Here is a 57,671-nt window from a genome sequence, read left to right on the forward strand (position 1 = left end):
TTCCTTGGCTCGAATTAGCACAAAAAGAACATGATGAATTTGCAGATGTATTTAGACAAAATAAAGTTGAAGTGGTTTATTTAGAGGACCTAGTCTCTGAAACGCTAGATCAAAGTAATGAACTAAAATCACAGTTTATAAGCCAGTTTCTTGATGAATCACATGTAGTAAGTGAGACATTAAGACATGTGGTAACTGAATATTTAAATTCTTTTGATAATACAAAAGAAATGATTGAAAAAACCATGTCTGGAATTCGTAAAAAAGAAATACCAAATTGGACAAAACGTACATTAAGTGATTATATTGGGGATTACCCATTTGTTTGTGATCCTATGCCTAATTTATATTTTACTAGAGACCCATTTAGTTCAGTTGGAAATGGGATCACAATGAGCAAAATGTATACTTTAACCCGTAGAAGAGAAACAATATTTGGTGATTATATCTTTAAGTATCATAATGTTTATGGAAAAAACAATGTTGAACGCTATTATGATAGAGACCAACCTTTTTCTATAGAAGGTGGCGATATCTTAGTTTTATCTGACAAAATATTAGCAGTTGGTGTCAGTCAAAGAACCCATCCACTAGCAATTGAATCATTGGTTAAAAATATCTTGTATAAGTATAATACTTCGTTTGAAATGGTTTTAGCGTTTGATATTCCTAAAACCAGAGCATTTATGCATCTTGACACTGTTTTTACGCGTGTTGATCATGATAAATTTACTATTCATAGTCAAATTGACGATAATTTTAAAGTTTATGAATTAACTAAAGATACATTAAGACCAGGTAAATTAAGTGTAAAACCAATTGTTGAACGTTTAGATATTATATTATCACGATATCTCAATGAAAATGTTACCTTAATACCATGTGGTGGTGGAGATGAAGTTATATCTGGTAGAGAACAATGGAACGATGGCGCAAATACATTAGCTTTATCACCAGGTGAAGTTATTGTGTATGGAAGAAATTATGTAACAAACGCTATTTTAAAAGAACATGGTGTTAAAGTACATGCCATTTCTTCAAGTGAACTATCAAGAGGACGTGGAGGTCCTCGATGTATGAGTATGCCTCTGTTACGTGAGGACGTTTAATATATATTTTAGGAGGAATAAAAATGCCAGTTAATATTAGAAGTAAAAATTTTATAACTTTATTAGATTACACAACTAAAGAAATTAATTATTTGTTGAATCTTGCTGTTGATTTAAAGAAAGCAAAATATGCAGGTTATGAACAACCACAATTAAAAGGAAAAAATGTTGTTTTATTATTTGAGAAAGATTCAACAAGAACTCGTTGTGCATTTGAAACGGGAGCTTATGATTTAGGAATGAGTGTTACCTATTTAGGTCCAACAGGAAGTCAAATGGGAAAAAAAGAAAGTGTTGCTGATACTGCAAGAGTATTAGGAAGAATGTATGATGGTATTGAATTCCGTGGATTCAAACAAGAAACAGTAGATGACTTAGCAAAATATGCTGGTGTACCTGTTTGGAATGGTTTGACCGATTTATATCATCCAACCCAAATCTTAGCTGATTTTATGACGATATTAGAACATAAAGGTAGATTAAAAGGCATTAAATTTGCTTATGTTGGTGATACAAGAAATAATATGGGGAATTCATTAATGATTGGTGCTGCTAAAATGGGTCTTGATTTCCGTGCAGTAGCTCCTAAAGAATTATGGCCGGATGAAGAATTAGTTAAACAATGTCGTGAGATTGCTAAAGACACGCATGCAAAAATTACCTTAACAGAAGATATTCTTGAGGGAACAAAAGGTGTAGATGTTATTTATACTGATGTATGGGTATCAATGGGTGAACCAGACGAAGTATGGGAAAAAAGAATTAATCAATTAAAACCATACCAAGTGAATATGGATATGATTAATAATGCTGATGAAGAAGTTATCTTTATGCATTGTTTACCAGCATTCCACGATACAAAAACAGTTATTGGAAAACAAATATATGAGAAATTCGGTTTAACAAGTATGGAAGTTACCGATGAAGTATTTGAATCAAAACATTCTGTAGTATTTGATGAAGCTGAAAATCGTTTGCATACGATTAAAGCAGTCATGTTAGCAACTATAGGAGCATAATTAGGAGGGGAAATATGTCAAGAATTGTTGTCGCTCTAGGTGGTAATGCTTTAGGTAAAACACCTTTTGAACAATTAAATCTAGTGAAACATACTGCGAAATCACTTGTTGAATTAATTGCGAAAGGGAATGAAGTAATTATTACCCATGGCAATGGACCTCAAGTAGGTATGATTAATTTAGCGTTTGAAACTGCTTCATTAAGTGAAACAAAATCACCTGAAATGCCATTTCCAGAATGTGGAGCTATGAGTCAGGGATATATTGGATATCATTTACAAAATGCGATTTATGCAGAATTAAAAAATCAAAAAATAAATAAGAAAGTTGCTACAATCGTGACACAAGTTGTTGTTGATAAAGATGACGGTGCTTTTACTAATCCAACAAAGCCAATTGGGTCTTTTTATAATAAAGAAGAAGCCGATAAAATCGAAAAAGAAAAAGGTTATATTTTTAAGGAAGATTCAGGTCGTGGATGGCGACGTGTTGTTCCTAGTCCTAAACCAGTTGATGTTGTTGAAAAAGATATTGTTAATACATTAGTTAATGCAGGGCATATTGTCATTACCGTTGGTGGTGGAGGAATTCCTGTTATTGAAGAAAATGGTCAATTGACTGGCGTTTCAGCAGTTATTGATAAAGATTTCGCTAGTAGTAAAATTGCTGAAATATTAGATGCAGACTATCTATTCATATTAACAGCAGTTGATAAAGTATCGATTAATTTTAATAAACCAAATCAAATAGATTTAGATTCTTTAACCGTAGAAAAAGCAAAAGAATATATTTTGGAAAACCATTTTGCTAAAGGTAGTATGTTACCAAAAATTGAAGCTGCGATGAGTTTTGCTGCTAGTAAAAAAGGTAGGGTAGCAGTCATTGCTTCACTTGAAAAAGTTAAAGCTGCCTTAGATGGAAAAAGTGGTACAAAAGTTACCTTATAATTAAAATAATGGAGTTGATGTTATGAGAAATGAAAAAGTGAGAGTTGCCATTTGGGGATTTGGAGCAATGGGAAGCGGAATGGCTAGAATGATTCTAAAAAAAACTGGCTTTGAAATAGTAGGGGTTTGTGATAAAAATCAAAATTATGTAGGGAAAAATATTTTTACTATTTTAGATATGCCTCAAAAAGATCATCCTAGTGTTCTAGTTAATGATAATATTGATGAAGTTGTTAGTGAAAAATCATGTGATGTTGCCTTATTAGCAACTGATTCTTTTACAAAAAATGCATTTCCTAAAATTAAATTATTATTGAATAAAAAAGTTAATGTTATTTCTACTGCTGAAGAAATGGCATATCCACAAGCACAAAGTCCTGAATTAGCTAGTGAAATGGACCGTATCGCCAAAGAAAATGGTGTTACAGTTCTTGGTACAGGAATAAATCCTGGAATGATGATGGATTTATTAGTTGTTTGTCTAACAGGTGTTATGGAAGATGTTGAACATATTGATGTTAGTCGTGTAAACAGTTTATCACCATTTGGACATGCTGTCATGGAAGAACAAGGTGTAGGATTATCAGTTGAAGAATTTAACAAGCGATTAGAAAATAACACAATGGCAGGTCATGTTGGTTTTTCTGAGAGTGTACATATGATAGCTGATGCCTTAAGATGGAAAGTAGATCAATTTTCACAACAAATGAAACCTATTATCACTGATGTAGATAGAAAATCACCTTATGGATTTGCAGCAAAAGGTGATGTTTGTGGTGTTGCGATGACAGGTCAAGGTAGTGTTAATGGTGAAGTTAAGATTAATATGGACCATCCACAACAAATTGAACCACAATTAGCTGGGGTAGATACTGGAGATTATATTAAAATTAAAGGAACACCAGAAGTCAATATGGCTATTAATCCAGAAGTAGATGGTGGAATTGGGACAATCGCTATGTGTGTTAATATGATTCCTCATGTTATTAATGCTAAAAATGGATTAAAAACAATGATAGACCTACCTGTTCCACGTGCTATTATGGGTGATGTAAGAGAAATGATTGATTAAAGAGGTAGATAAAATGATTAAAAAAGGAACTTGGGTTCAAATTCATAAGATTATTTTAGAACCAAAAGATAGAGCGCCTCAAGTACCTGATGATACTAAAAAAATACCTCTAGAAATGTGGGTAAAAGGTTTTTTAGTAGAGGATGGTAACTTGGGTGAGATTGTCCAAATTAAGACCTTAACTAATCGTATTGAAGAAGGCGAATTAGTCCAAGAAAATCCATCGTTTAAACATAATTTTGGTCATTTTGTTCCTGAAATTATTCAAATTGGACAGATGGTAAAAGATTTTATGTTTGGAGATGAGATAAATGAATAAAGATATGTCATATGCTAGTATTATGTCTCGTCGTAATGAAATTATGAAAAAGTCAGTGGGAATAGACTATGAGGTTTATGAGAATAAGGGAATCGGATTTGATTATGAAAAGATGATGCAAAATGCAACACCCTATTCATTAGATGAGATTAAACAAATTCAATATAATAATGGGGTAGGAAACACTCCTTTGAAAGAATTGAAAAATATTTCAGCAATGGCTAGAAAATTAGCGCCAAAAGGAAAGGGTGCTAGGATATTCATTAAAGATGAAGCTTTAAATGATTCAGGTAGTTTTAAGGCAAGACGTGCAGCAATCAGTTGTTATCATGCTAAAAAATGTGGTTATAAAGGGGTTATGGCTGCTACATCAGGAAATTATGGTGCCGCTGTTGCTTCTCAAGCTGCTAAGTATGGATTAAAATGTATTATTGTACAAGAATGTTTTGATTCTAGAGGAGTTGGACAACCTGAAATAATTGAAAAAGCAAGAAAATGTGAAGCATTGGGAGCTGAAGTTATACAACTAAGTGTCGGACCAGAATTATTTTATTCATCCTTAAAATTATTAGAAGAAACAGGTTGTTTTAATGCATCATTATATACACCATTTGGAATTGCTGGAATTGAAACGTTAGGATATGAACTTGTGAAACAGTGTGAAGCTCAAGTTGGTAAGGTACCTGATGTTGTTGTTTGTACGAATGCTGGTGGTGGAAACTTAACAGGTACGGCTCGTGGTATATTAAAAGCAACTGATCAATCCGTTCAAATTGTTGGAGCAAGTGTTAATTTAAAAGGATTACATATGGCAAGTGATTATCAGTTTAATCGTAAATCTTTTACGACTGGTCATACTGGATTTGGTATTCCATTTGCGACTTATCCAGATCGTTCAGATGTACCAAGGTCAGCTGCTCGCCCACTTCGATATATAGACCGTTATGTTACCGTTAATCAAGGTGAAGTATTTTATATGACTGAGACATTATCCATATTAGAAGGAATTGAGAGGGGTCCTGCTGGTAATACATCTTTAGTAGCAGCATTTAGTATTGCACAAGAATTAGATGAAGACCAAATCATTGTTGTTCAAGAAACAGAATATACAGGAGCTGGTAAACATCATGGTGCTCAACTTTCATTTGCAAGAGATAATGGTGTGAAGATAGAATTTGGAAATCCAGTGAATGAAGTACCTGGTGAAAATATTATTCTACCTGAAACTCCAAGTCTTATTAAAGCAATAGATCTAGATTTATTAAAAGTTAAAAAATCTTGTGTTAAAAATCATATTAAAAACAATTCAAATGTTACTTTATCTGAGGAGGATGTATTATTTTTAATGGAAGAAACGAATGAAAGTAAAGTTTTCGTGTTAGATACATTAAAAGAGTTAGGAATAAAAATTGACTGAAGAGGTGATAATTTGGAAAAATTAATGACAAGAAAAGATGATTTTGAAGTTAGAAGAAAACATTTAGAAAATTTGACTGATGAAGAATTAAAAATAAGATTTTGGGATTTAGCATATAGAGTAATAGATCCACTTATTACTCTAGCAAAAGAAAATACATCCCCAGCAATTGAACGATCTGTTCTTTTACGTATGGGATTTTCAAGTATTGAAGCAAAAGCTATCGTTGACCGTGTTATAGACTATGGATTAATTGGAAAAGGTGCTGGTCATGTTGTCTACAAACTTGCTCAATTGAAAAAAATGTCTATCCGAGAAGCTGGATTAAATTTACTTGAAGGAGATTACTGGGACGAAGTATTAAATAGCTTTGAGGTGGTGAAATAATGACATTAAAACCTAATGAAAAGTTAGATATTCGTGAATTAATGAAGAATATCGAAGACTACAAACCTAAACGTCGTGGATGGGTTTGGAGAAAACATGAACCAAATTTAAATATGAATGGCTACAATTATAGTGAAGTTTCAACACCATTAAAAAATAGTGTTCCATTACCTGCAGCGAAATATTTTAATCAAATAGACCCACAACCTTTACCTGTTATAACAACAGAAATTGCTTCAGGTCGTTTTGAAGATGATATTAGAAGAATGAGAATGGCTGCTTGGCATGGTGCGGATCACATCATGGTTATAAGAACAGCTGGGCAATCTCATTTTGATGGACTAATTGAAGGGACACCTCAAGGGATAGGTGGAATTCCTGTTACTAGAAAACAAGTTAGACTTCAACGTAAAGCATTAGATATCATTGAAGAAGAGGTTGGACGTCCGATTAATTACCATTCTTATGTTTCAGGTGTAGCTGGTCCAGATATTGCGGTTATGTTTGCTGAAGAAGGAGTTAATGGTGCTCATCAAGACCCACAATATAATGTTTTATATCGTAATATAAATATGATTCGTTCCTTTGTAGATGCAGCTGAATCAAAAAAAATCATGGCATGGGCAGATACTTTACAAATTGATGGTGCACACAATGCTAATGCTACTGCACGAGATGCGTGGAAAGTAATGCCTGAGTTATTAGTTCAACATGCAATTAACTCTGCTTTTTCTACTAAAGTAGGGATGAAAAAAGAAAATATAGCATTATCAACTGTACCACCAACTGCAGCTCCTGCTCCTGATTTAAAAATTAATTTACCTTATGCAGTTGCTTTAAGAGAGTTTTTCTCAGAATTTAAAATGCGTGCTCAAATGAACACGAAATATATGGAATCTTCAACCAGAGATGCAACTGTAACGCATGTATTAAATTTATTAATATCAAAATTAACAAGTGCTGACATTCAATCAACCATAACTCCTGATGAAGGACGAAATGTCCCATGGCACATGTATAATGTTGAAGCATGTGATACTGCTAAACAAGCATTAATCGGTATGGATGGATTAATGGAAATGGTAGAATTAAAAGATGAAGGTTTCTTACGAAATAAGGTAAGAGAGTTAAAAGAACGTGCTGTTTTATTCTTAGAAGAAATGATTGAAAATGGTGGCTATTTTGATGCGGTTGAAAAAGGATTTTTTATTGATTCAGGAATTTACCCAGAACGTAATGGAGATGGTATTGCCCGTAAGATGGAAGGTGGCGTTGGTGTAAATACAGTTTATAAACGTGATGATGATTATTTTGCGCCTGTTACTGCTCACTTTGGGTATAATAATGTGGCACAATATGATGAATCAGCAGTAAATAATCCTGCTAAATTAATTGAAGGCTCTACATTTGAGAAACCTGAGAAAATTATTTTTATTGATGAATTAGATGAAAATGATAATGTTTATAAACGATTAGATGAAACTGAAAAATATCGACTTACTTCAATTGTTAAGCCAGAGGTAGAATGGTTAGCAGATGGTGTTGTTGTAGTGGATTTAGTGTTACCAACTGATAGACGACATGCTGAGGTTGCTGCGTTAGAAATTGGTAAGAAGATGAATTTGATGGATGTTGAAGTGATTCACAGAGAAGTGTTACATCAAGCAGAAGGAACTCGTATACAACTAAAAGGAAAAGTACCTTTTGATATTGACTTAATTTCATTAACTATTCCAGAAGAACCAGAAGAATTATCAGATGATGAAATTAGAAACTATGTAAAAGATCATGGTTTAAAAGTCGTTGCAGCTACTGTTGGTGAAGATGAGCATTCGGTTGGTATGAGAGAAATCATAGACATTAAACATGGTGGTATTGAAAAATATGGTGTTGATTGCGTATATTTAGGTACCTCTGTACCAATTGAAAAATTAATTGATGCAGCAATTGAAACAAATGCTGATGCAATTTTAGCATCTACAATTATTTCTCATGATGAAATTCATTATAGAAATATGAAAAAGATTCATGAATTAGCCATTGAAAAAGGAATCCGTGATAAAGTAATTATTATTTGTGGTGGAACACAAGTATCACCTGAAATTGCTAAGACACAAGGAATTGATGCAGGCTTTGGTAGGGGAACAAAGGGTGTCCATGTTGCTTCTTTCTTAGTTAATCGTAAACAGGAATTACTTAATGAAGATTGATGTATTAGTTGCTGAAATTGGCAGTACAACAACAGTAGTGAATGCTTTCGTTGGTATTTTAGGTAATAAACCTCGGTTTATTGGCTAAGGTCAAGCACCTACATCTGTGAATTTAGGCGATGTAAATATCGGTTTAAATGAAGCTATAAATAGTCTTAAAGGAAATTTAAATGATGATAATTTAGAAATAGGAGAAATCTTTGCCACTAGTAGTGCTGCAGGGGGATTAAAAATGACGGTTCATGGTCTTGTTTATGATATGACCGTCAAAGCAGCACAAAACGCTGCATTAGGTGCAGGAGCAAATATTCATTTGGTTACAAGTGGTAAATTATCAAAATTTGATATATCCAAAGTTAAAAAGATTAATCCAAATATTATTTTAATTGCCGGTGGGGTAGATTATGGAGAAAAGCAAACTGCTTTAAATAATGCCTATGAGATAGCTAATTTACAATTAAATATTCCAGTTATATATGCTGGTAATTGTGTTATTATTGATGAGGTTAAAGAAATATTTAATAATTTTGGACAAGAAAAATTTTTAACGGTTACAGAAAATGTTTATCCTAAAATAGACGAATTAAATGTTGAACCAACTAGAAAGATTATTCAGGATGTCTTCGAAGAACATATTATTCATGCTCCAGGCATGAATGAAGTTCGAAAAATTGTTAAAGAACGGATTATACCAACACCCGGAGCTGTAATGCAAGCTTCAAAATTATTAAAAGAATCTCTTTCTGATTTAATTGCTTTTGATGTTGGTGGTGCAACAACCGATCTTCATTCAGTGACCAATGGGAGTGAAGATGTTAATAGAATTTTAATCAGTCCAGAACCTATTGCCAAAAGAACAGTTGAAGGAGATTTAGGTGTTTATGTTAATCGTGATAATATTATTCAGATGATTGGAAAAGAACAATTAGCAAAAGATTTAGAGCTACCTTTAAATCAGTTAGATTCTTTGTTAAATCATTTTGAACCAATACCAAAAGGTAAACAAATTCCATTAGTAGAAAGATTAACGCAAGAAGCCTTAGCAGTTGCTTTAGATAGACATTGTGGTCAATACAGAAACTTATATGGTTCACAGGGTTGTATGAAATTAGCAGAAGGTAAAGATTTAACAAGCGTGAAATATGTTATTGGAACCGGTGGTGCTTTAACAAGACTACCAAATCGGAAAACATTATTAGAAAACTTAATTAAAAAACAAAATCCAACTAAATTAACACCATCTTCAGAAGCTTCCATTTTAATTGATAATGAGTATATTATGGCATCTCTTGGTGTATTATCTTTAAAATACCCTGAACAAGCTTTAAAATTGCTTTTAAATAGTTTAGGATTGTAGGTGATAGAGTGTACCCTCAAATTAAAATCAATCTTGATAAATTAGCACATAATACTAAAACGATGGTTAATATCTGTCGCGCTAATGGTATCACTTCAATTTTTGGGGTGACTAAAGTGTTAGCTGGTGATATAAAAGTCTTAGATACCGTAATTTCTTCTGGAATTACACATATAGCTGATTCAAGAATAGAAAATTTAAAGTTATTACAGCATTATCAATTACCAAAAGTTTTGCTAAGACTACCGATGAAAAGTGAAGTAGAAGCAGTTGTTAAATACACGGATATTTCTTTAAATTCTGAATTAGAAATCATTAAACTTTTAGATAAGGAAGCAAATAAAAAAAATAAAATTCATCAAATCATCCTAATGTTTGATTTAGGTGATTTGCGAGAAGGAATTTGGTTTGAAGATAATTATTTAGAACTTGTTAAGAGTATCTTAAACCTTAAAAACATTCAGATAATTGGAATTGGTACGAATTTAACTTGTTATGGAGCAGTAATACCTACTGAAGAAAATTTATCGACATTAGTTAAGATAAAAAATGACATTGAAAATCAATTTCAGATTAAACTTGATATTATTTCTGGGGGAAATTCTTCAAGTTTACATTTGATTTTTAAAAACAAATTACCAAAAGGAATTAATAATTTACGGATTGGTGAAGCTATTTTTTTAGGTCGGGAAACAGCTTATGAAGAAAATATTAAACCTTGTTTTCAAGATGTATTTACCTTAAAAGCTGAAATAATTGAATTAAAAGAAAAACCATCGTTTCCTATTGGGGAGAGAGGAGTCGATGCGTTTGGTGAACAAGTTCAGTATGAGGATGTTGGGTTAATGAAACGGGCTATATTAGCTATTGGTAAACAAGATATTTATCCATCTAATATAAGACCAATAGATGATAAAATTAATTTTTTAGGAGCTAGTAGTGATCATCTACTCGTTGATGTTACTAAAGGAAATTATAAAATAGGGGAGAGCATTTCCTTTAGAGTGAATTATGGTGGACTACTTCAACTCATGACTTCTCCATACGTAAATAAAGTATATGTAAAAAAGCATGAATAATCTCATGCTTTTTCATTTTATCTATTTGCTATGAATTCACCATCAGTGGTTAACTTAATCCCATAGCCATCTATAAGTATAAATGTTATATAATACTCTTTTGAATTATCTAAGGTATATACACCACTTATAAATTGATATTCAGAATCACTTGTTTTTGTTACTTGATCAGTATAGTCAATAACAGTTTCATTTTCATCATTAAATGGCTCTAATATTCTAATTTTTACAGTTTCAATTTTAAAGTTAGGATTTCCTTGATGACGAATTGATAGATTAAAATGTAATTTACCATCTTCTATTCTAGCGTCTTCTTTAACTCTGTGGATGTAAAAATCTTTATTATCTATCGTAAATATTTTCTCTTGTTTGCTTTCAGTTGGTGTTTCAGATAAAAGATGAATTGTGTAGTTTTTATCAAGATCTAGTTGAATGGTTTTGTTAAATGTTAAATATCCTTGTTGAGTAAGTTCTATTTTTTGCCATGTACTTTCATCTTGGTCATTGGTAGCTAGTAAATAAAGTTGTGAATTTGGATTTAATTCTTTAATTGTAAAATTTATTCTTACATTAATCTGTTGTTTATCTTCTGTAAAATCTAATCTTTTATAAGATGAATCAGTAATCCATTGATTTTGATTTACTAAATCATTATATTTCTGTTCTAAATCATAATACATATTACTTATACTTTGACTAATCGAATTTAATTTATTTTGATTATTATGTAATGTATTTTGTAAGTTGTTAATTTTTGATTGAGTAGTGATACCAAATATAATTAGTACAATAAAGAGGATAGAAAAAATAAAATGAATTGGTTCCATAAAACCAAGTGAATTCGATTTTCCATGTAAGGAATTATTTATTTGACGTTTATATAAATAGTTATATAATAAAAAAGCAAAAACAATAATAGTAAAAACAATTATTAATAAGAAATAAATACTTGCCATAAAAGCCTCCTAAAATCCAATAAATTCTTTAAATTGATGATAGTAACTTCGAGTTACTTCAAGTTTTTGTTTATTATTCATTAATAGTTCTAATTTTGTATTAAATCTTGGTCTTATTTCTTTGATCTGGTGTTTGTTTACCACACAAGATTTATTAATCCTTATGAATCCTTTTTCTTGATAAATGCCTTCAATTTCATAAAGTTTTTCTTTAATAGAATATATTTTATCCAGTGTATGCAGATTAATGTCATGCCCAAAACTTTCAACATAGATAATATCTGAATAATGAATGATTTCGTAACGATTATTATATTTACCTACAATTGAGTCTGTTTTAAAGTTATGTTCTTTAAGAATAAGATTAGCTTCATCACTAACAGTAAACCCGCCTTTTTCAAGCATTTCTACATATAAACTGTATTTTTCTTTTTTACAGATAACTTTAACTTTCATTTTCCACCGTCCTCTAAATCTTATTATATTTTAATTAATATAAGAAATAAATCTATTTATCCTAACATACAAGATAATCATCATAAGTTGCAAAACTAAACATGTTTATTATAACATATATATTATAAATTCTAATTTTATTATGAAAGAGGTTAGGGTATAAAATGTAAAACTGAAGAGAATTTTTATAGTGTAAATATTGAGTTAAGATGGAAAAAAGTGTATACTTATTATAGCATGAAAAAAAGGAGTGTTAGGATGATAAGTAAACAAGATGCAAAAAAAGTGCTACAAGTTTGTTTAGAAACTGGTGGTGACTTTGCAGAAATCTATTTAGAGAATACCATTCATAACGACTTAGAATTAAGTAGTGGAGAGATTAGTAAATCAAATACCAGTCAAATTTATGGAGCAGGTATCCGTATCTTACATCAAGAATCTGAGGTTTATGGATACACAAATGATACAAGTTTCGATGGATTAACGAATTTAGCAGAATCTTTAGCTAAATCTTATAATAATAAAAAGATAGATATAGATTTTGATTTAGTAGAAGAAAAATTAGATAATAAACATAATGTATTAAAAAAACCTTTGGAAACTACAAATGATGAAAAAGTAAAATATATGAGAGATGTCTATGAGGCTGCTAATAGTTATCATGAAGATATCAGTCAAGTCATCGTTTCTATATGGGAACATAATCAAAAAGTGACAATTATAAACACAGAAGGTAAAATGATCAGTGATTCAAGAACCAATATCCGGCTATCACTTCGTGTTATCGCTAGTAAAGATGGTGTAATGCAAAGTGCTTCTGATTCAATTGGTAGAAACCAAGGATTTGAGATTTTCGAAAATACTGATTTAAAATCATTCGCTAAAAAAGTTGCTGAAAGTGCTGTTAAGATGTTGACAGCTGATGAGATGGAAGGACAAATGTTACCAGTTGTGATTCATAATGCTTTTGGTGGGGTAATCTTACATGAAGCTTGTGGTCATGCTTTAGAAGCGACATCAGTTGCTAAAGGAATCTCAGTTTTTTCAGGTAAATTAGGTCAAAAAATCGCAAGTGATATTGTCACAGCAGTTGATGATGGAACGATTACTAATGCTTGGGGTTCTTTAAATATAGATGATGAAGGAACTGAAACAAGAAGAAATGTTTTAATTGAAAATGGAATTTTAAAAAGTTATTTAGTAGATAAACGAAACGCTAGAAAGATGAACTGTGATATTACCGCTTCAGCACGTCGTCAATCCTATCGTTATTCACCAACGTCTCGTATGACCAATACCTTCTTCGTTAATGGTGAGTCAACATTTGATGAAATTATTGCTAATACTAAATATGGTTTTTTTGCTAAAGAGATGGGCGGAGGCTCTGTTAATACAGCGACTGGTGAATTTAATTTTACCGTTAATGAAGGTTATATGATTGAGGATGGTAAAATCACACGTCCAGTTCGCGGGGCAACCTTAGTTGGAAACGGTGCTGACGTTTTAAAGAAAATCGATATGGTAGGAAATAATTTGTCATCTGGACATGGTATGTGTGGGTCTTCGAGTGGAACAATCCCAGCGAATGTAGGACAACCTACTATTAGGTTGTCAAGCATGACTGTTGGTGGAAGAGGAGGTAAAAAATAATGAATTTTGACTTGTTAATTAAAAAAGCTAAAGAAGCCAATATTACAGAAATTGAAATTTATTCTCAACATAAACAAGGGTTGAATATTAATTTGTTTAATCGAAAAGTTGATAAATTTGTGATTAATAATACAAAAGGTATTGCCGTTAGAGGATTATATAATAATCAAATGGGGTATGTTAGTTGTGAAAATTTAAGTGATGACAATATAGATTTTATTATTCAAAAATTAATAGATAATGCAGGGGTATTAACCAGTGAAGAAGAGAGTATTATTTTTGAAGGCTCAAATTCTTATCCAGAAGTAAAACCAGCTGATGCATCGTTTTTATCTATTGATCCTCAAGTAAAAATTGAGAGGTTACAAAAACTTGAAGATGCGATTAAAAAGAAAGATCCTCGTATAACAAGTGTTGGTTATTGTATGTATAATGAAACAAAAATTGACACAATGATTCAAAATTCAAAAGGTCTTCATTTAATTAAATCTGAAGCTTATTGTTTTGTTTATGCTTCAGCTGTAGCCAAAGATAATGATGATGTAAAATCATTTGGTGACTATATTATCACGAATGATTTTAATAAAATTAATATTGAAGAACTAGCAAATAATATCGTTGATCGAGCAGTTGCTTTACTAAATTCATCACCAGTTCAATCAGATAAGTATCCAATCATCTTTGAAAACAAAGTGTTTGCAGATATCTTACAAGCATATGAACCTATGTTTTCAGGAGATTCAGTTTTAAGGAAATTAACATTGTTAAAAGATAAACTTGGTGATAAAATAGTCAGTGATAAGATTACTCTAATTGATGATCCATTATCAACTGAATCTTATTCTCAAAATGCTTTTGACGATGAAGGTGTGAGTTGTTATAGAAAAGAAATCATATCAAATGGTGTATTAAATACCTTTCTTCATAATTTAAAAACAGCACATGCACTTAATACCAAATCAACAGGTAATGGATTTAAAGCTGGGCTTAATGCACCTGTCAGTGTTCAAAGCAATAATTTATACATAAAAAAAGGAACAACAAGTATCAATGAAATGATTAAATCAATCGATAGAGGTTTATTAATTACTGAAGTAGCAGGTCTTCATGCAGGAGTTAACGCTGTATCAGGTGACTTTAGTTTGCAATCATCAGGATTTTTAATTGAAAATAAAAAAATTACTCGTCCGGTATCTTTGATTGTTGTAGCAGGTAATTTCCTTGATATGTTAAACCAAGTTGAATTTGTTGGAGATGATTTAATTTTTACAGCTGAACAAATTGGATCACCATCTGTAAAAATTAGTGGTTTACAAGTTTCAGGAAAATAAGAACAGTATATCCAATTATAATAATAAGATAATAGTTAACAAATAAAAAAAATGCTTTCTAAAATATTAGGAAGCATTTTTTATTATATCTATTGTATTATAACTATCTTATCTACTTCGTTTTTAAAAGTATATGACTATGGTTAGTTATAACATTGTTGTTTAATATTTTGTTAATGTTATTTCATAATTAGAGATAAAATCTGTTCTAGATGATACTGATTGATTTGTATTTGAATCAATGAAGGTAAGTGAAATATATACAGAAGAATACTGTTTAAGATGATAATCATTTAAATTATGATTTAAATCAATGTTATATAAATATCCATTGAAAAGAAAATTAAAAAGGTTTTAGGTTAAACTAATTGGATTAGTTCTTATTTTTTTTTAAGTTATGTTTTGTGTAGAAATAATAGTTAGAATCGTTTTATTTTATGTTTCTAACTTTTACTAAAATCAAATAGTAGTAAATTAGATATTTATTTTCTTAAGATTTGCTAAAATATTGTAGAATTACTTGTTTTTTTATTATTCTTTATATAGTTAATTTATTTCCCGAAAAATATATTTAATTTATCAAAAAAAAATGATTTTCTATAGTCGACAACTTTCTTCTATATTTTATCATTCAACCTCCTATAATTAAATTGGTAGTACAAATAAATTAAAGGGAGGTTTATACATGAAAAAATTGATAACAACATTTATGTTAATTCTAACATTAACATTCGCTTTTGTTGTTACGATGACTTTTAATGAAGTTGATGCACAGACTTATGATTTTAATCCAGAAAAAAGAAAATTAGATATTGGATTAAAATTAAGGGAAGAAGAAAGTAATCCATTATTTTACGAAAAATCTTTAGAAAAGATTGCTGAAACTGCATCTAATATTGATTTTAATGCAGGAACTACATTGACAATTGCAGATAATGAAGAATATTTTACTTTTAATGGTGGTAGTAAATACTATTTAGATCTTGAGGGAAATTTTATTAAATTCACCTTAAGAAGTGTCGGTGAAAATGTAGAAGTATGGGTAGCAAATAACTTAGGATATGGTTATGATAGACCTGCAGATATTGTAACACAAGCCCAAGTTGATATGCTAAGAGATGAATTTGAAAACAATATTTATCCTACGGATACTGCATTTTTTGGTCATGAAGATTATCATGATGGAACAAATTCAGTTTTAGAGGACTGGGGGTTTGTACCTGAAGGTTATTATGCAGATAATGGAAAAAATATTATTTTAGTAGATAATATTAAAGATGAATCTTATTATGCTAATGTAAACGTATATACAGCCGGTTATTATTGGGGAGCATTAGAATATTACTACGATAGAAACGTTGTCACAATTGATAGTTATGCATGGTTTGCATTAATGCCTAATGATAATCCAGATTGGGCAGAGTATCAATATTCTATTTTTGGTACTCTAGCTCATGAATATCAACATTTAATTCACGCAGATAATGATTTAGGTGAAGATACATGGTTAAATGAAGGAATGTCTGATTTTGCTCAATATTTATGTGGTTACGGACATGATTGGACTCATGTAAATTATTTCTTAAAATATCCGGAAAATTCACTAGTAATCTGGAATGATTACTATTCGGATGAAGTCTTAGCAGATTATGGTCAAGCCTATTTATTACAGTTATACTTATATGACCACTTTGGAAAAGAGTTCATACAAGCTTTAGCAAAAGATACGGATCATGGAATATATAGTTTAAATAAAATGTTAAATGAATTTGATACAGGAATTGATTTTCAAGAATTATTTAGAAGATTTTCTATCGCTGTTTTAGTAGATAGTAATAATCCAGGGAATGGTATATATAATTTTGATAGTATCGACATAAAAGTTGATGTACAATCAGCTCAAGCAAATAATAAAGAAGGATTACCTGCTTGGGGTGGAAATTATGAAATAATAGATGCTACTAAAAAGATATGGACCATTAACTTTTCTGGTGGAGATTTTGTTGACTGGGTTGTAGAAGATAATCCTTTCATTCCAGGTGAGAAAATGTTCTCTATTGGACGAATTGATAATAATCTAGATAGATATCACATATTTGAAGTAGATTTAACTGAGGTATCAAGTGCAACTTTACAATTTGATCAGTTTGCCAATATTGAATTAGATTATGATTATGGATATGTTGAAATCTCTTTAGATGGTGGAGAGTCTTGGGAAACTTTAGCTGCTTATACAGGTCTATTTTATACAATTAGTGAAATCAATCTAACTCCATATACTGGAAATAATGTGTTAATAGGATTTAGATATGTTTCTGACATTTACGTTACTGGAGAATCAACTGAATATCCAAAAGGTTGGTTTATCGATAATATTACGATACCTGAAATAAATTACTTTAATGATTGTTCATCTACGGATGGATTTGTTGACATGAGAAATTTATTAAATCAAAATCATGATTATTATCAAGCTGTTTTTGTAAATGAAAGAGTTTTACCTAATGGAAAAACAGTTTACAAAATTGTTAGTGTTAACCCATTTGATATTAATGATGAAGATGCTTTACAATTAAGACAATTGTTTAAACAAGGAAATAATTATATGATTACATGGCATGTCGCTGACTATTTAGAAACAGATTCAATACCATTTGAATATGATATAGTCTTCAAAAAATAATGAAATGAAAAGGCTTAAGGCTTATATAGTTTAACTATATAAGCCTTTATATATTGTTATTATGTAAAATGAAAAAGTGTGGATTTTCCACACTTATCATATTTTAACTTATAAATGATAATTACCCTGCATAGCTATAACCGTACCCATATGGTCTTCCATATCCATAAGGTCTACCATATCCATACCAATAATATCGTCTAGGATAGTATGGTCTACCATAACCGTACCCATAAGGTCTTCCGTATGGTCTTCCATATGGTCTACCATAACCGTACCCATAAGGTCTTCCGTATGGTCTTCCATATGGTCTACCAAAACCAAAACCTAACCCTAGTGCTAAAGGTAAAAATCTATGATCATTAGTTTGTTGATCATCTTGTGTAAACATAGGATAGTCCATTTCAGTATAATACATTTCCCCTAACTCCCTTTATTTTTGATGATTACATATTAAAGTATGATGTTTATCATTGCTTTGATTAGGCACATACAATTAATAAGGTTAGATTCATCATTTTTTTTGAAACTATTTGTGAAATAAAACACATACTCATGCAAAATTTATCAAAAACTGTGTAAGAAAACGCTTTCTTTTTTATGAAAAAAGTGTTATAATCTATTTTGTAATAGAAATATATGATTAACTACTAACTTATTGTAACAAGTTAATGAATAATCATATAGAAATTAATAGGGAGGAACTACTTATGAATAAGTTCGACTACATGTCAAAATATGGTTATGAACAATTAGTTTATTTTTATGACAAAGAGACAGGATTAAAAGGGATTACTTGTATCCATAATACAACATTAGGTCCTGCTTTGGGTGGTACTAGACTATGGAATTATGCTACAGAAGAAGATGCAGTTACTGACGTTTTAAGATTAGCTCGTGGAATGAGTTATAAAAATGCTGCTGCCGGATTAAATCTTGGTGGAGGTAAAACGGTTTTAATTGGTGATGCTAGTAAAGTAAAATCTGAAGCATATTGGCGTGCATTTGGTAGATATGTTCAATCATTAAATGGAAGATATATTACGGCTGAAGATGTTAATACTAATGTTGATGATATGGATTATGTTATGATGGAAACTGATTATGTTACTGGATTAAGAAAAACTTCTGGTGACCCGTCTCCATTTACAGCTTACGGTGTTTATTGTGGAATTAAAGCAACTTGTAAAGAGAAATTTGGAAGTGATTCATTAAAAGGATTAAAAATTGCTGTTCAAGGTGTTGGACATGTTGGATATTATTTAGTGAAACATCTTTCTGAAGAAGGTGCAGAAATCACTATTTGTGATATTAAACAAGCTAACATTGATAATGTTAAAAAAGATTTTAATGTAACAGTAGTAGCACCTGAAGAAATTTATAGTGTTGAATGTGATGTTTATGCTCCTTGTGCATTAGGTGCAACTGTTAATGACGATACAATTCCTCAATTTAAATGCAAAGTAATTGCTGGTGCTGCAAACAACGTTTTAAAAGAAGAACGTCATGCAGATATCTTAGAAGAAAAAGGTATCTTATATGCTCCTGATTATGTAATTAATGCTGGTGGAGTTATTAATGTATATCAAGAAATTTTAGGATATGATAGAAATGAAGCTTTAAATAAAACACAAAAGATCTATGATCGTTTATTAGAAGTTTATAAAATTTCTAAAGAAGAAGGCATCACTACAGCAAAAGCAGCTGATAGAATGGCAGAAAATCGCATTAATACAATGAAGAATGTAAGAAGTAACTATATTAAAAGATAAAGAATTTGGTGAAAATGAATAAAAAATTATACATCATAGTTGGACATTATGGTAGTGGAAAATCTGAATTTTCAGTTAATTTTGCGAAAAAATTAAAAAAAAATAAAAAGGAAGTTTGTTTGGCAGACTTAGATATTGTTAATCCTTATTTTAGATCGCGTGAAGCAAGGCTATCCCTAATGAATTTAGGGATAGCAGTTGTTTCTGATACATTAAACTCTGTAAAAGGCTTAGACATGCCTTATCTATCACCTGCAATTAAAGGACAAATTGTTCATAATAAGAACAATCTGATCTTAGATTGTGGGGGAGATGAGGTTGGCGTTCGTGTACTCAAACAGTTTTATAATGAGATTATAGAGCGTGATTTTGAAATATATATGGTAATAAATGTATATCGTCCTGAGACAAGCAATGTAGAAGCGATTATTAAAATGAAAAATCAATTAGAAAATGAAATTGGTTTACCAATTAAAGGATATATCAATAATAGTAATTTCTTAAGACAAACATCGGTCGATGATATTATTTATTCTGATAAAATATTAAAAGAGGTTAGTGAGATAACTCAAGTTCCTATTTTATATGTATCAGCTTTAGAAAAATTAATTAAACAATTACCTAATGATGTAAGTGGTGAAAGATTTATTTTAAATCTTTCACTTCGTAATGATTGGTTGTAAATCAAAAGGAGGTAAGAATAAATGGCAAAAGGAAGAATCATTGTTGATATTGATAAGTGTAAAGGATGCGGTTTATGTATTGAAGCTTGTCCTTTTAATTTGTTAGAACTTGATGCTAATGTAGTTAATAAAAAAGGGTATCAACCGATGAGAATTCATACACCAGAAAAATGTATAGGATGTGCTAGCTGTGCGCTTATGTGTCCAGATGTAGTCATCACTGTTGAAAAATTATAAATTAGAAAGGAGAGATAAACATGGCTAAAGTTATGATGAAAGGTAATGAAGCGATGGCACTAGCGGCCATTAAAGGTGGATGTAGAGCCTTTTTTGGATATCCAATTACACCTCAAAGCGAATTACCTGAATATTTAGCAAGACATATGCATAAATATGGAGGAGTATTTCTTCAAGCAGAATCTGAAGTTGCCGCAATTAATATGGTTTATGGAGCGAGTGGAGCAGGAGCACGAGTAATGACTTCTTCATCATCTCCTGGGATAGCCTTAAAACAAGAAGGTATTTCATATATAGCTGGAGCAGAATTACCAGCAGTAATCATTAATGTTATGAGAGGTGGTCCAGGTCTTGGTGGTATTCAACCTTCACAAGCAGATTATAAACAAGTAACACGTGGTGGAGGAAATGGAGACTATTATGTATTAGCCTTTGCTCCTGAGAATTTACAAGAAACCGTTAATATAATTAAAGAATCTTTTGATTTAGCTGATTTATATAGAAATCCTGTAATGATTGCTGTTGATGGTTTAATTGGACAAATGATGGAACCAGTAGATTTAGATGTTGAGATTTCAAAAAAAGACCTACCAGAAAAAACATGGGCAACAACAGGAACTGATGGAAAACGTCCACCTGTAAACGTAAATTCATTATTCTTAGATGCCCAAGATTTAGAGAATCATAGTTTTAAATTAGATAAAAAATATAAATTAATCAAAGAAAACGAACAACGTTACGAATTTGTAAATATGGATAATCCAGAATTAGTAATCGTTGCTTATGGAACTATGTCAAGAATCGTACGAAGTGCTTTAGAAATATTAAACAACGAAGGCATTAAAGTTGGTTTATTAAGACCTATTTCAATTTGGCCATTCCCAGAAAAAGCTTTTAATGAACTTCCTGATTCTGTAAAAGGCATTTTAACCTGTGAATTAAGTACAGGACAGATGGTTGATGATGTTAAAATAGCGAATGATGGTAAATTACCAGTTGGATTCTTTGGAAGAACTGGTGGAATGGTACCAGAACCAGAAGAAATCGTACAAGCTGTTAAAGACATGCTAAGGGGGTTGAAATAATGGGAAAAGTTGTTTTTAAAAGATCAGAAGGATTATCAAAAAAAGAATTCTCATATTGCCCTGGATGTACACATGGAATTATCCATCGTTTAGTTGCTGAAGTAATTGAAGAATTAGGTATTATAGATAAAACAATTGGGATATCACCTGTTGGGTGTTCAGTAATGAACTATGAGTTTTTCAACTGTGATATGCAACAAGCAGCTCATGGACGAGCTCCTGCAGTTGCAACAGGAATTAAGCGTGTTAGACCTGATAATATCGTATTTTCATATCAAGGTGATGGAGATTTAGCATCAATTGGTACAGCTGAAATTATCCATGCTGCGCATCGTTCAGAGAACATAACGGTTATATTTGTTAATAATGCGATATATGGGATGACTGGTGGTCAAATGGCTCCAACAACTTTAATCGGACAAAAAACCACAACATCACCATATGGACGTGAAGAAAAACATGCAGGTAAACCAATTAAAATGTCAGAGTTATTAGCGACTATTCCAGGTGCTTCCTTTATTGAAAGAGTATCTGTACATGACCCAGCCCATGTAAGAAAAGCTAAAAAAGCAATCAAAAAAGCATTTGAAGTACAAGTAGAAGGGAAAGGTTTCTCATTAGTAGAGCTTATCTCAACTTGTCCAGTAAACTGGGGTAAAACACCACAAGATGCATTAAATTGGGCAAAAGAAAATATGATACCTTATTATCCACTTGGAAACTTTAGAACTCCAGAGGAGGATGGTAAAAATGATTAATGAAAAAGTGATTTGTGCTGGATTTGGTGGTCAAGGTGTAATGTTAATGGGGCAACTATTAGCTTATTCAGCAAATGAAAAAAATCTAAATACATTATGGTATCCTTCATATGGACCTGAAACACGTGGAGGAACAGCAAATTGTTCTGTGACAATATCTGAATCAAAAGTTAATTCACCTGTAATATCACAACCAGATACTATTTTTATAATGAACAACCCATCATTAGATAAATTTGAATCAAAAGTTAAACCAGGTGGAAGAATATTAATTAATTCTTCTTTAGTGGAAAGAAATATTGATAGAACGGATATTAATGCTTATTATATTCCAGTAAATGATATGGCTGTTCAATTAGGTAATGGTAGAGTTGCAAATATGATTATGATTGGGGCTTATTTACAATTAACTAAATTATTTGATAAAGAAGTTATTTTGAAAATCTTAAAGAAATCCTTTGGTGATGCTAAAGCTCATTTAATTGAAATTAATGATCAAGCGATTGAAGCTGGTAAACAATATATCATAGAACATTATGAGTAAATTATATGCTATCGACAAATTCTCTTTGTCGGTAGTTTTTTTATATTTCATTAAAAGAATATGATTTACTTAAAAAGCATTATCAAGATGTTTGTCAAATTGTAGGCTATTGTCATACACTAATATATAATATAAAAAAGAGGTGAGATATGGAAAATCAATTTTTACCTAATGTTGCAGTTTCGAAAGTGAAAGGGGGAAAACAGTATCCAAATATATATGGAGAAGTTTATTTTGAAGATGTCCCTGAAGGAGTGATGGTTTATGTCTATATTTCTGGACTTCCTGATTATAAACCAGGCAATCCACAGATTGGTCCACATGGTTTTCACATTCATGAATATGAAGATTGTACAGAAGGAGAAGAGTCTTCACCTTTCTTAGCTGCAGGAGAACATTGGAATCCTACAAATCAACCACATGGTAACCATCCTGGAGATTTTCCCGTTCTATTTTCTAATAATGGGGTAGCTTATATGTCCTTTTTTACGAATAAATTTACAGTAGATCAAATTATAAGTAAATCAATCATCATTCATGAAAATCCTGATGATTATCAAAGTCAACCTGCTGGTAATGCTGGAAAAAGAATTGCATGTGGTATTATTAAACCGATGTTTTAATTAATTGTTTTTGTATGGCTAAGGTAATATTTAATGTTTTACTAGCATCATCAACGCTGAGTTTATGATTACCTATTTTATTGTAATTTTCTATCACATATTGAAATGTTTTTTCAAACGAGGTATCACTTGATAATTCAATTTCTTTTTTATGATTATTAGTATATTCAATTAATGACATTTCTTCTCCGGATATAGTATCCTTATCAGAATATTCAAGAACACCGTTTTCAAAAACAGCTTCAAAACTAACTAAAAATGGGTAATAGTCTGGCATCATTGAGATGCCTTTTAATTCGACAACTAATTGATTGTATTCTAATTCTGCCAAAACGTAGGCAGTCTCTTCTTTTGATGAAAAACCTCTTGCCTTTATTTTAGTAGGTAATCCTAAACATTCTGTAATAAAATCTACTTCATGAAGCATTAATTGTGTTGCGATATGATTTAAACCTAAATCCCCCCATATGGCAGGGGTTTTTCTTGTTAAATATAAGGACTTTAGTTTTCCATATGAATTATTTTTAATAGCTTTCTGTAATATTTGATGAGCCTCTGAAAATTTGATGAATAGATTAATAAAAACATTCTTTTGATATTTATTTTGTGCCTCTTTAATAGCGATTATATCTTCCATTGAAGAGGTAAGAGGAGTCTCACAAAAGACATGTTTATCGTTTTGTAGTGCTTTTATAATGTAATCTTTATGAAGTGTAGAGGGTAAACAAATGTCGACTAAGTCAATTGTATCATCTTTTAAAATATCGTTAATATTTGTTGTTGTTTGAACGTTATATTTTTTATAAATATCCTGTAATTTGTCCTCATTTCTTCCGCATATTTTAATTTCTTCTACTTCATCAAAAAGTTGATATAGTTCAATATGATAAGTACCAATACCAGTTCCTAAAATACCTATTTTCATTGTATCATTCCTTTCATTATTTGATAGTTCAAGTGTATCATTATATTGTTGACAACTATGTGTCAACAATATAAAATTATTTAGAAAGGGTGATTAAATGAGATTACATAGACTTATAGCGATTATTTTATTAGTTGAATCTAGAGGTGTTGTAAAAGCCAAAGAAATAGCTTCAGCGCTTGAAGTTTCCATAAGAACAATTTATCGGGATATAGAAACCTTATGTCAAGCAGGAATTCCATTAATGACAACAACTGGTAAAAATGGTGGGATTTCTTTTGTTAGTCAATATTCTCTTGATTTAAATCACTTTTATGGTGATGAAGTCATTCAGTTGTATTTAACAGGGATGGGTATTCGTCCTATCAATGAAACAGAGACAAAACAAAAACTACAGAATGCTTTGTTTAAACTTGAAGCTAATCTACCTGATAATTTTAAATCTGATATTATTAAAGTTAAAAAAAGGATTTATTATGATGAAACACCATGGTGGGGTGAAATAAAAAAAATCAAGTATTTAGAATTAATCAGAAAAGCAGTTATTCAATCGATTAAGCTTAAAATAACTTATTTAAGATATCAAGGAGATAAGTCAAAAAGAATAATTGAACCCTATGGAATTGTTTCTAAACAACTCGATTGGTACTTAATTGCCTATGATGAATATAGAAAAGAAATTAGAACTTTCAAATGTGAAAGAATTGTTAATATAGAAACACTATCTGAAACATTTAGAATACCAGATAATTTTTCATTAGAATCTTATTGGAAAAATAGTGAAAATAGATTTAAAAAAGAAAAACGAGTTAAAGAAATATATCCTGTTACTGTTAAAGTTAACAAAGATCATGATTTTATATTAAAGGATTTAGAGATATTGGATTCTAAATTAATTGATAATAAAATAATTGCAGTGGTTAATCTATATAAATATGAATTTGCTTGTATTGAAGCATTAGAAATCGCAGGTTTTGCTGAAATAGTAGAACCACTTGTTTTAAGAGAACATGTTAAAACTGGATTGACTAAAATATTAGCTATATATAAATAAAAAAATAAACTCAACGAGGAGTTTATTTTTTTACTTGAAAATTCTTTAATGCATCAGCTAAACTAGAGTTAACCGTTACATCATTTTCTTTGTTTATTTTATTAAGATATTTAGAAACATCTTTTTTAGAAAGACTATTTTTTTCTTTTTTCTTACGCTCATTGAATGTTGACATTTTTTCTTTATGGCCACATCCACAAATGAATATTTGATTATCACCTTCACCATATAACTCTAATTTTTTATGACAAATAGGACACCTAGCATTGGTGAGTTTAGAGATTGTCTTTCGGTATCCGCAGGTTCTATCTTGACATACAAGGAGTTTTGCATCTTTTGCTTTAACTTCAAGTAATAATTTACCACAATTTGGACATTCTTTAGATGTTAAGTTATCATGTTTAAATTTCTGTTCACTTTTTTTAATTTCTTGAACAACTGCCATAGCATAATCCTTCATGTTATGAATATATTCGTTTTTATTTAAGTTTCCTTTAGATATTTTAGATAATTTATCTTCCCATTCTGCTGTTAATAAAGGAGATTTCAATTTATTAGGGACTAACTCTAATAATTGTTTTCCTTTAGATGTCGTATAAATGTCCTTACCTCGTTTTTCAATTAAGAAGATACGGAATAATTTTTCAATAATATCAGCTCGGGTGGCAACGGTTCCTAATCCTCCTGTTTCCCCAATGGTTTTTATAAGATTTTTATTGCTGCTTTCCATATATTTTACTGGGTTTTCCATTGCTTTTAATAAAGTACCTTCAGTAAAAGGAGCAGGTGGTTTAGTTTGACCTGACGTTTGTTTTAATGTTTTAATGTTTAACGTATCACCTTTATTTATATCAGGTAATACTTGATCTTCTGATTCATCTTCATCAATAGCTTGGTAAATTGCTTTCCATCCATTTGAAATAACTCGTTTTCCTTTAGCAGTAAACAATTCACTTCCAATATTTGTATGAATAGTAATTTGTTCATACTCAAAAGGTGGATACAATACAGCTAAGAAGCGTTTAACAACTAAATCATATATCTTAAATTCTCTATCATTTAATTGAGATAAACTCACTCTCTGTTCTGTAGGGATTATCGCATGATGGTCTGATACTTTAGTATTATCTACAAATGAACGATTTGATTTAATTGGTTTACTTAACAAATTTTGCGCAATTGAAACATAATTACCAATTTTTACAGCTTGAATGCGATCTTTTAAAGTACCAACAATATCTGTAGTTAAATACTTTGAATCTGTTCTCGGATAGGTTAAGGCTTTATGACGTTCATATAAACTTTGCATAATAGATAATGTTTCTTTTGCCGAAAAACCATAAATTCTATTTGCATCACGCTGTAGTTCCGTCAAATCATATAAATTAGGCGCGTATTGCTTTTTAAAACTTTTTTGAACCTCAGTTACTACTGCCTTTTTATTTCGTAAGTTGTTGACTAATTGATCGCATAAACCTTTATTAAAAGATTTAATATCATTTGTTTTTTTATCATGCCAAGTAAGCTTAATTTGATCAGATAGAGCAGTGATACCATAGTAATCTTTGGGTTTAAAATTTCGTATTTCTTGTTCCCGTTTTGCGATAATTGCTAGAGTTGGTGTTTGTACTCTACCACAAGATAATTGTGCATTATATTTAGTTGTCAAAGCACGGGTTGCATTGATTCCTATATACCAATCAGCAAACGCTCTTGATTGGGCAGATGCATATAGATTTTCATATAGGCGACCATCTTTTAACTGCTTAAATCCATCAGAAATGGCTTTATCGGTTACTGAAGATATCCATAACCGTTTAATTTTTTTTCTTACATTTGCTTTTTCTAATATCCAACGAGCAACGAGTTCACCCTCACGACCAGCATCAGTCGCAATGACAATTTCATGAACATCTTTACGATACATTTGTTTTTTAACAATGGAATATTGTTTGCTAGTTTTAGGGATGACTTCAAGCTCTAATTCTTTTGGCATTATCGGTAAATCCTCTAAGCGCCAGGATTTAAATTTCATATTGTATTTTTCAGGATTTGCTAAGGTAACTAAATGCCCTAAAGCCCAGGTTACAATATATTCATTACCTTCAATAAATCCATATTCTTTTTTATGACATTTTAATACTCTTCCTATATCTCTGGCAACAGAAGGTTTCTCAGCTAAGACTAATGTTTTACTCATAATAATGTTCCTCTCATATCTATTCTCTTTATGATATCACAAATTTTATTTTTTTCCAAATACGATAATTAATTTAAAGATTTATTGAAAATAGTGTATTTCTAAACGTTTGTAATGGGTAATTTACCTTTATTAACATAAGATATAATAAACATTAACGAGGGGGATTAACAATGACTGATAGAGGATACTATCCATCTTATGGAGATAATTATTTTGCGATTATCTTAGTATTATTTATTCTTTTAGCGATTATTGGTTGTGTTTGCTATTTAGGATAACATGTTATACCACAGACTCTGTGGTATTTTTTATTTTTAATAATGAAATTTCCTAATACTGTTAGGCATTAAACGAATGGGTGACTCTGATACTAAATATCGAGGAGGATTATATTGAAAAATAAATATATTAAAACTTTTGTCATCATTTTACTTACATGCCTTTCTTTTTTAGGTATTTTATCATTTCAACAAGATATATTCAGGAAAAATGATAAAGATAATTTATTAGATGTAGTTGAACAAAATAATAATTATGTAATTCAAAATAGTATTATTTCACCAAGGAATTTAAATAATATTATTGAAAACTCCGATGTAAAAGTAATTTTTATCAAAACAAATAGTAAACCAGGTGTTCTTATTCCTAATAGTATCATTATCAATTATAACCCCCTTTTTTCTATTAAAGGAAATTCTAATAATATTTCTACTAAAGGACAAATTAATCAGACATTAAGTAAAGCTGGGATAAATAATGATGATATGATAATTCTTTATGATATAGGTAATAGTCCATATGTAACCCGTCTTTTTTGGACATTGAAAATATATGGACATGAATTTGTTAAAATATTAAATGGTGGATTGAATCATTGGATAAATGATGGATATCATACGATTTCTCATTCAATTCCAACCAGAGAATCTGTTTATTTAGCAAGTGATAAAAATGAAAAAATGATAGCGACTAATGAGAATATTAAGGAAGCAATTAAAAATGAAAATGAAATCATATTAGATGTTCGCTCAAAAGAAGCGTATAATAAAGGACACATTCCTTCTGCAATTAATATTCCCTATCAATATTCTTTAACTAGCGGAGGAATATTTAAGACATTTGAAGCTCTGCAAAAATTATATCATCCTAAAGGAATTACGCCTAACAAAGATGCGATTTATGTTTATTGTAATACAGGAAGTAGGGCATCCTTTACTTACTTTGTATTACATGAATTATTAGGCTATAATAATGTGAAGGTTTATATAGGTTCACATTTTTAATTAAATTTGTTTTTACTACACTAAGTTATGAAAAGACTTTTAAATTAACATTAAATAATATTTAGCATAATCTATATAGTATTTTAACTGTATAGGTTATTTTTATTTAATTAATACATAATTTTTGTTATAATAGAGATGTAAGATAACTTATATGGTAACTAGATAGTGTTAAAATTTAGTAAAGACAAGGTGAAACATATGAAAAAATTATCAAAATTTGCTTTAACAACTTTGATTATCCAAACAATCCTTACATTAGGTTTAAATTGGGTCTTTTTCTTAATATACTATCGTTTGTTTAAATATTCATTTTTATCAACGAATAAAGTAAATTATGAAGTTAGCCATATTGATTTATTTTTTAACAAAGATTGTAAAAAATTATCTATAATTTCAATTGTTACCTACTTTATTTTTATATTATTTTCTTCTTTTACACTACTATTAATTAATGATACTGATTTTTTTTACATATTGAATTTTCAATTATGGTCATTTGTTAAAGGACATTTTTTAGATGCTATCCTACTTTCTGTCATTATCTTTCTTTTTCTAACCTATGCTTATAAAATTTTAATTAAAAATGTTTATTTTAATATTTATAAAAAGAATCATGTCTATTTTAATAATTATAGTGAATTAGATTTAGTGAGTTTTATAATCATCTCCATTCTAACATTAGGTTGGTTTTATATATTATATTTGTTTACTTTAGGTATCTATGAACTATATCTTTATTGGATAAATAAATATAATAATAAAACAAATTACTATTTTAGTACATTTGGTATTATTTCTTTATTTTTAATCGGATTTATGAATGTCATTTTAGTTTATTATCTTGTGATTAATCATGTGTATTTTAATTTTATATCACTATATTTAATTATATTATTTATGTTAAACACGATTTTGAGTTATGGTTTTTTTGAATTTAAAATGCGTAAATTTTTAAATGGTGATCTTATTATTTTAAACAAAAATCAAGATAAAATATTTAAACCTTATATTAATAAAAAAATTCTTCTTTTATGTTCATTTATTATTTTTGTATCATTGTTTTACTCAATTTATAGAATTAATGACTTAAACGAACTATCATTGAATACATATGATAATATCAATATAGCAAATCTAAAATGTGAACAATTTGATTCAAATTCAATTTGTTTTAACCGTAATTTAAATATGAATAACGAAGAATTTTCTATATGGACAACACCGATTGCATCAAATCAAAATTATAAATATCACCAGCAATTAATTGTATCTATGATTCGTCCATCAGAAATTAAAAATGAAGCAATTCAAACGAGTTATAAAGTTAATGATGTTTTTTATACATCCCCAGGTCAAGTATACGCTTATGAGAATGCTTATATATTTGTTCAGACGTATTATAAACGTATATCAAAGAACTATGTACCAGTATTCAATATCGTTAAAAATCTTGAACTAGTAACTGAAATAAATGATATTGATATTCATTTATCTATTTTAGATAATAATGTCTATATCTATGATTTTATGAGCGAAACATTTTCTAAATACGATAGGAATTATAATTATATTGATACGACAAGATTAATGATTGATAATTTAAATATTTCAATAAAGTCAAACCATAATAATCTCTACGGATATCATATAGCCAATGAAACGACTTCTTTACATATTGTATCTAACAATATTGAGAAATTGAAATTTTTCATTTCCTATATAAATCCATTTGTATATGATGAATTAGTTTTCTATTTACACAATTCTTTTTCACAAATATCACAAGAAGAAAGATATCATCGTACAGATGTTGAATTACTTACCTTCAGAGTCCTTAGAAATACTAAACATATTTCTTATTATAATGATCGATTTTATTTATATATGGATAATATTGCTGATATAAATCATAGTATGAACCTTAGTTATATTAACAGTGAAAATAATGAATTAATTGAATATTTAGATAAAGAAATTGATCAAATACCTAAAGTATTGACCAATCAAATTAATGTTAAATATTTAAATAAGCAATCTCGAATCTTATATACTGATAACTATGATGTTGATTTTCCTGTAAATGATAATAAGATTATATCGCTTTTTCTAGAAGGTGATCATGATTTTTCAGGGACTATCACTTTTGATTTTAGTATTAAATCAATTAAACAATATTTTGATAATGAAAACATAACTCATGAGACATTGACGATAAATAATTAAGGAAAAAAAAGAGAAAAACAATTAATTTTTCTCTTTTTTGATTCTTTTAGTCTAATTCTACATTATGATAAATTTCTTGAACATCATCAAGTTCATTAAGCATCTGAACTAATCGATTAAAATTCTCTTTTTCATCATTAGTTTCTAATTTAATATAATTCATTGGGATCATGGATATTTCTTCAATATCTATTTTAATTTCAGGTTTTACTTCTTCTAAAGAAGTTTTAATTTTATATAAATCAGATGGTTCACCATAAACGGTAATCACATCATCTTCTGCTTCAATATCAGCATCTATTTCTGCATTAATTAAAGCTTCTAATGTTTCATCCTCAGTTAAACCTGTAAAGGATACAATTGAATTATTATTATACATAAATGAAACACTACCTGAAACACCCATTTTATTTTTTGTTTTCGTGAAACAATTTCTTACTTCACTGACTGTACGATTAACATTATCGGTTAAGCAATCAACAATGAAAGTAGATTGACCAGGTCCAAATCCTTCATAACGAACAGAAGTATAAGATTCTGTTGTTCCACTGGATGCCTTTTCAATCGCTCTTTTAATTATGTCAGCTGGAACTTGTGCTTTCTTTGCTTTTTCAATGGTGTGTTTTAAAGTTAAATTCATTTCTGGGTCTGGAACCCCTGCTTTTGCTGCTATGTAAATTTCTTTTCCAAAACGAGAATATACTTTAGTTTTCGCTGCAGATGTTTTAGCCATAGCTGCTTTGCGGACTTCAAATGCTCTTCCCATTTATATCAACCTTTCATTATTTATTTTTAACAGTTTTATTAAAACTATTTTAAATAGTTTTAATAAAACTATCATTAATAGTTTTTAATAAAACCATCCTTTATAGTTTAATTTTAAACTATTTTCTTATTTTTCTCAACTTTTTATCTAAAAAATATGAAATTTATGATTTAATAATAATAGGTTTAGAACCATATAACGCATATATAAAAATAGTTTTATTGCATAATAGGATAATAAAAGATTAGATAAAGAATAAAGAGATAAACTAAACATAGAAAAATATTGAATTATTATTAAAAAAGTTGTACAATTAATTTTGTGTTTATAAAAAAGGATGGTAATAATTATGGAATCATTAAGAAAAATAATCAATATTGCTGTAATTGCCCATGTAGATGCGGGAAAATCTACTTTAGTAGATGCTTTTCTTTCTCAAAGTGGTGTTTTTAGGGATAATGAAGAAGTTGTAGATTGTGTAATGGATAGTAATGACCTAGAAAGAGAAAGAGGTATTACAATTTATTCAAAAAATTGTTCTGTTATGTATAAAGATTATAAAATAAATATTGTTGATACACCAGGGCATGCTGATTTTTCATCTGAGGTAGAAAGGATTATTAAAACGGTCGATACCGTTATTCTTTTAGTTGACTCAAGTGAAGGTCCGATGCCTCAAACACGATTTGTATTAGAAAAATCACTTGCATTAGGATTACGACCAATTCTTCTTATTAATAAAATAGATAAGAAGGATGAAAGAGCTGAAGAAGTTGTTAATATGGTTTTTGACTTATTTGTAGAGTTAAATGCCAATGATGAACAACTTGATTTTCCTATACTGTATGGGATAGCTCGAGATGGCATTGTTAAATATGATATGGAAGATGATAATAAAAATATCGCACCATTATTTGAAACAATTATTTCCCATGTAAATCATTATCCTAATTATAGTGAAAAACCATTACAACTTCAAATATCATCACTAGCATATGATGAATATATTGGACGACTAGGGATTGGAAGAATCTATCAAGGGAAAATAAAAGAAGGTCAGATTGTTTCAGTATACAATAGTGAGGGTAAAATAGTTAAACGAAAAATATCACAAGTATTTAACTACACAGGTCTTAAAAGACTCCCTGTTCCAATTGCGTATAGTGGTGATATTGTCGTTATTTCAGGAATTAGTGATATCTCTATTGGTGAAACAATTTGTGAGGAAGATAATGTTATTCCAATGGAAAAAATAAATATTGAAGAACCCACATTATCGATGAATTTTCTAGTTAATAAATCACCTTTTGCTGGTCGTAGTGGTAAGTATGTAACTTCAAGACATATAAAAAGTCGCTTAGAAAAAGAATTAGAAGTTAATGTAGGCTTAAAAGTCGAACCAATTAATGATGTTGAAGGATTTAAAGTATCAGGAAGAGGCGAACTTCATTTATCGATACTTATTGAAAATATGCGACGAGAAGGATATGAACTTGCTGTTTCTAAGCCACAAGTAATAATGCATCGATCAGGAAATACATTACTTGAACCAATTGAACGTGTGGTTTGTGATGTTCCTGAAGAGTATAGTGGCGTTGTTATCACAAAATTAAATTTACGAAAAGGTAACTTAGTAAATATGAATGTTGAAAAAGGTTATGCTAAAATTGTATTTTTAGTTTCAACTAGAGGTTTGTTAGGTTATCGTAGTGAATTCATTAATGATACGCGAGGTAAAGGTACATTAGTAAGAAGATTTGAAAAATTTGATAAACATAATGGGCAAATTCCACAACGAATCAATGGTGTAATGATATCTCAAGAAAATGGAGATGCGATGACATACTCACTAAATAATTTAAGTGACCGAGGTCAAATGATCATTCACCCAGGTATAAAGGTTTATGAAGGAATGATAATTGGTATATGTAATAAAAATACCGATTTAACTGTTAATCCATGTAAAAATAAAAAGTTAACCAATATGCGTTCGTCAAATAGTGATGAATCAATGCGCTTAGCTACACCAAAAATCTTTACATTAGAAGAAGCATTAGAATTTATCAATGATGATGAATTAGTTGAAATAACTCCAGATGATATTCGTTTAAGAAAAAAATATTTAACTTTATTAGAAAGAAAAAGAAGTCATAAAGTCGTCATAGAGGAACAATAATATACATTACAAATCCACTTGTATAGAAAAGGTATACTATATCTAAATTATATATATAAATTATGATGTTTTTTTGTTAAATTATTTCCTAATATTTTCCTTTTATGATATAATATAATTACTAAATAATTATTTTTTTATAGTTTGGTTATAATGAAACGTTGGAATATTTCCAGGGTTTTATTAAATAGAAAATGGAGGTTTATATGAAATTTGAAAATTTTAAGTATGTTCGACCTGATATGGATGAACTTAAGAAGAATTTCGAAGCATTACTAAGTCAGTTTAACGAATCAAAATCATTTAACGAGGTAGATGAAGCAATGAAAGCTATTATCCAATTGCGTAATGATTTTGATACCATGCAAACATTAGTAAGTATTAGACATTCTATTAATACAGTGGATGAGTTTTATGAAAAAGAAATGGATTTTTTTGATGAGAACAGTCCGTTGTATCAAGAACAAGTTAATAAGTACTATAAAGCTTTGGTAAATTCAAAATTCAAAAAAGAGTTAGAAGAAAAGTGGGGAAAACATCTATTTAATATCGCAAATTTAGAATTAAAGACTTTTTCGCCGGATATAATTGAAGAACTACAAAAGGAAAATAAACTTGCTAGTGCTTATCAGAAATTATTAGCTTCAGCTAAAATTCCTTTCGAAGGTGAAGAGCGTAATTTATCACAAATGACCCCATTCGCTCAATCAAAAAATAGAGAGACAAGAAAAAATGCACAGCTTGCGATAACGAATTTTTTCGTTGAAAACGAAGAAAAACTGGATGAAATATATGACGGATTAGTTCATGTTCGCGATACAATTGCGAAAAAATTAGGTTATGAAAATTTTGTACAATTAGGATATGACAGATTTACAAGAACTGATTACAATGCTCCAATGGTAGCCAATTATCGTAAACAAGTATTAAATGATTTAGTTCCAGTTGCACAAAAATTATTAAAAAGACAAGCGAAACGTTTAGGTGTTGAGAGCTTAAAATATTATGATGAGGGACTAGAATTTTTATCAGGAAATGCAACGCCTAAAGGTGATGAAGCATGGATGATAAATAATGCTAAAAAAATGTATCATGAATTATCAAAAGAAACCGATGAATTCTTTACTTTCATGACAGAACATCATTTAATGGATCTTGTTGCCAAAAAAGGCAAAGCAGGTGGAGGGTATTGTACCTATATTTCAAACCATAAATCACCATTTATTTTCTCTAACTTTAATGGTACAAGTGGTGATGTTGATGTTTTAACACATGAAGCAGGACATGCTTTTCAAGTGTATAGTAGTAGAAAGTATGAAGTGCCTGAATACAATTGGCCAACACTTGAGGCTTGTGAAATACATTCAATGAGTATGGAATTCTTCACATGGCCATGGATGAATTTATTCTTCCAAGAAGATGAGGCGAAATATAAGTTTTCTCATTTAAGTAGTGCTGTTCTATTTATTCCATATGGAGTAACAGTCGATGAATTCCAACATTTTGTATATGAAAATCCAAATGCAACTCAACAAGAAAGAAAAGCAAAATGGCGTGAGATTGAACAAAAATATTTACCTCATAGAGATTATGAAGATAATGATTTCTTTAATAGAGGTGGATTCTGGTTTAAACAAGGTCATATTTTTGGGGCTCCTTTCTATTATATTGATTACACCTTAGCTCAAGTATGTGCTTTCCAATATTGGGTTAAGTCAAGAGAAGATAGAGAAAAAGCTTGGGATAGTTACTTGAAACTATGTCAATTAGGTGGAACTAAACCATTCCTATCTTTAGTTGAAAATGCAGGTTTAAAAAATCCATTTGAGGATGGATGTATTAAATCAGTTGTAGAACCAATTGAAGCTTATTTAAATAGTGTTGATGATAGTAAATTTTAATAAATAATCTACAAATACAAAAAAGATGTTAAGGGACAATGCTTAACATCTTTTTTTTGAGGCTCTTAGTGTATTTGGGAAAATATATCAATACTTTTCTTGTCCGCTATTAAGATATTACATTTTAGATAATTTGAATAGATACTTATCGTATGAATGATAAAAATGGTTATTTTCCTTTGAGTTGTAAAACTATTTATCTTAAAATATCGTAAAACTAATTATATAGATGATGATTGTAAATAAAACACTTGATAGTGTGCCTAACAAATAATATTCTGAAAAAGCAGGTTCATTACTAATTCTATTATATCGAGCAATTGATTTAGCGGTAAATATTAAACCAATGGAAGAATACAAACCATTGATAATACAAATAAGAATAAGCATTCTTTCTAACGTACCAATGGTTGCTCCAGCTTTTTGATATGTTTTATCATCTGTTGTAATTTCAGATAGGCTATCTGGTTTAAATCGTGTAAAAATTTTTTTAAATACAACATTACTAGGTTTTCCTACTAATAAAAATGCAAAGACTAAGCGAATATAGTAAAAATCATTAACAAATATCTTTAAAGCGATATGTGATGAAATTGTTTCAGATTTAAGATACCATAAGCATAGAAAAATAATTAATATAGGAATGGTTTGTTTAATAAAAAATAAATGACGATATATCCTTGTGTTAGGTAGGGACTTTATTTTTTGAATAAAAAACAGGAAGGTATCAACAATATAATGACTAATCCCTATCAATAAAAAAGTTATTATAAATTTTATATTAACCCCAAAAAATATTAATAATATTAGAAATAAGATTTGATAAATAACTGAATGAATTATGATATCTTTATTACTGGTATTTTTTTTATCAATCTCACTATAAATAGTCAATTTTTGATTACATAAATAAAAATCACCTAAAACATGAGTAATGAAAAATAACATCCCTATCCCAATAGTCATCTTACCGTTCACCTTTCATTTTCTAAAATTTTCATAATTGTATTTTGAGCATAGACTAAATCATAAAACAATGATAATTTTAATTTTTTATTTACGTTTACAGGACTTAATCCCATCTCTTCAGCAACTCTTTTTTGAATAAAATGGTCTGTTAATCCATAATGCAACGTAATATAATCATTAACTTCTCTTTGTTCTTTAGTCCAATTACTTTTGACAGAATAACAAAAACTTAAATTAATGTTCAGTAAATCCAAGATATTTTGATCATCGATTCCAGCAATTTTTATATTAGAGATCAGTTTTAATCCTGTTTGATTCTTTTTTAAGTCAGAAATCATATCTCGAGCTCTCCACCAAGCAGGACCATCAGATCCAATGGACATTTTATTATCTATTTTTGTGAGAATATCTCCTACACCAATACCAAATCTAATTCTTAATGGTCGCATAACAATTTCAATTTTATTTAATATTGTAAATAAATGTGTTGATGTTTTTAAAAGTCCTTGAAATTCATCACCTAAAGTAATAATAAAATTGGCAGCTATATCATCTTGATATTCTTTATTTATTATTTCTAAATAATGTTTTAACTTTTCTTGTGTTGCTAAACGATTATTAATTTTCTTTGAGTTTATAATATCACCAATAATTGCATAATACATCTATATTCCACCTTTCATTATCATTATAGCAAAAAGAAATTTCCTTTACAACGGAAATAATAGTGATATTTCATCTATGACGTTAATAGTGCATAGATTTACGCAACTAAGGGAATATATTAATGTATATTATTCACATTTCATTTAAAAAATAACTTAACAAGTTGGATAAAACTATTTTATGGTTTTATTTTTGAAGTTTTTGTTAATAAATTAACGATTTTATGAACAATTTTAAAAAAAAGTAATAAAATATTGTATAGTACCTTGCAATGAAAGGTACCGTGTGTTATAATGCTCATGTAATTAAGAGGAGGTTCAAAATGAATATACAATTTAAAAAAGGAGTATTAGAGTTATGTGTTCTTTCTATACTAGATCAAAAAGACTGTTATGGATATGAATTAGTTAACAATATCTCACGCAGTTTTACAATTAGTGAAGGAACAATTTATCCATTGTTATCTAGATTGAAAAAAGAAGGATATGTGACAACCTATTTAGAAGAGTCACAAGAAGGTCCAACAAGAAAATATTATGAACTGAGTCCAGCAGGAAGAAATATTTTAAAGGACCTAAAAGCAGAATGGTTTTCATTTACTAAAGGAGTAAATAGATTATTGAAGGGGAGTGAAGCGTATGAATAAAAGAGAATTTATGAAAGTTTTTAATGAACAATTAAAAGGGATACCAGAACAAGATAAAAAAGATATATTATATGATTATGAAGAGCATTTTACGATTGGAATGAATGAGGGAAGAGAAGAAGAAGATATCGCAAAATCATTAGGTCATCCAAAATCTTTAGCTAAAGAGATGAGAGCTAATTATATGATTACTAGAGTTGAAGAATCGTTTACAGTCGGAAATTTCTTTCGCGCATTATTTGCTTCATTAGGATTAGGTTTCTTTAATTTAGTTTTCATATTAGGGCCTTTCATTGCTGTTGCAGCTACGATATTTGCATTATTTGTATCTGGTGTTGCGTTTATTGTAAGTGGATTATTTGTGATTATTGCACCATTTTTTCCAAACTTCTTTGATAATGTTCCAAGCCCTATACTAGGGATTTTTGTTGGATTAGCAATTTCTTCTCTAGGTGGATTATGGACGATTGGGACAGTTTATTTATCTAAATGGTTTTATATAATAACCATAAAGTATTTTAAATTTAATTTAAGTATTATTATGAATAGGAGAAAATAAATATGACTAAAAAAATTATTATAACATTAGTTTGTATCTTTATATTTTCAGGGATAGGTGCTATTATAGCTTTCGGAGCATCTGATGGAGTAGATTTTAATAAAACGATCAAAATTGATGAAGAAAAAGTATTTACTATTGATGATGTTGATCAATTAAATATAAAATCAACAAGTGCTGATGTCAATTTTATCTATGTTGATAGTAATGAAATCAAAGTAAAGTATTATGGAGAAATCAATTGTTTTTTATGTAAGGTAGATTATAAATTAAATGCAAGTAAATCTAATAATACAATTGAGTTTGACGCCAATAATAGTTCCTATTGTTTCGGAATCTCATTTTTCAGAGATACAAAAATGGATGTTTATTTACCTAGTACATATGAAGGTAATCTTTATATTAGTACAGTATCTTCTGATGTGAAACTTCATGATATGACATTAGATTATTTAAACATCCGTAGCGTATCAGGAGAGGTTGAAGCAAGTAATTTAACGTTAAATAAAGGGAGGTTTAAATCAATTTCAGGTGATATTGATTTAAAGAATATGACAGTGGCAAATGGTACCACGATACATACCACTTCAGGTGAGATATCACTTGACACAGTTACTTCTCAAGTAAGTTTAGATTCTATATCAGGTGATATTGAAATAGATGCTTTGAGTGGAAATCTTAACGCATCATCAACTTCAGGTGAATTAGAAATAAATGAAATAAGTGATAACTTTGATATCAAGGTTAATAGTGTATCAGGTGATGTAGTATTAGATGTTAATCAAGATGCATCATTTAATTTTGCAACAGATTCAGTATCAGGTGATATTAAGATTAAGTTTGAATATTTAGTAAGTGGATCAAATTATGAACATCATGTTAGTGGAAGAGTAGGAGATAGTTTAAATAATATCAATATAAATACCACATCTGGAGATATTACCATTAAATAACAATAATTTAATATAAAATCAAAACAAAAAACTCTACTTGATTGATATAAGTTCAACAATAGAGTTTTTTAATTATAGAAAAATACCAATATCCATTTAATTAAAATGCGAAAAGAATGTTAAGTTTTACCTTCTTAGATCATAAAAGTCTTCATAATATTAGTATTTAAGAATAATGGAAACAAAATCCTAAAATATGCATTTTATTTTTAGTTTTATGTATGCTATTATATATAAGCATGACAAAAATTAATTATTAGGATTTGAGATAGTATGAAATTATTTAAAAAAATTATACAATTTATTATAGCGTTAAATTTAATAGCAATTGGTGTTGGATTATATATAAGGGCAGATATTGGTATTGGCTCTTGGGATGTATTACATAATAATCTTAGTGAATTTTACAATTTGACATTTGGAACTTGGGTTTTTATAGTAGGTATTATTACGATATTGATTTCACAACTGTTTTATTTTCATCTAAGAAGTTTTTTAGCAGTTATTACAGGTTTTATATTAGGAAGATTGATTGATATCTGGTCTATTCATATTTTTTCATTTGATATTAGTTCACTAGTTGTACGAGTTCCATTATTTTTTCTAAGTATTATATTATTAGGGAGTGGAATATCATTACTTGTATTATCGAAACTCCCACCTACAGCGCCTGATATTTTAATGATAAGTTTAATGAAAAAATTTAAGTTAAACTTTTTAACTGCTAAGACATTAACAGAGACTACAGTGTTTATAGTTGCGATATCAATTGGTACGTTTCATGGAAAACCATTAAATAATATAGGCATTGGTACGTTACTCACATTACTATTAATAGGAAGTATTGTACAAGTATCATCTAAATTTTGGGAGAAAGTAACATAACTGTTTGACAATTATATTGACATATCTTATAATTTAAATAGCGTTAAAAGGGAGTAGCTATCCATATACGGACAATAAAGTCAACATACTGGTTTATCCTGGCTTTATTATGATTATTTAGATCATGGTGAGACTTTTAATATGATAGTTTTTTCTATTGTATTAAAAGTCTTTATTTTTTTGTTTAGTATAGATAGATTACTAAAAAAAATAAGGAGAATAATGTTATTATATGATTGAAGAATTTATTATTATTATCATGCTTTCAGTAGCTTTAGCAATGGATGCTTTTGCGATATCTATTACTTTAGGAATGAGTGGGTTAGCGAAGAAATTTAGTCAAAGGTTTATGATTGGGATTACTTTTGGTTTTTTTCAAGCAGGTTTATTTTTATTAGGTTATTTTGCTTTGTTTATTTTTGGAAAAGAAATGTCTTCATATAATTCTATTGTTTCAGGTATACTACTTGCATTTTTAGGATTAAAAATGTTGAAAGATTCTTTTAGTAAAAATAAAGATACTTGTGGTTATGAGAATTGTTATCAATGTAAAAAGAATAAGTGTTTAAAAACAGGTGAGTATCGCTTTTTAACACTCAAAATTCTCTTAATTTATGGAACAGCAACAAGCATTGATGCTTTTGCTGCTGGAATATCTTATGGATTGTTAAATAACAATATATGGGGAGCTTCAATTTCTATTGGAGTGATAACATTTATATTTTCCTTTATTGGTGCAGCGAGTGGAATGCACCTAAAAAAAATCATTGGAAATAAAGCAACGATTCTTGGTGGACTAATTCTTATCATTTTAGCGTTTAAATCAATTATGTGTTTATAATAAATATTTTATTTTGAATTACTTAAGTATACTGTAATAGAGGTTGTAAATAATCAAAATATACTTTGAAAATTTTGTGAAATTTTATACAATTATTTACTTTGTTAGGTAATAAGGTTATAATTTGTAGGAACGAAATTATTAAAAAGGAGTGTTAGGATGAAGTTATTTGAAGCAAGAAAAGGAATCCATATTCCTGGTAAAAAGGATGATACTTCTAAATTATCTTCAGTTAAATATATATCTCCAGAATATGTCTATATTCCATTATCAGCAAAAGGTTCTGATTTTGAAATATATGTTAAACCTGGAGATAAAGTAAAACTTGGGCAAAAAATTGCTGAAAGAACTAGAGAAAAAGGATTACCACTAGTAAAGCATTCATCAGTAAGTGGAGAAGTCATTGGAAATGAGCGAAAATTACATCGTACGGGATTACCATATGTCTGTATTAAAATTAAAAATGATTTTCAAGATACTCCTGTAGAATTCACTCCAATTTCTAATTTAGATGAAGTAGATAATACGAAACTATTAGAAATTATGCGAGTTGCTGGTGTTGTAGGTTTAGGTGGGGCTGGATTCCCAACATTTTTAAAGTATCAAAATACTAAAGATATTGATTCGATTATTTTAAATGGAGCTGAATGTGAGCCATACATTACAGCTGATTATAGAATGATGACAGAAGAAACGGACCGTGTCATTGATGGTTTACATATCATGATGAAGGTTGCAGATGCTGAAAATGGTATTATTGCGATTAAAAAAGGAAAGAAAGCGGTATACGATTTACTTGTAAAAGCAGCAGAACAATATGATCATATAAATGTGATCCAAGTACCTGATGAGTATCCTGCTGGTTGGGAAAGACAAATTGTCTATCGTACTTTAAAACGTTCTTATGAAACTTATCCATTTGAATGTGGTGTAATTGTTAATAATGTTTCAACTTCTGTTGCTATTTCTGATGCTATTAGAAAAGGAATCCCAGTAATAGAACGTATTGTTACTGTTACAGGTGAGGCCGTTGTAAAACCTGCTAATTATCGTGTGCGTATTGGAACACTAGCGTCTGATTTAATTAAACAATCCGGTGGAATATCAGATGACTTTGATGACGTACGAGTTATTTCTGGTGGACCAATGATGGGGGTTACCCAAAAAGTGAAGAGTTTGTTGTAACTCGAGCAGTATCTGGTATTTTAGTGTTAGGTGGTGCTAGTGAATATGAAGTACCACATAATAAACCAGTTGGAGATGTCTTATTGGATGTGTTACATTTTTCAGAACATGATAGTAAACATTTTGTACGTGATGAACAGCCATGTGTTCGCTGTGGTAATTGCGTTAAATATTGTCCTGCTGGACTTCAACCAACTTTAATTAGAACAGCGTCTATTGCCAAGGATGAGAAATTATTAGGTAAATTAGATACTGTTAAATGTATTAGTTGTGGTACATGTACTTATGTATGCCCATCACATATTGAAGTTAGTGAAGCAGTTAAAAAGGGTAAATCATATTATACAGCTAGAAATAGAAAGAAAAAGTAATTGATAGGGAAGGAGAATTATCATGGCTAAAATTCAAGTAGATCCGCATCCACATATACATAGTGGTAATTCAACACATAAATATATGTTGGATTTGCCTATTACAACTTATCCTATGGCCATTCTCGCAATGTTAATTCAGATTTGCCTATTAGTATTTAGGAGCTTCATTTTCTGAAGGAATTATAGTTGCAATTCGCGCAGGCTTAGTTATTTTCGCTGGGGTATTTTCATGTATCGCAGCTGAATCGATTTGGAATAGATATGTTAATAAAGACTTTAATGATTTTGCTGGATGGTTTAGAAATATGGCAACAACATACCCTTCTATTACAGGGATGTTGTATGCATTATCTTTACCATTAGGAACACCTATATATATTGTTATAATTGGTGGATTTGTTGCAATTATTATTGGTAAATCAATATTTGGTGGGGTAGGACATAATATCTTTAATCCTGCTTTAGTTGGACGAGCTTTCATTACTATTGCATATGCACAAACATTAGGAAAAGCAGTAAAATACACTGGATTTGGAAGTACAGATGCAATTGCGACTGCTTCACCACTTGTTAAAGCAGCCCAAGAAGGAGCATTATTAAGTTTTGATTCATTTCAAGCGATTTATGGTTCTTTTTGGAAATTATTCTTTGGATTGTATCCAAGTGCATTAGGTGAAAGTCTATCATTCTGGATTATTATCGCATTTATCTATTTATCTATTAAGAAAACAATTGATTGGTTTGTTCCAGTTTTATATGTTGGTTTAGTATTTCTTATGACGTGGTTTGTTGCTTTATATAATGGTTTAGGAACACCACTTAGTGAGCCATTTACTTTACAGACATTAGCACTATATTTTCCAATCTTCCATGTATTAACTGGTGGATTATTGTTTGGTGCTGTGTTTATGGCTACTGAACCAGTAACCTCTCCAATTACTCGTCGAGGAAGAGCAATATTTGCGATATATTTAGCGATTATTACCTTTGCGATTCGTGTTTTAGGTAATCTTCCTGAAGGAGTATTGTATTCTATATTATTTATGAATATGTTTGTTCCTGTTATGGACAGTTTCTATATGGGTCAAGATCGTGGTATTACAAAGAAAGAGTGGGCACTATGGATTGTTACTATTTTACTTGCAATCGGCGTAACATTCTATACTGCAGTTAGTTTAGGAGGTGCTGCATAATGAAAAAAACTCTTCATTTAACAGCTGTTCTTCTTATTATTGCTGGTTTTAGTGGGTTAATTTTAGGTGCAACTTATGAATTAACCAAAGAGCCTATTAGACAAGTTAAATTAACTAAAATTAATAAATATATGATTAAGTGGTTCCCATCAGTACCAAATGAAAACAAAGAAGACAATGCGACTGAGGATCATCCTGAAGTTACTGATTCTAAATATGTAAATTCAATTTATGATGCTATAGATGCAGATGGAAATTTAGTTGGATATGTATTAGAAGTTAAAGCACCTGAAAGTTACGGTGGAGGAATGGTTCTAGTAGTGGGTATTAACATTGATGGTGAAGTTTTAGGATATACTTATATAACTTTTAATGAATCAGGACCTGGAGCCAAAGTCAAATCGATTGATAAATTTATTGAACAATTCAATGGAAAATCTGGAGAAGTGTATTATCACAATGATACTGACAAAAACGTTGATATAATAAGTGGTGCTACTTACACTTCAAAAGCAACCATTAATGGAATTAATAATGCTTTACAATATTTCAACGAAAATCTGAAAGTAGAGGTGGGAGCAGATGAATAAAGCACAAAACTTTCTAAAAGGGATTTTTTCTGAAAATCCAGTATTTGTTTTATTACTAGGAATGTGTCCTGTACTTGGTGTTACTTCTACTTTATTTGGTGCAATAGGGATGGGTGTTGCTTTTACCATAGTATTGGTATTATCAAACATCATTGTATCTTTAATTAAGAATTTTATACCTGATGAGGTCCGAATTCCTGCTTATATCGTTGTTATTGCGACATTAGTTACAATTGTACAACTGGTTATGCAAGGATTTTTACCAAGTCTATACGATCAATTAGGAATCTTTATTCCACTTATCGTTGTTAACTGTGTTATATTAGGTAGAGCTGAAGCTTATGCAAGTAAAAATAACGTTGGAAATTCTATTATTGATGCATTAGGAATGGGTGTAGGATATACAATCGCAATTGTTGTATTAGCATTTTTTAGAGAATTATTAGGAGATGGAGCTCTAACACTCTTTATTTATGGAGATATTAATCTTAAATTAAATTTAATTCCAAATAATGCATTTGAGCCAATGTCAATACTTACTTTAGCACCAGGTGCCTTTATCACATTAGGATTTTTATTAGCTATAATAAATGCAATTTTCAAAAATGATAAAGAAACTAAAAAGCAAAAAACAGCTAAAGCTTAGGAGGAGTTAGAAGATGAATGCTAGTGATTTAATTAAATTAGGTATTGAAGGTATAATAATCCAAAACGTAATCCTAACACAATTTTTAGGAATTTGCCCATTTATGGGGATTTCTAAGAAAAGTCAATCGGCTATTGGAATGGGACTTGCTGTTATTTTCGTTATGTTAATATCTTCAATCGTTACATTTGCGATTAATGACTTAATCTTAGAAGAACAAGATTTAGGTTATTTACAAACAATCGTGTTTATCTTAGTTATATCTGGTGTTGTTCAATTTGTTGAAATGTTTATTAAGAAAACAGCACCAATTATCTATAAGATGTTAGGTATCTATTTACCTTTAATCACAACAAACTGTGCTATTTTAGGAATAGCATTAATTAACGTAAAACCTGAAAAAGAATTTGGATATCCAGAAATGATTGCCTATACAATCGGAATTTCAATTGGATTTACATTAGTTATTTATATTTTCTCTACTATTCGTGAAAGATTAGAAAATGCGAATGTTCCAAAAGCATTTAAAGGTGCCCCAATTGCATTAATAACCGCTGGAATTATGTCAATTATATTTTTAGGATTTGCAGGGTTAGTGTAAGATGAATATTCCAGGTATTATTATTACAATTTTAGTCTTTTTTGGACTGATCACCTTTTTCGCAATTGGAACCTATTTAAATCAAAAAACACCATTGCCTGAAGGATGTGAGCTTCCTTCTCTGAAATGTGAGCATTGTTCATCAACATCATGTTCATATGCAAAACCAAATCGTGTTACTGAAATTAAAAAAGAGATAAAAGATAATCTTAAAAAAAATAATAGTGGGGAAGTGTATTAAATGACTGATACAATCATTCAAATATTAACAGTTGCAGGGATTGTTGGCGCAATCGGAGCCGTTATTGGTTTAATTTTGGCGATTGCATCAAAAGTCTTCTATGTTGAAGTAGACCCTCGATATGATTTAATCCTTGAAAATCTACCTGGTTTTAACTGTGGTGCTTGTGGTTATGCTGGATGTTCTGGTATGGCTGAGGGATTACTAGCTGGTGAAGCTGATGTAAAGAATTGTACACCAGGAAATGCCTTAACTTATGCTAAAGTTAAAGCAATTTTAAATGGAGAAGACCCTGATAAAGTCTCTATTGATGATGCAAAAACGAAAGCAAAACCTGCTAAAAAGAAACTTGAAATTATTGATGTGACTAATAGTGATCCACGTTTTAATAAAATTGTTGAATTATTACCAGGCTTAAATTGTACTACCTGTGGCGAACCAGGTTGTAAAGCATTTGCAGATGCTTTAATTAAAGGAAAGAAAGTTACTGACGATTGTCGTCCATTAAATAGAAAAACAGAACAAAAAGAAGAAATTAATAACTTATTAAAATAATAATTATTAATTATCAATATTAAGTATTGAGGTTTAAGTAGTTTTACTTAGACCTTTATTTTTTTAATATTACGGTCATAAGTATGTATATTTTAAAATTTAAATGGTTTGTTATTTTTGCTTATATATATATGAAAAATTAATTGATGAAATTTTATTTTTAAAGGAGAAGATTTTGTGTTTAAAATTACTGATAATAAACCAACACATTACAATGTGGCAAAAAATATTATTATATAATAATTATTATTCATTTAGTATTAATAATTTATAATTTAGTCTTTTTTGAAGATAAATCTATTTTTATGATTCAAGGGTTAGGGTTGTATATATTAATAAATATACCTTTATCAAATATAAGAAAAAGATTTAAGATTGCTTTACTTTTCAATTAAATGGACTTATATTGTCAATTAGATATAATTGAATAGAATCAATGCTGATTATTAATCACTCTGTTAGTGTGAACGATGTTGCTATTCATTAATATTTAATAGTTATTGTTGAATAATTATATGTTAGTTATAATTAAGGTATATATTAAAATATAGGAGGGATTTAATGAGTATTGTAAAAAAAAATATCAATAGTAAGTTTGCACCTATGTTAATCCCATTTTTTGGTTTTGGTTTTCAGGGATTTTTATATATTATACTACTTATTTTTGGGTTATTAACTATTGGTAATGAAAATCCTAATCCTCTTTTTCTTATCGCATCGACAATAGTGTTTTTTATGCCAATTATAAGTTTATTAGGAGTATTCTTATCTCTTCGTAATATTATCAAAAAAGAATATATAGTTTTAAATATACTTGCTTTATCTCTAAATTTGGTTTGGTTAGGTCTTTTATTTTTGGCAATATGGATGGTGTTTGTTTTGAAAGTCACAGCATAGGAGGAAACTTATAGATATTTAAAAGGTTTCAAGTGAACCTTTTTAATGCATTAAAACGTTACCTTTTCTATTAGAAACATTCTTATATATAGTCATGTTACAGATACAATTACTGTGAAAGAGCATAGTTTATAGTTAATTAAGAAAAAAATAAGATATTTTTTACTATCATATAATTGTGTTGAAGCTAAAAACCTAATCCTATGTGCAATTCTAGGATTAGGTTTTTTTAAATATTAATATTATGGACATTTAAAATAAAGGATTTGTTAAAGAAATGATGTAGCTAATATTACGTTTTTTAAGAATACAGTGAAAGAAAGTTAGTTGGTTATTAATGTAATACTATATTTGTACAGATATTCATTTTCTGCTTCATCAAAAATAGTTTCTAATAATTTTCCCTTGTTCTTTTCTATAATTTTCTTTGAAGCTGCATTGTCGATATTACAAGTTAAAATTACTTCTTTTATTCCTATCTTTACAGATTTTTCTAGTGCCAGTTTTAAAATCTGGAAACCATAACCTTTATTTCTATAATCTGGTGATATATCATAACCAATATGACCAGCACATTCTACCTCTTGGTGTCTAATTCTCACTACTCCTACAACTACATTATTATCAATTAACCAGAATGTTGAAGTTATAACCTCTCCTTGAGGTAGTCCGTTTCCCTTGGAATAATTATGTAAGTCGTTCAAATAATCTTGGTAATTATCTAATGCTTTTTTATATTTATTAAAATAATGTTCAGCATTTTTTGTCTTGTATGTAAGAGCGTAATTTTCAAAACTCTTTTGATATTGTGTATTAGGTTCAGCTAAAAATAAATCATTCATAAATTATCCTCCGTTCTACACTTGTACAAGAATACATAAGTTCATTTATTTAATTATATATCATATTTCTTAATAAACAAATATTTAATATTAACTATACATAAATTGCTTACAAACTCTAAAGGCCTTTAATTTTATATCAGATGAGAGGTATGAGATTTAATAATTTTAAATAAAAAATTTTTGAATTATGTTGAGAATATTGAAAAGTTGAGCAAAATAATATTGCTATCAAATTTTCATAATCCTTGACAAAGAAAAAATATAAAGTATAATGAAATCACACCCCATATAGGGAGGGGGGTGAGGAGGAGAAATGTATGATTAAAGATAAAAAAGTTGAAAATTTATTAAAAACATCTAAAGGACAAATAGAAGGAATATTAAAAATGATAAACGATGATAGGTATTGTGTTGATATTTCAAAACAAATTTTAGCTGTTCAAGCGTTACTTAAAAAAGCTAATTTACAATTGTTAGAAAATCATATAAACAATTGTGTTAAAGATGCGTTTAGAGAAGGACATGGGGATGACAAAATAGAAGAAATAATCGATATAATTGATAAATATATAAAATAGATGTTGGAGGTCACATGAAAAAGAAGATAATTACCATAACAGATATGACTTGTGCAAGTTGCGCTAGGGCAGTTGAACGAAGTGTCAATAAACTAGAAGGAGTAAATAACGCAAATGTCAATTTCGCCACTGAAAAATTATCAATTGAATTTGATGAAAATCAAGCAAATCTTGATTTAATTAAAAATGTGGTAAAAAAAGCAGGTTATGGAGTTGTAGAAGAAAAAGAGAATCAAGAAAAAGAAGTGATGATTCCGATATCAGGAATGACTTGCGCAAGTTGTGCACTTGCTGTTGAACGTGCACTAAAAAAAATGAATGGAATAAATGAAGTAAGTGTTAATTTTGCTTCTGAAAAAGCAAAAGTTATTTATGACCCATCCATAACACGGATGTCACAACTAAAAAATACGATTTCTAAAGCTGGATATCAGCCATTAGATGTTGAAGATAATGATGTTGATGATGAAAAAAACCGTCGAGAAAAGGAAATGAAAATATTATGGACAAAGTTTATTGTATCTATTGTATTTGCGATTCCATTACTCTATATCGCTATGGGTCATATGTTAAAGTTACCCATACCAAGTTTTCTACATCCAGATAACTATCCACTAAATTTTGCAGTTGTGCAATTACTTTTAGTGATTCCAATTATGCTAGCTGGGTATAAATTTTATACCGTTGGTTATTCGAAATTATTTCGTTTTGATCCGAATATGGATTCTTTAGTTGCTGTTGGAACATCAGCAGCATTTGTTTATAGTTTATTTTCAGTGAGTCAAATCTATCAGGGGAATAATGAATTTGCTTATAGTCTATATTTTGAAACAACCGGTGTAATCATAGCTTTAATCTTATTAGGAAAGTATTTAGAGTCTGTTTCAAAAGGGAAAACATCTGAAGCTATTAAGAAATTAATGAATTTAGCGCCCAAAACTGCGATTGTAATTCAGGATGGAAAAGAAATAATAATTCCTGTTGATGAAGTTGAGACAAATGATCTTATTCTTGTAAAACCTGGTGAAAAAATACCGGTTGATGGTATTGTTGTTTCTGGACATACATCAGTTGATGAATCAATGTTAACAGGTGAAAGTATTCCAGTAGAAAAAACGATTGATCATAAAGTTATAGGAGCAAGCCTAAATAAAAATGGATTGATAACTATTAAAGCCACGAAAGTAGGGAAAGATTCAGCGCTTGCACAAATTATTAAATTAGTTGAAGATGCTCAAGGGTCGAAAGCACCAATCGCTAAAATGGCAGATATTATTGCGGGATATTTTGTTCCCATTGTCATGATTATTGCGTTAGTATCTGGACTTTTATGGTTTATTTCTGGTGAATCTGTAGTATTTTCACTTACGATATTTATTGCTGTTTTAGTTATAGCTTGTCCTTGTGCTTTAGGACTAGCAACACCAACTGCTATTATGGTTGGTACAGGAAAAGGGGCAGAATATGGTGTTTTAATTAAAAGTGGTGAAGCATTAGAAATTACACACCAAATTAAAACCGTTGTTTTAGACAAAACTGGTACCATTACAGAAGGAAAACCGAAAGTAACAGACATAATCGTAACAAGTGGTATTAATGAAAATGAATTACTACAACTCGCTGCATCAAGTGAAAAAGGATCCGAACACCCCTTAGGTGAAGCAATTGTCAATAAAGCTATAGAAGAGAAATTAACATTTCTCAAGGTAAACCAATTTGAAGCAATTCCTGGCCATGGAATAGAAGTTACAATAGATGGTAAAACAGTTATTTTAGGGAATGCTAAATTAATGAATGATAAAAATATTGAAATTACATTATATAAAGATTCTGAACGTTTAGCTGAAGCAGGTAAAACACCGATGTTTATTGCGATAGATCATAAACTAGTAGGAATTATCGCAGTTGCTGATATCGTAAAAGAAAATAGTAAAAAAGCGGTCAACCAACTACATAGTATGGGTATTAAAGTAGTTATGATTACCGGTGATAATAAAAAAACTGCACAAGCGATTGCTAGAGAAGTAGGAATCGACCGTGTACTCGCAGAAGTATTGCCAGAGGATAAAGCATATGAAGTAAAAAAACTGCAACAAGAAGGCTTAAAAGTCGCTATGGTAGGGGATGGTATTAATGATGCACCAGCTTTAGCACAAGCAGATATTGGTATTGCGATTGGTTCTGGTACTGATGTTGCGATGGAATCAGCAGATATTGTCTTAATGCGTAGTGATTTAATGGATGTTCCTACAATATTTGATTTAAGTAAAAAAACGATTCGAAATATTAAACAAAATTTATTTTGGGCGTTTGGTTATAATACTTTAGGAATTCCCATTGCTGCTGGATTACTACATCTATTTGGTGGTCCATTACTCAATCCGATGATTGCTGCTTTTGCAATGGCCTTTAGTTCTGTATCCGTTGTGACAAATGCTTTAAGATTAAAAAAATTCAAACCATTTAAATAGAAATAAAATTAACAAAAGGAAGGAAATGAATAATGAAAAAAAAATTAATAATTGAAGGAATGACTTGTAAACATTGTGTAATGCATGTAAAAAATGCCTTGATGGAAGTAGATGGTGTCATTCAAGTGGACGTTAGTTTAGAAGAAAAACAAGCAGTTGTAGAAACAAATGAAGGTGTATCAGATAGTCAATTAAAAAATGCTGTCACAGAAACAGGTTATAAAGTTCTTGAAGTTTTATAATCGTTTACCTCTTATCCTTTTGATAAGAGGTTTTCTTGAATGTAATAAAATAAATATATTGTTTTAACCCTTCTTAATTTATGATATAATCATTAATAATGAGTTAACTATTTAGAATGCAAGTGTTTTTTAATAAAAATTTTAAAAAATATTTTCTAAATAAATAAGTATGCTAAAAAGAACTCAAGGAACTTTGAGTTTTAGATCTTTGATAATTTAATATGTTAATGTTTAGTTACATAAGCTGTATTATATTTCAATATAGAATATATGGTTCTTATAACTTTCTTTCCTACATGGCTTAATGCAACAAAATGGTGTTTACCTTCATTAATCTTTTTTTGATAATATTTAGAGAATTTTTCATCTGAATGAATGATTCTATTAGATACATGATGTATTGCATAACGCATGTATTTTGAGCCTCGTTTTGACATTTTCGAATTACTAGATTCAAATTCACCAGATTGATAAATAGATGGTTCAGCACCAATAAAAGCAACTAGTTTATCTTCACTAGAAAATAATGAAATATCGCCAATACCGGCAATTAATATTGCTCCTGTTGTATATCCAACGCCAGGAATAGAAAGAATTATAGAAAAGTGTTTATCCATTATTTCTTTTATGTAGTTATCGTATTGATCTAGTTGTGAATTTAAAAACTGAATTTTCTCAACAATTAATCGGATTTCAAAAGCATAATATGAAGCATCATCGCCAATAGATTCTTTCGCTAATTGTTTAATTAATTTCGCAGTGGTTAAATAGTGATGGCCCTTAGAATGCTTTTTAAGAAGATTAGATAACGCATCTATACGTGTGTTTTTGATTACAGAAGGAATAGAGTAGGTTTTTAATAATTCTAATGAACAATTTATATATAAGTTACTAAATACAGTTTTATATTCTGGAAAAGCATAGTCAATTAGATTAGATAATTGAATTTTAGTTTGAGAAATCTCTTTAGTTAATCTAATTCTGTGACGTGTTAATGACTTTAGTTCTTCGGCATGGTATAATTTTCTTGTATAGGGTTGGAAGTCTTTCCAATTTCCTTGTAGAAATTTACAGATGGCTTTTGCATCGGTTTTATCTGTTTTAGTTTTACGAACAGATGAAGCTTTCTTAGCCATACTGGTTAAAAGTGGATTAAATAAGTAAACATCAAATTGTTGGTCAAAAAGATAATTCAGTATGTTCTTAGAATAATGCCCTGTAGACTCTAATCCTATACACACATAATTATCATTAACTAACTCTTTAAAGTCATTAATAACTTTAGAGAGTTTTTTAAAACCCTCAATATCATTAGTAATCGTAAATACATCACAGGGAACTACTCCGTTGTGATCAGTAATAAAGCAATCATGTTTTTTCGAAGCAACATCAATACCTACATAAATCATGATATATAAATCCTCCCATATAAATAACAATTACTAGTAGCGTGTCACTACAAACTTTATAAATGTAACCTCGCTATTGATAAACAGTCTATTCGCTGTAACTAACTCATTAACATATTAAATAAAGCTGTAGCTATAAACTCAATTAAACAGTCTTATAAGCTGTAAGGTGACAGAAAATAGTCTACTAGTTATTAAATATAATTATAATATAAAATTTGTAATTACAGCAAATTATGACTGTAATTACATTATACGAGGTGATAGGATGCGAAAAGATTATATATCATGGGATCAATACTTTATGGGAATAGCCCTTTTATCTGCAAATAGAAGTAAAGATGAGAATACTCAAGTTGGTGCATGTATTGTTAATGCTGATAATCGAATTGTAGGTATTGGCTATAATGGATTACCTATTGGGTGTAGTGATTCAGATTATCCTTGGGATAGAGATGGAGAATGGCTAGATACGAAATATCCTTATGTGGTACATGCTGAACCGAATGCTATATTAAATTCAACATCAAATTTAAAAAATTGTAAGATGTATGTTACCTTATTTCCATGTCATGAATGTGCTAAATTAATTATTCAAAGCGGTATAAAAGAAGTCATTTATTTTGAAGATAAATATTATAATACAGACTCAACTATTGCTTCTAAAAGAATGTTTGATTCAAGTCAAATTAAATACCGTTTATTTGATGAAATCAATATAAATATAACAACTCAGATTGATAAAGACTAAGAGGTAGGCGATTTAAATGAATTGGTTAAAAGATCATTTTAAAGGTATTATTTTATATGGTTTTCTTTATGGAATATTAATGTTATTTTTTCTTTACCCAATGCCCTATGAATTATATTTACCTGGCGGTGTTAACAGTGCTGAAGAATTTGTGGAAATTGAACAGTCTTACCCATCAAGTGGTTCCTTTAATTCATCTTATGTATCTGTTGTAACAAAACCAAGTCCTTTTCAATTCTTATTGGCAAAATTAAATAATAAAGCTGAAATTCGTGAAATGGGTAAAGTAGAAAGAAAAATACCAATCGCAGAAATAACTAAACAGGACCGACTACAAAAGTTAAATTCAATTAATACTTCTTTAATCGCAGCTTATGATACTGCTAATAAAGAGATTCATTATACCGAAAATGGACAGGTGATTATTTATCGACTCATGGATTCACCTGCTTATAAAATTCTAGAAGTTGGGGATATCATTGTCAAAATTAATAACACAGAAATAACTAATTATGATAAATTAAGTAATGAATTGAAAAGTATAGAATGTAACGAATCATTTTACATTACTGTTTTAAGAGATGAAAAAGAAATCACATTAAATATACAAAAAGAAAAGGATAAAAATGACAATTGTATATTAGGAGTATATACCTATAGTAACTATATCTTTGATTCAACCCATTCATATCCAAATTTTAATATCATTGATACAACTGGTTATGGTCCTTCTGCTGGGCTAATTCAAACATTAAGTGTTTATAATATGTTAACCCCTGTTGATATAACCTATGGATTAAAAATAGCTGGTACAGGTACTATAGATGTACAAGGGAATGTTGGTATTATTGGCGGTATCAATCAAAAAGTTTTTGGTGCTTGTAAGGCCAATGTTGATATTTTTTTTGCTCCAGATATTGATTATCTTGGTGGTAATGATAAAGCTGTACACAATAATTATAAAGACGCCTTAAAAGCAAAAGAAATTATGAATTCAGATATAATCATTGTCCCTGTGAAAACTTTAGATGATGCGATTAATTACTTAACGGAACATTATGGGCAAAATAATTAAATCTATATATAAAAATACCTATCAGAATAAAAGTTTTCGGGACATATTAAATTTGACTCGCTTATTAGTTTTGTTTATTGAGACCTTAACTATTGCGTTTTTTGTTAATTTATTTTTATCTGCTTATATTTCTGAACGATTGTTTATTTTGATTGTTGTAATTTGTACCATTTTAATTTATTATTTTAGTTTTAACTATGTCCATAAACAGTATGGTACTTACCATTTACAAAAGAATAAACTTAAATTAAAATATGTTTATCATTATTTGTATATCGAAGCTCTTGTTTTGTCATTCATACTTATAAAAGTATATTATTACATTAAATTATTATATATATAAATGGAGGTTTTTATGGTAATTTATATATTAATCATAAGTGGACTTATTGTTCTTGACCAAATAACCAAATTATTAGTTATCAAATATATGAGTGAAGGACAATCTATTGTTGTAATTGATCGTTTTTTTCATCTTACCTCGATTCGAAATACAGGAGCTGCTTGGGGAAATTTAAAGGATCAAACCGCATTACTATCGATTATTTCGATTTTATCAGTCGTATTATTTACTTACTTTTTATTTAAAGATGGCGATCTAGTTAACAAAAAAATTTACACAATATCTATGCTATTTATTGTTGCCGGTGCAGCTGGAAATATGATTGACCGACTCTTTCGTAAGGAAGTAATCGATTTTTTTGATTTTTACATATTCAGATATAATTTTCCGGTGTTTAATATAGCGGATGTACTATTAACACTTGGAATGATTGGATTTATTATTTCAGTGATTATTTTAAAAGAATAATGGTGATATATTGGAAACTTTAGTATATATTGTACAAGAAGAAGATGCAAATGAACGATTAGATAAGTTAATATCTAGTCAATTTAGTGATTTTTCACGAAATAAAATAAAAAAAATGTTAGAAGAAGACTTAATAAGGGTCAATAAAAAAATAGAAAAACCTAGTTATAAAGTAAATTGGGGAGATTTTATTTCTATCAAAGTCAAAGACCCTGAAGTATCAGAAATCAAACCTGAGAATATCCCTTTAGATATCTATTATGAAGATGAAGATGTCATTGTCATCAATAAACCAAGTGGTATGGTTGTTCATCCTGCTAATGGACATTTATCAGGAACTTTAGTAAATGCTGCTCTTTATCATTGTGATGATTTATCTGGTATTAATGGGATATGTCGTCCAGGTGTTGTTCATCGAATTGATAAAGATACATCTGGACTTCTAATCATGGCTAAAAATGACCAGGCACACCAGTTTCTTGCTCAACAATTTAAAGATAAAACGACAAAACGAGTTTATTATGCATTGTGTCAGGGTATTATTAAACATAATAAAGGAACGATAGATGCCCCTATAGGTCGTGATAAAAACGAACGTAAAAGAATGGCGGTTATTCCAGGAGGCCGGAATGCGGTTACCCATTTTGAAGTCATAGAACGAATTGGTCCTTATACCCTTATTAGTTGTAAATTAGAAACAGGACGAACGCATCAAATACGGGTTCATTTAAAATATATTGGCTTTCCTTTAGTAGGTGATGAAAAATATGGACCACGTAAAGTGATAGGAAAACATGGACAATTTCTTCATGCTGCCATATTAGGTTTTGTTCATCCTAAAACCAATGAATTTTTAGAATTTGAGTCACCACTTCCGACTTATTTTACTTCATTTTTAGATAAATGTCGTAAACAATATAAAATTAATTAAGTAGGTGAAATCTATGAATATGAAACGTATGTCAAGTTCATTTGTGATTGAAAATACAGAACTTGAAAATTATTCATTAAACCTCGTGCATTATTTTCTAGATAAAGAAGAATACACTATTTTTAATTTTGAAGAAAAAATATTAGAAAATTTTAATCATGATTATTATAATATCGTTTATATTTACTCAGCACCTTTAATAAATGATGTTAATATTGATACATTATTAGATAAACTAAATATTATTAAAAAAAGATTGCGTAAAAACTTTTTTCTATTTAACCAACGCTTTTTAATAGTAGCAACTAATTGTAGTCTTGATTTTTCTAAAATTGATATACCCAAAAATGTTGATTTCATTAATGTAACTGAGAAAGAAAATTTATATACAAATGATATTATTAAACAAGTTTATCCTGATTTAAGTGATTATCCATTAAATATAAGTTTTCAAGCTTTACCAATTAAATTAAATGCATTAAGTGTTGCTTATGCTAAAAAGATAAGTTCCATTTTTAATAAAAAACAA

The 57,671-nt window shown here is 29.4% G+C and carries 57 protein-coding genes and 1 pseudogene (2 of these 58 only partly in view); 48 read left to right on the forward strand and 10 right to left on the reverse strand.

The window, feature by feature from the left end; genetic code table 11:
- The 10 genes and pseudogenes from arcA to KHQ81_05285 form a co-directional block, all read left to right on the forward strand.
- On the forward strand, positions 1-1,109 hold the 3' portion of the coding sequence (arcA, locus tag KHQ81_05240) for an arginine deiminase (GenBank protein QVK19108.1). It extends 121 nt beyond the left edge of the window; only the last 1,109 of its 1,230 coding nucleotides appear in the window; its start codon lies off the left edge, out of view; its stop codon occupies positions 1,107-1,109.
- Between the two features lie 23 nt (positions 1,110-1,132).
- Positions 1,133-2,128, forward strand: a complete 996-nt coding sequence (gene argF / locus KHQ81_05245) for an ornithine carbamoyltransferase (GenBank protein QVK19109.1) — start codon at positions 1,133-1,135, stop codon at positions 2,126-2,128.
- A 14-nt stretch (positions 2,129-2,142) separates the two neighbouring features.
- Positions 2,143-3,075, forward strand: a complete 933-nt coding sequence (gene arcC / locus KHQ81_05250) for a carbamate kinase (protein QVK19110.1) — start codon at positions 2,143-2,145, stop codon at positions 3,073-3,075.
- Positions 3,076-3,097: 22 nt separating this feature from the next.
- Positions 3,098-4,147 carry an NADP-binding protein gene (locus KHQ81_05255; GenBank protein ID QVK19111.1) on the forward strand — a complete coding sequence of 350 codons (1,050 nt, stop codon included), beginning with the start codon at positions 3,098-3,100 and terminating at the stop codon, positions 4,145-4,147.
- 13 nt (positions 4,148-4,160) lie between these two features.
- Positions 4,161-4,466 (forward strand): 2-amino-4-ketopentanoate thiolase, encoded by a 306-nt coding sequence (locus KHQ81_05260; protein ID QVK19112.1) that lies wholly within the window; start codon positions 4,161-4,163, stop codon positions 4,464-4,466.
- Positions 4,459-5,883, forward strand: coding sequence for a PLP-dependent lyase/thiolase (locus KHQ81_05265; GenBank protein QVK19113.1), 1,425 nt, complete (start codon positions 4,459-4,461; stop codon positions 5,881-5,883). The genes KHQ81_05260 and KHQ81_05265 overlap by 8 nt, the downstream gene beginning before the upstream one ends.
- A gap of 24 nt (positions 5,884-5,907) precedes the next feature.
- Entirely contained in the window at positions 5,908-6,270 is a 363-nt protein-coding gene (locus KHQ81_05270) for an ornithine aminomutase subunit alpha (GenBank protein QVK19560.1), read from the forward strand.
- Positions 6,270-8,480 (forward strand): cobalamin-dependent protein, encoded by a 2,211-nt coding sequence (locus tag KHQ81_05275; protein ID QVK19114.1) that lies wholly within the window; start codon positions 6,270-6,272, stop codon positions 8,478-8,480. The genes KHQ81_05270 and KHQ81_05275 overlap by 1 nt, the downstream gene beginning before the upstream one ends.
- Positions 8,470-9,837, forward strand: a pseudogene (locus tag KHQ81_05280) (glutamate mutase L). Before KHQ81_05275 ends, KHQ81_05280 begins: the two are co-directional and overlap by 11 nt.
- An 8-nt stretch (positions 9,838-9,845) precedes the next feature.
- Positions 9,846-10,916 (forward strand): alanine/ornithine racemase family PLP-dependent enzyme, encoded by a 1,071-nt coding sequence (locus tag KHQ81_05285; protein ID QVK19115.1) that lies wholly within the window; start codon positions 9,846-9,848, stop codon positions 10,914-10,916.
- 17 nt (positions 10,917-10,933) lie between these two features.
- Here KHQ81_05285 and KHQ81_05290 read toward each other — a convergent pair whose 3' ends face one another.
- Positions 10,934-11,872, reverse strand: a complete 939-nt coding sequence (locus KHQ81_05290; protein ID QVK19116.1) for a DUF4405 domain-containing protein — start codon at positions 11,870-11,872, stop codon at positions 10,934-10,936.
- Between the two features lie 9 nt (positions 11,873-11,881).
- Entirely contained in the window at positions 11,882-12,328 is a 447-nt protein-coding gene (locus tag KHQ81_05295) for a LytTR family transcriptional regulator DNA-binding domain-containing protein (GenBank protein QVK19117.1), read from the reverse strand.
- Positions 12,329-12,586: 258 nt separating this feature from the next.
- Here KHQ81_05295 and KHQ81_05300 point away from each other — a divergent pair, with 258 nt between their 5' ends.
- The 3 genes from KHQ81_05300 to KHQ81_05310 all read left to right on the forward strand — a co-directional run bounded on the left by KHQ81_05300 (position 12,587) and on the right by KHQ81_05310 (position 17,992).
- Positions 12,587-13,978 carry a TldD/PmbA family protein gene (locus KHQ81_05300; GenBank protein QVK19118.1) on the forward strand — a complete coding sequence of 464 codons (1,392 nt, stop codon included), beginning with the start codon at positions 12,587-12,589 and terminating at the stop codon, positions 13,976-13,978.
- Positions 13,978-15,309 carry a TldD/PmbA family protein gene (locus KHQ81_05305; GenBank protein ID QVK19119.1) on the forward strand — a complete coding sequence of 444 codons (1,332 nt, stop codon included), beginning with the start codon at positions 13,978-13,980 and terminating at the stop codon, positions 15,307-15,309. Before KHQ81_05300 ends, KHQ81_05305 begins: the two co-directional genes overlap by 1 nt.
- A 685-nt stretch (positions 15,310-15,994) precedes the next feature.
- On the forward strand, positions 15,995-17,992 hold the full coding sequence (locus KHQ81_05310; protein QVK19120.1) for a hypothetical protein: 1,998 nt from the start codon (positions 15,995-15,997) through the stop codon (positions 17,990-17,992).
- A gap of 121 nt (positions 17,993-18,113) precedes the next feature.
- Here the strand turns inward: KHQ81_05310 and KHQ81_05315 are convergent, their stop codons facing one another.
- On the reverse strand, positions 18,114-18,410 hold the full coding sequence (locus tag KHQ81_05315; GenBank protein ID QVK19121.1) for a hypothetical protein: 297 nt from the start codon (positions 18,408-18,410) through the stop codon (positions 18,114-18,116).
- Positions 18,411-18,702: 292 nt separating this feature from the next.
- On the opposite strand from KHQ81_05315, the gene KHQ81_05320 reads away from it, so the two are divergent.
- The 7 genes from KHQ81_05320 (at position 18,703) to KHQ81_05350 (ending at position 23,694) form a co-directional block, all read left to right on the forward strand.
- Positions 18,703-19,764 carry a Glu/Leu/Phe/Val dehydrogenase gene (locus KHQ81_05320; GenBank protein ID QVK19122.1) on the forward strand — a complete coding sequence of 354 codons (1,062 nt, stop codon included), beginning with the start codon at positions 18,703-18,705 and terminating at the stop codon, positions 19,762-19,764.
- A 14-nt stretch (positions 19,765-19,778) separates the two neighbouring features.
- Positions 19,779-20,447: an ATP-binding protein gene (locus KHQ81_05325; GenBank protein ID QVK19123.1), complete on the forward strand. Its 669-nt coding sequence runs from the start codon at positions 19,779-19,781 to the stop codon at positions 20,445-20,447.
- Positions 20,448-20,468: 21 nt separating this feature from the next.
- Positions 20,469-20,684, forward strand: a complete 216-nt coding sequence (locus tag KHQ81_05330) for a 4Fe-4S binding protein (protein QVK19124.1) — start codon at positions 20,469-20,471, stop codon at positions 20,682-20,684.
- A gap of 20 nt (positions 20,685-20,704) precedes the next feature.
- The gene (locus KHQ81_05335; protein QVK19125.1) at positions 20,705-21,769 is read left to right on the forward strand and encodes a 3-methyl-2-oxobutanoate dehydrogenase subunit VorB; all 1,065 of its coding nucleotides are present in this window, start codon (positions 20,705-20,707) and stop codon (positions 21,767-21,769) included.
- Positions 21,769-22,527: a 2-oxoglutarate oxidoreductase gene (locus tag KHQ81_05340; protein ID QVK19126.1), complete on the forward strand. Its 759-nt coding sequence runs from the start codon at positions 21,769-21,771 to the stop codon at positions 22,525-22,527. Before KHQ81_05335 ends, KHQ81_05340 begins: the two co-directional genes overlap by 1 nt.
- On the forward strand, positions 22,523-23,071 hold the full coding sequence (locus tag KHQ81_05345; GenBank protein QVK19561.1) for a 2-oxoacid:acceptor oxidoreductase family protein: 549 nt from the start codon (positions 22,523-22,525) through the stop codon (positions 23,069-23,071). Before KHQ81_05340 ends, KHQ81_05345 begins: the two co-directional genes overlap by 5 nt.
- Positions 23,072-23,220: 149 nt before the next feature.
- Positions 23,221-23,694: a superoxide dismutase family protein gene (locus KHQ81_05350; GenBank protein QVK19127.1), complete on the forward strand. Its 474-nt coding sequence runs from the start codon at positions 23,221-23,223 to the stop codon at positions 23,692-23,694.
- On the opposite strand, the gene KHQ81_05355 is transcribed toward KHQ81_05350, so the two are convergent.
- Entirely contained in the window at positions 23,678-24,619 is a 942-nt protein-coding gene (locus KHQ81_05355; protein ID QVK19128.1) for a Gfo/Idh/MocA family oxidoreductase, read from the reverse strand. The genes KHQ81_05350 and KHQ81_05355 overlap by 17 nt on opposite strands.
- Positions 24,620-24,716: 97 nt before the next feature.
- Here KHQ81_05355 and KHQ81_05360 point away from each other — a divergent pair, with 97 nt between their 5' ends.
- Positions 24,717-25,673: a YafY family transcriptional regulator gene (locus KHQ81_05360; GenBank protein QVK19129.1), complete on the forward strand. Its 957-nt coding sequence runs from the start codon at positions 24,717-24,719 to the stop codon at positions 25,671-25,673.
- A 22-nt stretch (positions 25,674-25,695) separates the two neighbouring features.
- On the opposite strand, the gene KHQ81_05365 is transcribed toward KHQ81_05360, so the two are convergent.
- Positions 25,696-27,873, reverse strand: coding sequence for a DNA topoisomerase III (locus tag KHQ81_05365; protein ID QVK19130.1), 2,178 nt, complete (start codon positions 27,871-27,873; stop codon positions 25,696-25,698).
- Positions 27,874-28,046: 173 nt separating this feature from the next.
- Here KHQ81_05365 and yjcZ point away from each other — a divergent pair, with 173 nt between their 5' ends.
- From yjcZ to KHQ81_05380, 3 genes are all read left to right on the forward strand, one after another.
- Complete coding sequence (gene yjcZ / locus KHQ81_05370) at positions 28,047-28,154, forward strand: sporulation protein YjcZ (protein ID QVK19131.1); 108 nt, start codon at positions 28,047-28,049, stop codon at positions 28,152-28,154.
- Positions 28,155-28,268: 114 nt separating this feature from the next.
- Complete coding sequence (locus KHQ81_05375) at positions 28,269-29,159, forward strand: sulfurtransferase (GenBank protein QVK19132.1); 891 nt, start codon at positions 28,269-28,271, stop codon at positions 29,157-29,159.
- Positions 29,160-29,360: 201 nt separating this feature from the next.
- A complete protein-coding gene (locus KHQ81_05380) occupies positions 29,361-31,385 on the forward strand; it encodes an oligosaccharide repeat unit polymerase (protein QVK19133.1) in 2,025 nt (674 codons plus the stop codon).
- 46 nt (positions 31,386-31,431) lie between these two features.
- Here the strand turns inward: KHQ81_05380 and KHQ81_05385 are convergent, their stop codons facing one another.
- Positions 31,432-32,151, reverse strand: coding sequence for a YebC/PmpR family DNA-binding transcriptional regulator (locus KHQ81_05385; protein QVK19134.1), 720 nt, complete (start codon positions 32,149-32,151; stop codon positions 31,432-31,434).
- A 349-nt stretch (positions 32,152-32,500) separates the two neighbouring features.
- Here KHQ81_05385 and typA point away from each other — a divergent pair, with 349 nt between their 5' ends.
- Positions 32,501-34,327, forward strand: a complete 1,827-nt coding sequence (gene typA, locus KHQ81_05390; protein QVK19135.1) for a translational GTPase TypA — start codon at positions 32,501-32,503, stop codon at positions 34,325-34,327.
- Between the two features lie 206 nt (positions 34,328-34,533).
- Positions 34,534-36,228, forward strand: a complete 1,695-nt coding sequence (locus KHQ81_05395) for a M3 family oligoendopeptidase (GenBank protein ID QVK19136.1) — start codon at positions 34,534-34,536, stop codon at positions 36,226-36,228.
- Between the two features lie 201 nt (positions 36,229-36,429).
- On the opposite strand, the gene KHQ81_05400 is transcribed toward KHQ81_05395, so the two are convergent.
- Together KHQ81_05400 and KHQ81_05405 are read right to left on the reverse strand one after the other, a co-directional pair.
- The gene (locus tag KHQ81_05400) at positions 36,430-37,194 is read right to left on the reverse strand and encodes a DUF3307 domain-containing protein (protein QVK19137.1); all 765 of its coding nucleotides are present in this window, start codon (positions 37,192-37,194) and stop codon (positions 36,430-36,432) included.
- Positions 37,195-37,202: 8 nt separating this feature from the next.
- Positions 37,203-37,862: a DNA-binding protein gene (locus tag KHQ81_05405; protein ID QVK19138.1), complete on the reverse strand. Its 660-nt coding sequence runs from the start codon at positions 37,860-37,862 to the stop codon at positions 37,203-37,205.
- A 323-nt stretch (positions 37,863-38,185) separates the two neighbouring features.
- Here KHQ81_05405 and KHQ81_05410 point away from each other — a divergent pair, with 323 nt between their 5' ends.
- The 14 genes from KHQ81_05410 to KHQ81_05475 all read left to right on the forward strand — a co-directional run bounded on the left by KHQ81_05410 (position 38,186) and on the right by KHQ81_05475 (position 48,029).
- Positions 38,186-38,509 (forward strand): PadR family transcriptional regulator, encoded by a 324-nt coding sequence (locus KHQ81_05410; GenBank protein QVK19139.1) that lies wholly within the window; start codon positions 38,186-38,188, stop codon positions 38,507-38,509.
- Positions 38,502-39,068 carry a DUF1700 domain-containing protein gene (locus KHQ81_05415; protein ID QVK19140.1) on the forward strand — a complete coding sequence of 189 codons (567 nt, stop codon included), beginning with the start codon at positions 38,502-38,504 and terminating at the stop codon, positions 39,066-39,068. Before KHQ81_05410 ends, KHQ81_05415 begins: the two co-directional genes overlap by 8 nt.
- 2 nt (positions 39,069-39,070) lie before the next feature.
- Positions 39,071-40,021 carry a DUF4097 family beta strand repeat protein gene (locus KHQ81_05420; GenBank protein QVK19141.1) on the forward strand — a complete coding sequence of 317 codons (951 nt, stop codon included), beginning with the start codon at positions 39,071-39,073 and terminating at the stop codon, positions 40,019-40,021.
- A 273-nt stretch (positions 40,022-40,294) separates the two neighbouring features.
- The gene (locus tag KHQ81_05425; protein ID QVK19142.1) at positions 40,295-40,906 is read left to right on the forward strand and encodes a hypothetical protein; all 612 of its coding nucleotides are present in this window, start codon (positions 40,295-40,297) and stop codon (positions 40,904-40,906) included.
- Between the two features lie 232 nt (positions 40,907-41,138).
- Entirely contained in the window at positions 41,139-41,747 is a 609-nt protein-coding gene (locus KHQ81_05430) for a manganese efflux pump (protein QVK19143.1), read from the forward strand.
- Positions 41,748-41,906: 159 nt separating this feature from the next.
- Positions 41,907-42,932, forward strand: a complete 1,026-nt coding sequence (locus KHQ81_05435; protein QVK19144.1) for an RnfABCDGE type electron transport complex subunit C — start codon at positions 41,907-41,909, stop codon at positions 42,930-42,932.
- A gap of 23 nt (positions 42,933-42,955) precedes the next feature.
- Positions 42,956-43,303, forward strand: coding sequence for a 4Fe-4S dicluster domain-containing protein (locus KHQ81_05440; GenBank protein ID QVK19145.1), 348 nt, complete (start codon positions 42,956-42,958; stop codon positions 43,301-43,303).
- Between the two features lie 182 nt (positions 43,304-43,485).
- Positions 43,486-44,499: an RnfABCDGE type electron transport complex subunit D gene (locus KHQ81_05445; protein QVK19562.1), complete on the forward strand. Its 1,014-nt coding sequence runs from the start codon at positions 43,486-43,488 to the stop codon at positions 44,497-44,499.
- Complete coding sequence (locus KHQ81_05450) at positions 44,499-45,089, forward strand: FMN-binding protein (GenBank protein QVK19146.1); 591 nt, start codon at positions 44,499-44,501, stop codon at positions 45,087-45,089. Before KHQ81_05445 ends, KHQ81_05450 begins: the two co-directional genes overlap by 1 nt.
- Complete coding sequence (locus tag KHQ81_05455; protein ID QVK19147.1) at positions 45,082-45,735, forward strand: electron transport complex subunit E; 654 nt, start codon at positions 45,082-45,084, stop codon at positions 45,733-45,735. Before KHQ81_05450 ends, KHQ81_05455 begins: the two co-directional genes overlap by 8 nt.
- 13 nt (positions 45,736-45,748) lie before the next feature.
- Entirely contained in the window at positions 45,749-46,336 is a 588-nt protein-coding gene (rsxA, locus tag KHQ81_05460) for an electron transport complex subunit RsxA (GenBank protein QVK19148.1), read from the forward strand.
- Position 46,337: 1 nt separating this feature from the next.
- Entirely contained in the window at positions 46,338-46,577 is a 240-nt protein-coding gene (locus KHQ81_05465; GenBank protein ID QVK19149.1) for a hypothetical protein, read from the forward strand.
- Positions 46,578-47,132 (forward strand): hypothetical protein, encoded by a 555-nt coding sequence (locus KHQ81_05470; protein ID QVK19150.1) that lies wholly within the window; start codon positions 46,578-46,580, stop codon positions 47,130-47,132. It abuts the gene before it with no gap.
- Between the two features lie 561 nt (positions 47,133-47,693).
- A complete protein-coding gene (locus KHQ81_05475; protein ID QVK19151.1) occupies positions 47,694-48,029 on the forward strand; it encodes a hypothetical protein in 336 nt (111 codons plus the stop codon).
- A gap of 323 nt (positions 48,030-48,352) precedes the next feature.
- Here KHQ81_05475 and KHQ81_05480 read toward each other — a convergent pair whose 3' ends face one another.
- A complete protein-coding gene (locus KHQ81_05480; GenBank protein QVK19152.1) occupies positions 48,353-48,871 on the reverse strand; it encodes a GNAT family N-acetyltransferase in 519 nt (172 codons plus the stop codon).
- A gap of 320 nt (positions 48,872-49,191) precedes the next feature.
- Between KHQ81_05480 and KHQ81_05485 the strand changes: the two genes are divergently transcribed.
- From KHQ81_05485 to KHQ81_05495, 3 genes are read left to right on the forward strand one after another with little or no spacing between them, the layout of a single operon-like run.
- The gene (locus KHQ81_05485; protein QVK19153.1) at positions 49,192-49,452 is read left to right on the forward strand and encodes a metal-sensing transcriptional repressor; all 261 of its coding nucleotides are present in this window, start codon (positions 49,192-49,194) and stop codon (positions 49,450-49,452) included.
- Between the two features lie 14 nt (positions 49,453-49,466).
- A complete protein-coding gene (locus KHQ81_05490; GenBank protein ID QVK19154.1) occupies positions 49,467-51,923 on the forward strand; it encodes a heavy metal translocating P-type ATPase in 2,457 nt (818 codons plus the stop codon).
- Between the two features lie 32 nt (positions 51,924-51,955).
- Entirely contained in the window at positions 51,956-52,165 is a 210-nt protein-coding gene (locus KHQ81_05495) for a cation transporter (GenBank protein QVK19155.1), read from the forward strand.
- 224 nt (positions 52,166-52,389) lie between these two features.
- Here the strand turns inward: KHQ81_05495 and KHQ81_05500 are convergent, their stop codons facing one another.
- Entirely contained in the window at positions 52,390-53,574 is a 1,185-nt protein-coding gene (locus KHQ81_05500) for an IS110 family transposase (GenBank protein ID QVK19156.1), read from the reverse strand.
- A gap of 268 nt (positions 53,575-53,842) precedes the next feature.
- Between KHQ81_05500 and KHQ81_05505 the strand changes: the two genes are divergently transcribed.
- From KHQ81_05505 to KHQ81_05525, 5 genes are all read left to right on the forward strand, one after another.
- Entirely contained in the window at positions 53,843-54,325 is a 483-nt protein-coding gene (locus tag KHQ81_05505) for a dCMP deaminase family protein (protein ID QVK19157.1), read from the forward strand.
- Between the two features lie 16 nt (positions 54,326-54,341).
- Positions 54,342-55,400 (forward strand): PDZ domain-containing protein, encoded by a 1,059-nt coding sequence (locus KHQ81_05510; GenBank protein QVK19158.1) that lies wholly within the window; start codon positions 54,342-54,344, stop codon positions 55,398-55,400.
- Between the two features lie 355 nt (positions 55,401-55,755).
- Positions 55,756-56,211 carry a signal peptidase II gene (gene lspA / locus KHQ81_05515; protein ID QVK19159.1) on the forward strand — a complete coding sequence of 152 codons (456 nt, stop codon included), beginning with the start codon at positions 55,756-55,758 and terminating at the stop codon, positions 56,209-56,211.
- A gap of 10 nt (positions 56,212-56,221) precedes the next feature.
- A complete protein-coding gene (locus KHQ81_05520; protein ID QVK19160.1) occupies positions 56,222-57,142 on the forward strand; it encodes an RluA family pseudouridine synthase in 921 nt (306 codons plus the stop codon).
- Positions 57,143-57,155: 13 nt separating this feature from the next.
- A protein-coding gene (locus KHQ81_05525; protein ID QVK19161.1) for a rhomboid family intramembrane serine protease crosses the window boundary here: on the forward strand, positions 57,156-57,671 show its 5' end (the start). 639 nt of this gene lie beyond the right edge of the window; only the first 516 of its 1,155 coding nucleotides appear in the window; it begins with the start codon at positions 57,156-57,158; its stop codon lies beyond the right edge, outside the window.

The sequence above is a fragment of the Mycoplasmatota bacterium genome, assembly GCA_018394295.1.
Taxonomy (GTDB): domain Bacteria; phylum Bacillota_I; class Bacilli_A; order Haloplasmatales; family Haloplasmataceae; genus JAENYC01.

Bases quoted from the DNA above. Each gene is read 5' to 3' on its own strand.
- argF (QVK19109.1), top strand. From the start codon at position 1,133: ATGCCAGTTAATATTAGAAGTAAAAATTTTATAACTTTATTAGATTAC.
- arcC (QVK19110.1), top strand. From the start codon at position 2,143: ATGTCAAGAATTGTTGTCGCTCTAGGTGGTAATGCTTTAGGTAAAACA.
- KHQ81_05255 (QVK19111.1), top strand. From the start codon at position 3,098: ATGAGAAATGAAAAAGTGAGAGTTGCCATTTGGGGATTTGGAGCAATG.
- KHQ81_05260 (QVK19112.1), top strand. From the start codon at position 4,161: ATGATTAAAAAAGGAACTTGGGTTCAAATTCATAAGATTATTTTAGAA.
- KHQ81_05265 (QVK19113.1), top strand. From the start codon at position 4,459: ATGAATAAAGATATGTCATATGCTAGTATTATGTCTCGTCGTAATGAA.
- KHQ81_05270 (QVK19560.1), top strand. From the start codon at position 5,908: ATGACAAGAAAAGATGATTTTGAAGTTAGAAGAAAACATTTAGAAAAT.
- KHQ81_05275 (QVK19114.1), top strand. From the start codon at position 6,270: ATGACATTAAAACCTAATGAAAAGTTAGATATTCGTGAATTAATGAAG.
- KHQ81_05290 (QVK19116.1), bottom strand. From the start codon at position 11,872: ATGGCAAGTATTTATTTCTTATTAATAATTGTTTTTACTATTATTGTT.
- KHQ81_05295 (QVK19117.1), bottom strand. From the start codon at position 12,328: ATGAAAGTTAAAGTTATCTGTAAAAAAGAAAAATACAGTTTATATGTA.
- KHQ81_05300 (QVK19118.1), top strand. From the start codon at position 12,587: ATGATAAGTAAACAAGATGCAAAAAAAGTGCTACAAGTTTGTTTAGAA.
- KHQ81_05305 (QVK19119.1), top strand. From the start codon at position 13,978: ATGAATTTTGACTTGTTAATTAAAAAAGCTAAAGAAGCCAATATTACA.
- KHQ81_05310 (QVK19120.1), top strand. From the start codon at position 15,995: ATGAAAAAATTGATAACAACATTTATGTTAATTCTAACATTAACATTC.
- KHQ81_05315 (QVK19121.1), bottom strand. From the start codon at position 18,410: ATGTATTATACTGAAATGGACTATCCTATGTTTACACAAGATGATCAA.
- KHQ81_05320 (QVK19122.1), top strand. From the start codon at position 18,703: ATGAATAAGTTCGACTACATGTCAAAATATGGTTATGAACAATTAGTT.
- KHQ81_05325 (QVK19123.1), top strand. From the start codon at position 19,779: ATGAATAAAAAATTATACATCATAGTTGGACATTATGGTAGTGGAAAA.
- KHQ81_05330 (QVK19124.1), top strand. From the start codon at position 20,469: ATGGCAAAAGGAAGAATCATTGTTGATATTGATAAGTGTAAAGGATGC.
- KHQ81_05335 (QVK19125.1), top strand. From the start codon at position 20,705: ATGGCTAAAGTTATGATGAAAGGTAATGAAGCGATGGCACTAGCGGCC.
- KHQ81_05340 (QVK19126.1), top strand. From the start codon at position 21,769: ATGGGAAAAGTTGTTTTTAAAAGATCAGAAGGATTATCAAAAAAAGAA.
- KHQ81_05350 (QVK19127.1), top strand. From the start codon at position 23,221: ATGGAAAATCAATTTTTACCTAATGTTGCAGTTTCGAAAGTGAAAGGG.
- KHQ81_05355 (QVK19128.1), bottom strand. From the start codon at position 24,619: ATGAAAATAGGTATTTTAGGAACTGGTATTGGTACTTATCATATTGAA.
- KHQ81_05360 (QVK19129.1), top strand. From the start codon at position 24,717: ATGAGATTACATAGACTTATAGCGATTATTTTATTAGTTGAATCTAGA.
- KHQ81_05365 (QVK19130.1), bottom strand. From the start codon at position 27,873: ATGAGTAAAACATTAGTCTTAGCTGAGAAACCTTCTGTTGCCAGAGAT.
- yjcZ (QVK19131.1), top strand. From the start codon at position 28,047: ATGACTGATAGAGGATACTATCCATCTTATGGAGATAATTATTTTGCG.
- KHQ81_05380 (QVK19133.1), top strand. From the start codon at position 29,361: ATGAAAAAATTATCAAAATTTGCTTTAACAACTTTGATTATCCAAACA.
- KHQ81_05385 (QVK19134.1), bottom strand. From the start codon at position 32,151: ATGGGAAGAGCATTTGAAGTCCGCAAAGCAGCTATGGCTAAAACATCT.
- typA (QVK19135.1), top strand. From the start codon at position 32,501: ATGGAATCATTAAGAAAAATAATCAATATTGCTGTAATTGCCCATGTA.
- KHQ81_05395 (QVK19136.1), top strand. From the start codon at position 34,534: ATGAAATTTGAAAATTTTAAGTATGTTCGACCTGATATGGATGAACTT.
- KHQ81_05400 (QVK19137.1), bottom strand. From the start codon at position 37,194: ATGACTATTGGGATAGGGATGTTATTTTTCATTACTCATGTTTTAGGT.
- KHQ81_05405 (QVK19138.1), bottom strand. From the start codon at position 37,862: ATGTATTATGCAATTATTGGTGATATTATAAACTCAAAGAAAATTAAT.
- KHQ81_05410 (QVK19139.1), top strand. From the start codon at position 38,186: ATGAATATACAATTTAAAAAAGGAGTATTAGAGTTATGTGTTCTTTCT.
- KHQ81_05415 (QVK19140.1), top strand. From the start codon at position 38,502: ATGAATAAAAGAGAATTTATGAAAGTTTTTAATGAACAATTAAAAGGG.
- KHQ81_05420 (QVK19141.1), top strand. From the start codon at position 39,071: ATGACTAAAAAAATTATTATAACATTAGTTTGTATCTTTATATTTTCA.
- KHQ81_05425 (QVK19142.1), top strand. From the start codon at position 40,295: ATGAAATTATTTAAAAAAATTATACAATTTATTATAGCGTTAAATTTA.
- KHQ81_05430 (QVK19143.1), top strand. From the start codon at position 41,139: ATGATTGAAGAATTTATTATTATTATCATGCTTTCAGTAGCTTTAGCA.
- KHQ81_05435 (QVK19144.1), top strand. From the start codon at position 41,907: ATGAAGTTATTTGAAGCAAGAAAAGGAATCCATATTCCTGGTAAAAAG.
- KHQ81_05450 (QVK19146.1), top strand. From the start codon at position 44,499: ATGAAAAAAACTCTTCATTTAACAGCTGTTCTTCTTATTATTGCTGGT.
- KHQ81_05455 (QVK19147.1), top strand. From the start codon at position 45,082: ATGAATAAAGCACAAAACTTTCTAAAAGGGATTTTTTCTGAAAATCCA.
- rsxA (QVK19148.1), top strand. From the start codon at position 45,749: ATGAATGCTAGTGATTTAATTAAATTAGGTATTGAAGGTATAATAATC.
- KHQ81_05465 (QVK19149.1), top strand. From the start codon at position 46,338: ATGAATATTCCAGGTATTATTATTACAATTTTAGTCTTTTTTGGACTG.
- KHQ81_05470 (QVK19150.1), top strand. From the start codon at position 46,578: ATGACTGATACAATCATTCAAATATTAACAGTTGCAGGGATTGTTGGC.
- KHQ81_05475 (QVK19151.1), top strand. From the start codon at position 47,694: ATGAGTATTGTAAAAAAAAATATCAATAGTAAGTTTGCACCTATGTTA.
- KHQ81_05480 (QVK19152.1), bottom strand. From the start codon at position 48,871: ATGAATGATTTATTTTTAGCTGAACCTAATACACAATATCAAAAGAGT.
- KHQ81_05485 (QVK19153.1), top strand. From the start codon at position 49,192: ATGATTAAAGATAAAAAAGTTGAAAATTTATTAAAAACATCTAAAGGA.
- KHQ81_05490 (QVK19154.1), top strand. From the start codon at position 49,467: ATGAAAAAGAAGATAATTACCATAACAGATATGACTTGTGCAAGTTGC.
- KHQ81_05495 (QVK19155.1), top strand. From the start codon at position 51,956: ATGAAAAAAAAATTAATAATTGAAGGAATGACTTGTAAACATTGTGTA.
- KHQ81_05500 (QVK19156.1), bottom strand. From the start codon at position 53,574: ATGATTTATGTAGGTATTGATGTTGCTTCGAAAAAACATGATTGCTTT.
- KHQ81_05505 (QVK19157.1), top strand. From the start codon at position 53,843: ATGCGAAAAGATTATATATCATGGGATCAATACTTTATGGGAATAGCC.
- KHQ81_05510 (QVK19158.1), top strand. From the start codon at position 54,342: ATGAATTGGTTAAAAGATCATTTTAAAGGTATTATTTTATATGGTTTT.
- lspA (QVK19159.1), top strand. From the start codon at position 55,756: ATGGTAATTTATATATTAATCATAAGTGGACTTATTGTTCTTGACCAA.